Source organism: Paenibacillus sp. NPDC057967 (assembly GCF_042887015.1).
In the GTDB taxonomy this organism is placed as follows: domain Bacteria; phylum Bacillota; class Bacilli; order Paenibacillales; family Paenibacillaceae; genus Pristimantibacillus.
The window spans coordinates 115,344-172,265 of the sequence record NZ_JBHVQB010000011.1; the positions used below are offsets into that span (position 1 = coordinate 115,344).

Annotated in this window: 66 protein-coding genes (2 of these 66 running past the window's edge); 11 read left to right on the forward strand and 55 right to left on the reverse strand. The window is 46.2% G+C overall.

The features are described from left to right. Together ACFVSO_RS25130 and ACFVSO_RS25135 are read right to left on the reverse strand one after the other, a co-directional pair. Positions 1-1,023, reverse strand: the 5' portion of a protein-coding gene (locus ACFVSO_RS25130) for a sensor histidine kinase (RefSeq protein ID WP_387479187.1). The gene continues 405 nt to the left of window position 1, outside the view; only the first 1,023 of its 1,428 coding nucleotides appear in the window; the start codon lies at positions 1,021-1,023; its stop codon lies beyond the left edge, outside the window. Between the two features lie 2 nt (positions 1,024-1,025). Further along, entirely contained in the window at positions 1,026-1,733 is a 708-nt protein-coding gene (locus ACFVSO_RS25135) for a response regulator transcription factor (RefSeq protein WP_387479191.1), read from the reverse strand. Between the two features lie 214 nt (positions 1,734-1,947). Here ACFVSO_RS25135 and ACFVSO_RS25140 point away from each other — a divergent pair, with 214 nt between their 5' ends. Continuing rightward, the gene (locus ACFVSO_RS25140) at positions 1,948-2,523 is read left to right on the forward strand and encodes a dihydrofolate reductase family protein (RefSeq protein ID WP_387479194.1); all 576 of its coding nucleotides are present in this window, start codon (positions 1,948-1,950) and stop codon (positions 2,521-2,523) included. A gap of 151 nt (positions 2,524-2,674) precedes the next feature. On the opposite strand, the gene ACFVSO_RS25145 is transcribed toward ACFVSO_RS25140, so the two are convergent. From ACFVSO_RS25145 to ACFVSO_RS25170, 6 genes are all read right to left on the reverse strand, one after another. Continuing rightward, a complete protein-coding gene (locus ACFVSO_RS25145; RefSeq protein ID WP_387479197.1) occupies positions 2,675-3,037 on the reverse strand; it encodes a YxeA family protein in 363 nt (120 codons plus the stop codon). 45 nt (positions 3,038-3,082) lie between these two features. After that, positions 3,083-4,228, reverse strand: a complete 1,146-nt coding sequence (locus ACFVSO_RS25150) for a VanZ family protein (protein WP_387479200.1) — start codon at positions 4,226-4,228, stop codon at positions 3,083-3,085. Positions 4,229-4,288: 60 nt separating this feature from the next. After that, complete coding sequence (locus ACFVSO_RS25155) at positions 4,289-5,365, reverse strand: DUF418 domain-containing protein (RefSeq protein WP_387479203.1); 1,077 nt, start codon at positions 5,363-5,365, stop codon at positions 4,289-4,291. Between the two features lie 176 nt (positions 5,366-5,541). Continuing rightward, positions 5,542-5,940 (reverse strand): (R)-mandelonitrile lyase, encoded by a 399-nt coding sequence (locus ACFVSO_RS25160; RefSeq protein ID WP_387479206.1) that lies wholly within the window; start codon positions 5,938-5,940, stop codon positions 5,542-5,544. A gap of 16 nt (positions 5,941-5,956) precedes the next feature. Continuing rightward, entirely contained in the window at positions 5,957-7,162 is a 1,206-nt protein-coding gene (locus tag ACFVSO_RS25165; RefSeq protein WP_387479209.1) for a multidrug effflux MFS transporter, read from the reverse strand. 2 nt (positions 7,163-7,164) lie between these two features. Further along, positions 7,165-8,205 carry an NAD(P)-dependent alcohol dehydrogenase gene (locus tag ACFVSO_RS25170; RefSeq protein WP_387479212.1) on the reverse strand — a complete coding sequence of 347 codons (1,041 nt, stop codon included), beginning with the start codon at positions 8,203-8,205 and terminating at the stop codon, positions 7,165-7,167. Positions 8,206-8,389: 184 nt separating this feature from the next. On the opposite strand from ACFVSO_RS25170, the gene ACFVSO_RS25175 reads away from it, so the two are divergent. Further along, positions 8,390-8,938 carry a TetR/AcrR family transcriptional regulator gene (locus ACFVSO_RS25175; protein WP_387479422.1) on the forward strand — a complete coding sequence of 183 codons (549 nt, stop codon included), beginning with the start codon at positions 8,390-8,392 and terminating at the stop codon, positions 8,936-8,938. 113 nt (positions 8,939-9,051) lie between these two features. Here ACFVSO_RS25175 and ACFVSO_RS25180 read toward each other — a convergent pair whose 3' ends face one another. Then, positions 9,052-9,945 (reverse strand): AraC family transcriptional regulator, encoded by an 894-nt coding sequence (locus ACFVSO_RS25180; protein WP_387479215.1) that lies wholly within the window; start codon positions 9,943-9,945, stop codon positions 9,052-9,054. A 173-nt stretch (positions 9,946-10,118) separates the two neighbouring features. On the opposite strand from ACFVSO_RS25180, the gene ACFVSO_RS25185 reads away from it, so the two are divergent. Continuing rightward, on the forward strand, positions 10,119-10,970 hold the full coding sequence (locus tag ACFVSO_RS25185; RefSeq protein ID WP_387479218.1) for an aldo/keto reductase: 852 nt from the start codon (positions 10,119-10,121) through the stop codon (positions 10,968-10,970). Positions 10,971-11,052: 82 nt separating this feature from the next. Here the strand turns inward: ACFVSO_RS25185 and ACFVSO_RS25190 are convergent, their stop codons facing one another. The 5 genes from ACFVSO_RS25190 to ACFVSO_RS25210 form a co-directional block, all read right to left on the reverse strand. Next, positions 11,053-12,084, reverse strand: a complete 1,032-nt coding sequence (locus ACFVSO_RS25190; RefSeq protein ID WP_387479221.1) for a right-handed parallel beta-helix repeat-containing protein — start codon at positions 12,082-12,084, stop codon at positions 11,053-11,055. Between the two features lie 141 nt (positions 12,085-12,225). Continuing rightward, positions 12,226-12,450: a hypothetical protein gene (locus ACFVSO_RS25195; protein ID WP_387479224.1), complete on the reverse strand. Its 225-nt coding sequence runs from the start codon at positions 12,448-12,450 to the stop codon at positions 12,226-12,228. A 30-nt stretch (positions 12,451-12,480) separates the two neighbouring features. Next, entirely contained in the window at positions 12,481-13,290 is an 810-nt protein-coding gene (locus ACFVSO_RS25200) for an acyltransferase domain-containing protein (protein ID WP_387479227.1), read from the reverse strand. A 351-nt stretch (positions 13,291-13,641) separates the two neighbouring features. Then, positions 13,642-14,535: a DUF2268 domain-containing putative Zn-dependent protease gene (locus tag ACFVSO_RS25205; RefSeq protein WP_387479230.1), complete on the reverse strand. Its 894-nt coding sequence runs from the start codon at positions 14,533-14,535 to the stop codon at positions 13,642-13,644. Positions 14,536-14,693: 158 nt separating this feature from the next. Further along, positions 14,694-15,473, reverse strand: a complete 780-nt coding sequence (locus ACFVSO_RS25210) for a nuclear transport factor 2 family protein (protein WP_387479233.1) — start codon at positions 15,471-15,473, stop codon at positions 14,694-14,696. A gap of 192 nt (positions 15,474-15,665) precedes the next feature. Here ACFVSO_RS25210 and ACFVSO_RS25215 point away from each other — a divergent pair, with 192 nt between their 5' ends. Further along, positions 15,666-16,271 (forward strand): TetR/AcrR family transcriptional regulator, encoded by a 606-nt coding sequence (locus ACFVSO_RS25215; RefSeq protein WP_387479236.1) that lies wholly within the window; start codon positions 15,666-15,668, stop codon positions 16,269-16,271. 145 nt (positions 16,272-16,416) lie between these two features. Here ACFVSO_RS25215 and ACFVSO_RS25220 read toward each other — a convergent pair whose 3' ends face one another. From ACFVSO_RS25220 to ACFVSO_RS25265, 10 genes are all read right to left on the reverse strand, one after another. Further along, positions 16,417-17,811, reverse strand: coding sequence for an NAD(P)-binding domain-containing protein (locus tag ACFVSO_RS25220; RefSeq protein ID WP_387479239.1), 1,395 nt, complete (start codon positions 17,809-17,811; stop codon positions 16,417-16,419). A 121-nt stretch (positions 17,812-17,932) separates the two neighbouring features. Next, a complete protein-coding gene (locus tag ACFVSO_RS25225) occupies positions 17,933-18,382 on the reverse strand; it encodes a MarR family winged helix-turn-helix transcriptional regulator (RefSeq protein WP_387479242.1) in 450 nt (149 codons plus the stop codon). A gap of 178 nt (positions 18,383-18,560) precedes the next feature. Next, positions 18,561-18,989 (reverse strand): arsenate reductase (thioredoxin), encoded by a 429-nt coding sequence (arsC, locus tag ACFVSO_RS25230; RefSeq protein ID WP_387479244.1) that lies wholly within the window; start codon positions 18,987-18,989, stop codon positions 18,561-18,563. Positions 18,990-19,009: 20 nt separating this feature from the next. After that, on the reverse strand, positions 19,010-20,428 hold the full coding sequence (locus tag ACFVSO_RS25235) for an arsenic transporter (protein ID WP_387479246.1): 1,419 nt from the start codon (positions 20,426-20,428) through the stop codon (positions 19,010-19,012). A 15-nt stretch (positions 20,429-20,443) separates the two neighbouring features. Further along, on the reverse strand, positions 20,444-20,755 hold the full coding sequence (locus ACFVSO_RS25240) for an ArsR/SmtB family transcription factor (protein WP_387479249.1): 312 nt from the start codon (positions 20,753-20,755) through the stop codon (positions 20,444-20,446). A gap of 231 nt (positions 20,756-20,986) precedes the next feature. Continuing rightward, positions 20,987-21,853 carry an AraC family transcriptional regulator gene (locus tag ACFVSO_RS25245; protein WP_387479252.1) on the reverse strand — a complete coding sequence of 289 codons (867 nt, stop codon included), beginning with the start codon at positions 21,851-21,853 and terminating at the stop codon, positions 20,987-20,989. Positions 21,854-22,061: 208 nt separating this feature from the next. After that, entirely contained in the window at positions 22,062-22,547 is a 486-nt protein-coding gene (locus tag ACFVSO_RS25250; RefSeq protein ID WP_387479255.1) for a small multi-drug export protein, read from the reverse strand. Positions 22,548-22,585: 38 nt separating this feature from the next. Next, a complete protein-coding gene (locus tag ACFVSO_RS25255) occupies positions 22,586-22,795 on the reverse strand; it encodes a helix-turn-helix transcriptional regulator (protein ID WP_387479258.1) in 210 nt (69 codons plus the stop codon). 9 nt (positions 22,796-22,804) lie between these two features. Further along, positions 22,805-23,146: a DUF6442 family protein gene (locus ACFVSO_RS25260; protein ID WP_387479425.1), complete on the reverse strand. Its 342-nt coding sequence runs from the start codon at positions 23,144-23,146 to the stop codon at positions 22,805-22,807. A 153-nt stretch (positions 23,147-23,299) separates the two neighbouring features. Continuing rightward, positions 23,300-24,115 (reverse strand): alpha/beta fold hydrolase, encoded by an 816-nt coding sequence (locus ACFVSO_RS25265; protein ID WP_387479261.1) that lies wholly within the window; start codon positions 24,113-24,115, stop codon positions 23,300-23,302. A gap of 148 nt (positions 24,116-24,263) precedes the next feature. Here ACFVSO_RS25265 and ACFVSO_RS25270 point away from each other — a divergent pair, with 148 nt between their 5' ends. After that, positions 24,264-24,740: an Lrp/AsnC family transcriptional regulator gene (locus tag ACFVSO_RS25270; protein ID WP_387479264.1), complete on the forward strand. Its 477-nt coding sequence runs from the start codon at positions 24,264-24,266 to the stop codon at positions 24,738-24,740. 272 nt (positions 24,741-25,012) lie between these two features. On the opposite strand, the gene ACFVSO_RS25275 is transcribed toward ACFVSO_RS25270, so the two are convergent. The 4 genes from ACFVSO_RS25275 to ACFVSO_RS25290 form a co-directional block, all read right to left on the reverse strand. Beyond that, the gene (locus ACFVSO_RS25275; RefSeq protein ID WP_387479267.1) at positions 25,013-25,498 is read right to left on the reverse strand and encodes a nitroreductase family protein; all 486 of its coding nucleotides are present in this window, start codon (positions 25,496-25,498) and stop codon (positions 25,013-25,015) included. A 14-nt stretch (positions 25,499-25,512) separates the two neighbouring features. Next, entirely contained in the window at positions 25,513-26,088 is a 576-nt protein-coding gene (locus ACFVSO_RS25280; protein ID WP_387479270.1) for a nitroreductase family protein, read from the reverse strand. A 19-nt stretch (positions 26,089-26,107) separates the two neighbouring features. Then, positions 26,108-26,590, reverse strand: coding sequence for a MarR family transcriptional regulator (locus tag ACFVSO_RS25285; RefSeq protein WP_387479273.1), 483 nt, complete (start codon positions 26,588-26,590; stop codon positions 26,108-26,110). Positions 26,591-26,864: 274 nt separating this feature from the next. After that, entirely contained in the window at positions 26,865-27,254 is a 390-nt protein-coding gene (locus ACFVSO_RS25290) for a YdcF family protein (protein WP_387479276.1), read from the reverse strand. A gap of 306 nt (positions 27,255-27,560) precedes the next feature. Between ACFVSO_RS25290 and ACFVSO_RS25295 the strand changes: the two genes are divergently transcribed. After that, positions 27,561-28,256, forward strand: a complete 696-nt coding sequence (locus ACFVSO_RS25295; protein ID WP_387479279.1) for a hypothetical protein — start codon at positions 27,561-27,563, stop codon at positions 28,254-28,256. A 112-nt stretch (positions 28,257-28,368) separates the two neighbouring features. Here the strand turns inward: ACFVSO_RS25295 and solA are convergent, their stop codons facing one another. Then, positions 28,369-29,556 carry an N-methyl-L-tryptophan oxidase gene (solA, locus tag ACFVSO_RS25300; protein ID WP_387479282.1) on the reverse strand — a complete coding sequence of 396 codons (1,188 nt, stop codon included), beginning with the start codon at positions 29,554-29,556 and terminating at the stop codon, positions 28,369-28,371. Positions 29,557-29,798: 242 nt separating this feature from the next. On the opposite strand from solA, the gene msrA reads away from it, so the two are divergent. Beyond that, on the forward strand, positions 29,799-30,320 hold the full coding sequence (msrA, locus tag ACFVSO_RS25305) for a peptide-methionine (S)-S-oxide reductase MsrA (protein ID WP_387479428.1): 522 nt from the start codon (positions 29,799-29,801) through the stop codon (positions 30,318-30,320). Between the two features lie 112 nt (positions 30,321-30,432). Here the strand turns inward: msrA and ACFVSO_RS25310 are convergent, their stop codons facing one another. The 9 genes from ACFVSO_RS25310 to rpiA all read right to left on the reverse strand — a co-directional run bounded on the left by ACFVSO_RS25310 (position 30,433) and on the right by rpiA (position 38,133). After that, complete coding sequence (locus tag ACFVSO_RS25310; RefSeq protein WP_387479285.1) at positions 30,433-30,936, reverse strand: DinB family protein; 504 nt, start codon at positions 30,934-30,936, stop codon at positions 30,433-30,435. Between the two features lie 59 nt (positions 30,937-30,995). Next, positions 30,996-31,343, reverse strand: a complete 348-nt coding sequence (locus tag ACFVSO_RS25315; RefSeq protein ID WP_387479288.1) for an SRPBCC family protein — start codon at positions 31,341-31,343, stop codon at positions 30,996-30,998. Between the two features lie 41 nt (positions 31,344-31,384). Beyond that, complete coding sequence (locus ACFVSO_RS25320) at positions 31,385-32,200, reverse strand: EcsC family protein (RefSeq protein WP_387479291.1); 816 nt, start codon at positions 32,198-32,200, stop codon at positions 31,385-31,387. Between the two features lie 168 nt (positions 32,201-32,368). Beyond that, a complete protein-coding gene (locus ACFVSO_RS25325) occupies positions 32,369-33,262 on the reverse strand; it encodes a helix-turn-helix domain-containing protein (RefSeq protein WP_387479294.1) in 894 nt (297 codons plus the stop codon). 176 nt (positions 33,263-33,438) lie between these two features. Continuing rightward, entirely contained in the window at positions 33,439-34,149 is a 711-nt protein-coding gene (locus ACFVSO_RS25330) for an FAD-dependent oxidoreductase (protein WP_387479297.1), read from the reverse strand. A 31-nt stretch (positions 34,150-34,180) separates the two neighbouring features. After that, positions 34,181-36,436 carry an ATP-binding cassette domain-containing protein gene (locus tag ACFVSO_RS25335; protein WP_387479300.1) on the reverse strand — a complete coding sequence of 752 codons (2,256 nt, stop codon included), beginning with the start codon at positions 36,434-36,436 and terminating at the stop codon, positions 34,181-34,183. A 155-nt stretch (positions 36,437-36,591) separates the two neighbouring features. After that, positions 36,592-36,990, reverse strand: a complete 399-nt coding sequence (locus tag ACFVSO_RS25340; protein ID WP_387479303.1) for an SRPBCC family protein — start codon at positions 36,988-36,990, stop codon at positions 36,592-36,594. Next, positions 36,987-37,316: an ArsR/SmtB family transcription factor gene (locus tag ACFVSO_RS25345; RefSeq protein ID WP_387479306.1), complete on the reverse strand. Its 330-nt coding sequence runs from the start codon at positions 37,314-37,316 to the stop codon at positions 36,987-36,989. Before ACFVSO_RS25345 ends, ACFVSO_RS25340 begins: the two co-directional genes overlap by 4 nt. Positions 37,317-37,467: 151 nt before the next feature. Then, positions 37,468-38,133: a ribose-5-phosphate isomerase RpiA gene (gene rpiA / locus ACFVSO_RS25350; RefSeq protein WP_387479309.1), complete on the reverse strand. Its 666-nt coding sequence runs from the start codon at positions 38,131-38,133 to the stop codon at positions 37,468-37,470. A 210-nt stretch (positions 38,134-38,343) separates the two neighbouring features. Between rpiA and ACFVSO_RS25355 the strand changes: the two genes are divergently transcribed. Then, positions 38,344-38,934, forward strand: a complete 591-nt coding sequence (locus tag ACFVSO_RS25355; protein WP_387479312.1) for a DUF4358 domain-containing protein — start codon at positions 38,344-38,346, stop codon at positions 38,932-38,934. Between the two features lie 115 nt (positions 38,935-39,049). Here ACFVSO_RS25355 and abc-f read toward each other — a convergent pair whose 3' ends face one another. Beyond that, positions 39,050-40,513 (reverse strand): ribosomal protection-like ABC-F family protein, encoded by a 1,464-nt coding sequence (gene abc-f / locus ACFVSO_RS25360; protein ID WP_387479315.1) that lies wholly within the window; start codon positions 40,511-40,513, stop codon positions 39,050-39,052. A 547-nt stretch (positions 40,514-41,060) separates the two neighbouring features. Here abc-f and ACFVSO_RS25365 point away from each other — a divergent pair. Beyond that, the gene (locus ACFVSO_RS25365) at positions 41,061-41,681 is read left to right on the forward strand and encodes a hypothetical protein (RefSeq protein WP_387479318.1); all 621 of its coding nucleotides are present in this window, start codon (positions 41,061-41,063) and stop codon (positions 41,679-41,681) included. 52 nt (positions 41,682-41,733) lie between these two features. Here the strand turns inward: ACFVSO_RS25365 and ACFVSO_RS25370 are convergent, their stop codons facing one another. From ACFVSO_RS25370 to ACFVSO_RS25385, 4 genes are all read right to left on the reverse strand, one after another. Beyond that, positions 41,734-42,528 carry a hypothetical protein gene (locus tag ACFVSO_RS25370; RefSeq protein WP_387479320.1) on the reverse strand — a complete coding sequence of 265 codons (795 nt, stop codon included), beginning with the start codon at positions 42,526-42,528 and terminating at the stop codon, positions 41,734-41,736. A gap of 4 nt (positions 42,529-42,532) precedes the next feature. Continuing rightward, complete coding sequence (locus ACFVSO_RS25375; RefSeq protein WP_387479323.1) at positions 42,533-43,027, reverse strand: SMI1/KNR4 family protein; 495 nt, start codon at positions 43,025-43,027, stop codon at positions 42,533-42,535. Positions 43,028-43,187: 160 nt separating this feature from the next. After that, entirely contained in the window at positions 43,188-44,459 is a 1,272-nt protein-coding gene (locus ACFVSO_RS25380; RefSeq protein WP_387479326.1) for an MFS transporter, read from the reverse strand. Between the two features lie 362 nt (positions 44,460-44,821). Continuing rightward, positions 44,822-45,061, reverse strand: a complete 240-nt coding sequence (locus ACFVSO_RS25385) for a hypothetical protein (protein WP_387479329.1) — start codon at positions 45,059-45,061, stop codon at positions 44,822-44,824. 230 nt (positions 45,062-45,291) lie between these two features. Between ACFVSO_RS25385 and ACFVSO_RS25390 the strand changes: the two genes are divergently transcribed. Then, entirely contained in the window at positions 45,292-45,534 is a 243-nt protein-coding gene (locus ACFVSO_RS25390; RefSeq protein ID WP_387479431.1) for a helix-turn-helix domain-containing protein, read from the forward strand. Between the two features lie 2 nt (positions 45,535-45,536). Further along, positions 45,537-46,058, forward strand: coding sequence for a peptide deformylase (gene def / locus ACFVSO_RS25395; protein WP_387479332.1), 522 nt, complete (start codon positions 45,537-45,539; stop codon positions 46,056-46,058). Between the two features lie 111 nt (positions 46,059-46,169). Here the strand turns inward: def and ACFVSO_RS25400 are convergent, their stop codons facing one another. The 12 genes from ACFVSO_RS25400 to ACFVSO_RS25455 form a co-directional block, all read right to left on the reverse strand. After that, the gene (locus ACFVSO_RS25400) at positions 46,170-46,565 is read right to left on the reverse strand and encodes a hypothetical protein (protein WP_387479335.1); all 396 of its coding nucleotides are present in this window, start codon (positions 46,563-46,565) and stop codon (positions 46,170-46,172) included. 12 nt (positions 46,566-46,577) lie between these two features. After that, positions 46,578-47,456, reverse strand: a complete 879-nt coding sequence (locus tag ACFVSO_RS25405) for a serine/threonine protein kinase (protein ID WP_387479338.1) — start codon at positions 47,454-47,456, stop codon at positions 46,578-46,580. Between the two features lie 297 nt (positions 47,457-47,753). Further along, positions 47,754-47,876 (reverse strand): hypothetical protein, encoded by a 123-nt coding sequence (locus tag ACFVSO_RS25410; RefSeq protein ID WP_387479341.1) that lies wholly within the window; start codon positions 47,874-47,876, stop codon positions 47,754-47,756. Next, the gene (locus ACFVSO_RS25415; protein ID WP_387479344.1) at positions 47,876-48,769 is read right to left on the reverse strand and encodes a class I SAM-dependent methyltransferase; all 894 of its coding nucleotides are present in this window, start codon (positions 48,767-48,769) and stop codon (positions 47,876-47,878) included. Before ACFVSO_RS25415 ends, ACFVSO_RS25410 begins: the two co-directional genes overlap by 1 nt. A gap of 64 nt (positions 48,770-48,833) precedes the next feature. Beyond that, positions 48,834-49,739, reverse strand: a complete 906-nt coding sequence (locus ACFVSO_RS25420; protein WP_387479434.1) for an NAD(P)/FAD-dependent oxidoreductase — start codon at positions 49,737-49,739, stop codon at positions 48,834-48,836. A gap of 61 nt (positions 49,740-49,800) precedes the next feature. Next, positions 49,801-50,289, reverse strand: a complete 489-nt coding sequence (locus ACFVSO_RS25425; protein ID WP_387479347.1) for an RrF2 family transcriptional regulator — start codon at positions 50,287-50,289, stop codon at positions 49,801-49,803. A 164-nt stretch (positions 50,290-50,453) separates the two neighbouring features. Further along, positions 50,454-50,924: a hypothetical protein gene (locus tag ACFVSO_RS25430; RefSeq protein WP_387479350.1), complete on the reverse strand. Its 471-nt coding sequence runs from the start codon at positions 50,922-50,924 to the stop codon at positions 50,454-50,456. 88 nt (positions 50,925-51,012) lie between these two features. After that, positions 51,013-53,163, reverse strand: coding sequence for a YhgE/Pip family protein (locus ACFVSO_RS25435; protein ID WP_387479353.1), 2,151 nt, complete (start codon positions 53,161-53,163; stop codon positions 51,013-51,015). A 165-nt stretch (positions 53,164-53,328) separates the two neighbouring features. Beyond that, entirely contained in the window at positions 53,329-53,724 is a 396-nt protein-coding gene (locus tag ACFVSO_RS25440; protein ID WP_387479355.1) for a hypothetical protein, read from the reverse strand. Between the two features lie 24 nt (positions 53,725-53,748). Then, entirely contained in the window at positions 53,749-54,228 is a 480-nt protein-coding gene (locus tag ACFVSO_RS25445; RefSeq protein WP_387479358.1) for a hypothetical protein, read from the reverse strand. 264 nt (positions 54,229-54,492) lie between these two features. Beyond that, complete coding sequence (locus ACFVSO_RS25450) at positions 54,493-54,876, reverse strand: hypothetical protein (protein ID WP_387479361.1); 384 nt, start codon at positions 54,874-54,876, stop codon at positions 54,493-54,495. Between the two features lie 168 nt (positions 54,877-55,044). After that, a protein-coding gene (locus ACFVSO_RS25455; protein WP_387479364.1) for an Ig-like domain-containing protein crosses the window boundary here: on the reverse strand, positions 55,045-56,922 show its 3' portion. 189 nt of this gene lie beyond the right edge of the window; 1,878 of the gene's 2,067 nt are visible here — the last part of the coding sequence; its start codon lies beyond the right edge, outside the window — the gene reads right to left on this strand; it ends in the stop codon at positions 55,045-55,047.

Sequence of the window (56,922 nt, forward strand, 5' to 3'; positions counted from 1 at the left end):
ATCATTAAGCACATCAATGACTACACCACGGAGCAGGCCAGTCAAATTCACACGTTTCCTATCAAGCGAAAAATCCTTATTTCTGAGCCGTGTCGATAGATTCAAATCCTCGATCACTTCTTCAATGTACACCGACTTCTTTTCAATAATAGCGGCGTATTCACGAATTTCCTCCCAAGTAAAACGGTAATCGGGGTCCTTCATCATTTCGGCATATCCTTTGATCGAGGATAATGGCGTTTTCAAATCATGCGAAATATTGCCGATCCACTCTTCCTTCATCCGGTCAAGCTTTTTCCTCTCGCGCTCCGTTTCCTTCAGACGGGAGGACAGCAGATTCATATTTTGAAAAACGCCGTGATAAATTCCGCGCTCTTCCATCTTCGGATAAGCTTCTTGATTTGCGAGGCTGCGAATGCCGCCGATCAGCGTCTGAAGCGGCAGGGTAAGCTTTTTGCTGAACAGGTATCCGACGATAAGCGCAATCAAAATATCAACCGCAAATACAATCAGCGCCGCGCGCAGCGTCATCAGAAAACTCCGGTGATCAAATGAAAATACATACCGTTCGAGATACGGATTTTCGATGCCGACCAAATAGCTGAGCCTGCGATTTTCATAGCTGGCCTCTCCGACGAAAACAGTCGTATCCTTGTTCACTTCCTGATATTTGTACATCTGTACAATATCCGTTGGAGTATAACGATCCGGGAGCTGCATAGGCTGCCGGTATTCATACAACACCTGTCCGCTTTCGTCCAGAATCTGAATCCAGGCGTTCTGCTCCTCCAATTGCCGCTGCCCCTCATCCGTGATTCCCGCTGACGAACCGGAAAATTGCATATGCCGTTGAAACTCGCGGGTAAACGTCTCTGGTGAAGTTGCCTCGCCGGGAAAAAAGGGCATCTGGTTCACTGCTCTTACCACAATATAACCAATCGTCATCAGCCCGTTCAGCACAATAACCAGACTGACAATGAGGACGATCGAAGCCAGGTATCTCCCCGTCAGCTTCCATTTCATCGCTATTCATCCTTTACAACAAGCTTGTACCCCAGCCCTTTGACAGTTAAGAGATAATCCGGTTCGGATGGTCTCTCTTCGATTTTCTCCCGCAAGCGGCGAATATGTACCATAACGGTGTTGTCCATCCCCATAAATTCTTCCCCCCAAACGGTGTCGTAAAGCTGCTCCTTACTCATCACCTTGTTGGGATAAAGCAGGAATCGCTTCATCAGCCCAAGCTCCTTCGGCTTCAGGTCGATAATTCTCCCGTTTTTGAGAAGCTCCGCCCTGTCCTCATCCAGCTGGAACGGCCCTGCACGCAGCACATGTCCAGCAGCCGTCTCCTCCTTGCCGAACGCGGCTCTGCGAAGCTGCGCCTTGACCCGGTAGGCCACTTCCTTCGGGCTGAACGGCTTCGATATATAATCATCGCCTCCAATCGCGAATCCCAATATCTTGTCGATCTCTTCCGTTTTGGCAGACAAAAATAAAATCGGAATATGCGAGAAGGCTCGTATCTCTCTGCAAACCTCGTACCCTTCCCCGTCCGGCAGCATAATATCGAGCAGCACGAGATCGGGAGCATGCTGTCGGAACTGCCGTAATCCTTCCTGCGCCGTTCCAGCCGTCACAATCTGCTCGATCCCTTCCTTTTGCAGCACCGTTTCCAGCAGTCTGACAAGGTCTTCCTCATCGTCGATAATCAGTACCTTCCTATTTCGCGTCATCGTGTCGAACCCCCAACCGTTCTTTCTTTTATTATAGCTTTGTTAAACCTTATTGTTGAAATTCCATAATTACGAACGAACGTTCTATTTATTCTAATTAAGCTAACGGGCAGGTTTGGGATTAGCAATCCATAAGAAACAACCCAATTTGAATTATGCTAAAATGCAGTAAATGTATAATGTAGATATCCCTCATAAACAAAGGAGAACTGAAATGAGAAAACTCGTTCTATTTCTGCACGCATCGCTTGACGGTTTTGTAGAAGGGCCGAATGGTGAAATGGACATTGGCTGGATTTCCTACGATGCTGATCTGGAGAAACACGCGAAAGAAATTCTGAGCACTGCCGACACTGTCATTTGGGGGCGCGGGACTTATCAGATGATGCACAGTTACTGGCCATCTGTGCCCTCGAACCCATCAGCTTCGCAGCACGAACGGAATCATGCCGAGTGGATTGAAAAGACAGCCAAAATCGTTTTTTCCACGACGCTGGAGAAAGTCGAATGGAATAATTCCAGACTCGTGAAAGAAGACATCGAGGAAGAGATCAATAACCTCAAACAGCAGCCAGGCAAGGATATGGTCATCCTCGGCAGTCCTAGGTTCGCACACCACCTTATGCAGCTTGATTTAATTGATGAGTATAAAATTACGGTTTCTCCCGTCCTGATCGGTAAGGGATTACCGTTATTCCAAGGTCTCGAGGAGAAAATCAATCTTAAGCTAATCGAAAACAAGACCTTTGATTCTGGAGCTATAGGTCTCGTTTATCAGACGGTTAGATGACCCTGTCACTTAAGGTGATTAGGCTAACGGGAGACGAGAGCTCAATTAACCGCCTTTTCACAAAGGCGGTTTTCTTATGGTCACAAATCAACATTAGCATTTAACACAAGCGACTTAGAGGTTTCTTCCACCTAGTACGCAATCCGCTCGCCTATCCGAACCTTTTTTGCGCGGCTTCGGGGATATCATCAAAACTCACTTCATGATAAGAGGTGACGCCTTTCCCTTCCTTGACGTACAGCTTAAGATATGCTCCTTCCCGAAGCTGCTTCGCTGCGGTAAAGGGCAGCTTAGCCACTTCGCCGTCATCCTTGTACGACGGAAACTCATAGGCATACCGGATATAGTCATCCGGCATATCTTCGTTCACTTTCGCTCCCGCACCTTCAATCTTCGTATAATAAGCATCGGCTCCCAGCCGATTGAAATTGAGAGTTTGCAGCGTAATCAGTCCCAGCAACGCGCATCCCCCGATAATCGCGATAACGACCCATGCTAAATTTGAGCTTCTCATCCTTCTCCTCTTCCCTTCTTCTTAAACCAGCCAACCCATGCAACTCTAACGTTTGACGCAGCGAAGATCGGCAACATAGTCAAAATAAAAGCTTCGTTTTCCCCTATGCAAAACAACGATAAGCGCATGCACAAACAGCACTGCCCACATAATGGTGGCTATCAAGAACAATACGATCTGAAGCCATACCCCGTGTTGATAAAATGGAGAACCGTACGGCATCGACATATTGGTCAAAGCGCCGAACATTCCCGATAACAGCCATGGCACATATAGAGCGAGCGCCCGCTTCAGAAGAGACCTGAGCGTCGGCGGCCGTCCCTCGCGATCCGTCAGACGGAGCCGCAGAAGGCTGCTCCCCAGTGTCTTGCCTTTCAGGACATAAGGCACAATCCCGAACATGACCAAAAATCCGATCGTAACATGCGTCGCTTCGGCAAAAGCGTTAGCGGTCACAATCCCCGTAGTCAAGGAATAGCTGAACCGGATGATCGCATAATCGACTAGCAGTGCAAGCAACTGGGCCACCGGAGCCGCATGTCTTTTTTCCTCGAAGCTTTCCTTTTTCGCTTGCAAGCTCGCCCTGGAGGGGAACAATGCCAGCACAATCGGCGCCGCCATATAACCGACCCATGTACCCGTACTGTTCAAGAGCAGGTCGTCGACATCAAACAAGCGGTAAGGGCATTTGTATAACCCGTAAATTCCGGTCAATTGCGTCACTTCGTAAAACAGCGATAGCAAAAAGCCAAGGCCAAGCGCTCTTCTCCAAAGCCGTTTCTCACGGAAAAAGTAGCGCAGATAGACGCCGAACGGCACAAGCAGCAGCATGTTAAAAGCAGCCTGCCAAAACGCCTTTTGCTTAAGAATTTGCGGATACGTACCCGGCTGCGACCATACGACGGTTCCGTCTTTCAATATATCCGACATAAAGGTTAACGGCATCAGGGAATAATAAACCGTGCCCGGCGCTTGCTCCGCGCAAGTGTCGTAAGAAGCGGGCAGTGGCAGCAAAACGAGAAACAACGCCGAAATCATATAATAGATAAACGAAAACATGACCACGGTAGCCCATAAGCTGAAGAAGCCGTATTTTCGATAGCTGTAAATGAGCCACGGCACGAACAACAGCATCCCGAGAAAAATAGAGAACAGTACGGCCACTAGCAGCGGCTGCGCATAAAAAGACATTCCATCACCTTATCCTGTTTTGCGAATTGATTTTAACAATATGGTTAAGATTGGCATCTTTTATGCGCCATTTGCAATTGAACGCTCCTGTCGCATCCGGGCTGACTTGCCATAGGTCAGCGTTCTCCACAGCTTCTCAAGCGGCCCTATTCGGAAAAAGTGCAGCCATACGACGCTGATTGCCATTTGAATGGCATAAATAGCTGCCGCAACCCATACGATTTGCCCGGGAGTCGGCAGTTCGATGCCGAATGCATTCAGCAGGGCCACCCCTATCAAGCTCTGAGCCACATAATTGGTAAGCGCCATACGCCCCACCTTGGCGACCGGGCTAAGCACAGCGGCGATTAAGCGACTCTCCAGCAGCCAGAACAATCCGGCAAGATAGAAATAAGTTAAGGGAACCGCTCCAAAAGCGACAATGGAGGATAACTGCGGGTTATCGTTGATGGACGCCACCCATGTCCATACCGCGAGACTAGCCGCAACCGGCAGCAGCAGGAAAAACAGCTTCCGAATCGAGCGCAGATGCTCGCTCGTTCGACCGATCCATCCCGCTTTGGCGGCAAGGAAGCCCGATAGAAACATTAGAAAAATCGTAACCGAGTCATTTGCAAGAAAGCTCGCTACGCTGGCAACGGCTGGCGCCTGATTCGGCAGCCATAACATGCATGCATTTGCCAGAAGATGAAGCGCAAGCAGGACGCCGCCGATCCGCGTGATCGTTGACAAGCTTGCCCGATAAAAAGGAATGAGCAGAAACCCGGCAATCGCGTACATCGGCAATATGCTGCCCCAAAATATAAAGATGTGCACAATGCCCATCAGCAGCAGAACAGTCAGTCTTCTTGCAAAACGCCGTCGCGGTTTGTCGCCGCGGCTTTCAGCCCGCGAAGCAAACAGGAAAAATCCAGCTCCAAATAGAAACGAAAAGATGGAAAAGAACTTTTTTTGCACCAATACGGTAATAAGCGATTGGATGATGGCGTCAGCCCCGGCGATTGCGGGCATCTCCATGCCTTCTGTTATGACGCGATAGCCGCCGACATTAATCAGCAGAATCCCGAACAGCGCCAGGCCGCGGATCATATCGAGCGAACCGATTCTTTCATTTGGCATAATCGATGGTTGTTGCATACGTAAACCTCCCGACAAAGATGTAAGCTAATTCAGTGTAGTCCCCGCAGCTTACACCCTCTTTATGCCAACCTTACAAGAACCTTAAACAATGCTTAGATCACTTCTTGTGCTGGATACGACTTCAATAGCAAATAAAAAATGCCGATCAGAGATGATCAGCATTTTTTTTGGTTTTAGGAAGAGGAATATTGCTCGTCGCTGACTTTTTCCAGCCATTCTACCGCCTGACCGTTAAGTCGTTCCTGTATGGCGATATGAGTCATAGCTGTAGTGGGCGACGCTCCATGCCAATGCTTCTCGCCTGGCGGGAACCAGACTACGTCACCTGGACTGATTTCCTCGATCTGGCCTCCCCAGCGTTGAACCCGCCCTTTGCCTGCCGTTACAATTAAAGTTTGGCCCAGAGGGTGAGTATGCCATGCGGTCCGTGCTCCTGGCTCGAACGTAACGCTAGCCGCAGCTACGCGAGCAGGATCGGCTGCCTCAATCAGCGGATCAACTCGAACAGTGCCGCTAAAATAATCAGAATTTCCTTTACCTGAAGGTTGCGATCCCACTCGTTTAATTTCCATTGTTTCATTCCTCCGATTAAGTTGCGTATTCTGTCCTTGCTCTCCTGATGAAGACAAGATAGGAAAGGATGGCCAGAACACTGGTTGTAAAAATAACGATGCCAAAAGGGATGGCAGAATTCTCGCCTGCAATGCCTACTAGCGGAGATGTCACTGCGCCTAAAGCATATTGTAAGCTGCCGAGTACGGCAGAGGCGCTTCCTGCCCTTTGTCCATGCTGTTCCATCGCCATGCTAACCGAAACCGGTCCCACGATGCCAATAGATACCGCAAACATGAAAGTAGAACCAAAGATCATCCATAAGGATCCCTTCCATAATACTACAATGAGGAGAGCAGCTGTGGAAATAAAGGATAACGTTAATCCCATTCGCAATAGACTGCCTCCCTTCAGCTTTCCTGCCACTCGTTTAACGACTTGCGATCCAATCATAATAGCCAGGCCGTTCAAAGCAAATAAGAGTGAAAATTGATGCGGTGATACCCCGAATATATTTTGATAAATAAATGGAGTTCCAGCAACAAATGCAAATACGCCAGCGAATAAGATACCGTTAACGAGAGCATATCCCATGAACATCCGATCACAAACCAGCCGCTTATAGTTCCTGATCAGTGTCATGAAATGGCTTGGGACGCGATGCTGTACAGGCAAGCTCTCCTTCATGCCCCATGCTGTGAGCCCTGTTAATAGGATTCCAAACACGCCCAGAACGATAAACACGCTGGTCCATGTGCTAAATGATGTAACAGCACTTCCTGCATTAGGGGAAATTAAAGGTGCAACATTGCTGATTAAAGTAAGCAGGGAGATAAATTTCGTCAGTTCGACTCCGCTGTATCGATCCCGAGCAATCGCTCGGGATATGACAAGTCCAGCCGAGGCGGCAGCCCCTTGAATGAAACGCAAAAAGATAAAGACTTCAATATTGGGCGCCAAACTACAAGCCATCGATGAAATGATGTAAAAAATCATAGCGATCAGTAATGGCTTCCGTCTGCCGTAACTGTCGCTTAATGGTCCCATGACTAGCTGGCCTAAGCCTAATCCTAACAGGCTAGCGGTTAAGCTTGCTTGGATCAGGGATGCGTTCGTTTCGAAAGCATCCATCATTTGCGGCAGCGACGCAAGATACATATCAACCGTAAAGGGACCAAGCGCGGAAAATGCAGCCAGAATCAATGCTAGTCGAAGCGATAGATTTTTGATTTTATTGTTCATATTTACAGAGTGGATATATCGATCACAAATCGATACCGCACGTCACTGCGCAGGATTCGCTCATAAGCTTCATCCACTTGCTCGGCACGAATGACTTCAATTTGAGGAGTTATCCCATGGCTGGCCGCAAAATGCAGCATTTCTTGCGTTTCCGGAAGTCCGCCGACCAAGGAGCCCGCAATGCTGCGGCGACTCATAATAAGAGAGAACACCTGGTATTGACTCGGTTCAGCCGGTGCGCCCACATTAACGAGCGTACCATCTACGCGAAGCAGCGATAAATAAGCGTCAACATCAATAGCAGCGGATACCGTGTTAAGAATGAGGTCGAATCGGCCTGCCAGCGTGTCAAAGGTCTCTGGGTCCAGCGTTGAAAAGTAATCATTCGCACCAAAAGCCCGTGCTTCTTGGTCCTTATCTTTGGCCCGGCTTAAAACGGTAACTTCCGCGCCCATCGCATGCGCAAACTGGATCGCAACATGACCAAGACCGCCCAATCCCAGAATGGCTACCTTTTTTCCTGGACCGGCATTCCAGCGTTTGAGCGGAGAATAAGTCGTAATTCCCGCGCATAGAAGCGGGCTGGCTGCATCCAGCTCCAAGCCGGCCGGGATATGCACCACGAATCTTTCGGTAACGACAATCTTTTGGCTGTAACCGCCATAAGTAGGATTGCCGTCATAATCCAATGAGTTATAGGTGGCTACATGCCCTTTGGTACAATACTGCTCTTCTCCACGGAGGCAGTACTCGCATTCTCCGCAAGAGTCCACGTAGCATCCTACGCCAACTCGATCGCCCATAACAAAATTCGTTACCTTCTCTCCTACTGCCGTTACAATCCCTGTAATCTCATGACCAGGCACCATTGGGAATATTCCTCCCGCCCAGTCCCCGTGAGCACTGTGAATATCAGAATGGCAAATGCCGCTAAACTTAATATCGATCAAGACATCATCAGGACGTAGCGCTCTTCTTTCAATCGTCGTTTTTTCAAAAGGCGCTTTCGCCGTTGGAACACGTAAAGCGTATGTTTTGCACATAGGCATAAACTCCTTTTCCATAACTGAATAGGTTTCGGCTAATCAACTAGATTTGATTAATCGACATGTGTCTATTATTATGGAAAGAGGCGCAAACAATCAATGGTTAAAAAAACGGATTCTGTTGAGATATCAACAGATCAGCGGAAATTGTCAATTAATTCGAAAAGTGTGGTGGGATACTGTGGTTAAAATGGATCGGAGAATACTTAAAACCCAGGAGTCTTTGAAAAATGCGGTTGTCGAACTCATGACTGAAAAAAGTTTTGATCACATAACCATTCAAGATATCGCAGACCGGGCCAACGTAAATCGCGGGACCATCTATCTTCACTATCAGGACAAATTTGATTTATTGGACCAGCTAATCGAAGCTCATCTCCATGAACTAGGAGCGATGGATGAATGGGCATGCGACCTGGATTGGGTCGATGCCCTTGTCCCTTACTTTGAATATTTCGAGAAAAACTATTTGTTTTTTTCGACGATGTTGGCAAGTACCGGCGTTCCTTCATCGTTCCGAACCCGGCTTCTTGCTTCATTTATGAGAGGCTTTAAAGGCGAGATCGACCGGGAAAGCGGAAGAAATACCGACTTAATGGATGATGTCATCCTCCAATATGCCGGTACCGCTTATGTAGGCGTCATTGAATGGTGGATTCGATCGGGAATGCCCTATCCGCCTCGCGTGATGGCCAAGCAAATTGGGACTTTGTTGGAGAGAAGCTTATAATGCTCCATCAGCATAGATGAATGGCAGGCTCATGGGTTCAATTGACTGCGATAAACAAAGGGACAACTCGATAAGTTGTCCCTTGTTTTATTGATGAATTACTGAATTGCAGTTTAGGCTTTCAACCGCTTAATATCTTGTCTCGGAGGAGAGCCAAACATTCGAGCATACTCACGGCTAAATTGTGACGGGCTTTCATACCCTACTCGAAATGCCACATCAGTGGCATCTGCTGATTCCGTTAATAGCAATCGCCGCGCTTCCTGAAGCCTCAGTTGTTTTTGAAATTGAATAGGACTCATCGCCGTTACCTCTTTGAAATGCCTGTGAAAAGACGAAACACTCATATTCGCTATTTCGGCTAGTTCTTCAATCCGGAAAGAACGAGCATAGTACTTTATAATGTGCTCGATCACTTCTTTCATTTGATGGAGCGAGCTTCCTTCCATAACCACTTGCTTTAAAACATGTCCATTCTCGCCTTCCAGCACCCTGTAAAGTATCTCCTTCATAAATAACGGAGCAAGCACCGGAATATCCTTGGGACGATCTAATAAACGAGCTAATCTAAGGACGGCATCCAACAAAGACGATTCCATCCGGCTGACAAACATAGCCCGTTCAGGAGTTCCGCTCAGACCCTCTCCATATCCTGCTTCATGTATCGTGTCTACGATTTGACTAGGAGTAAATTCAAGCTTGAACCCCAGGTATGGAGCGTCAGGGGTTGCTTCCGTCACTTGAGCTAAAACCGGCAAGTGAACGGATGCCACAAGATAATCCGCCGGGCTGTATCTGAAACGCTCCTGTGCCAGCCACACTTCCTTTGCACCTTGAACGACCATGCATAAAGAAGGTTTGTAAACGCCATGTCTTGGAACGTCAACATTCGAGACACGAATGAAAAATAAAGATGGAATTGCCGTGGGGTGTACTCCGTCACCTTCTGAATAACGCTCAATGATCTGGAACAGTTCATTCTGCAGCTTCTCGATCCTATCAGACATTGGTTCCTCCCACCCCGTCATTTTTACAATTCGATTATAGCCCATATCCATTGGATACATAAGAGCAGTGAGAGGATTAGGCAAACATTTAATAGAAATGGGATAACTGTCTCTTTAACAACAAGCGCATAATAAGGAGGTCAGCAGTCATTAGTGTACAGGAGGATTCTATCATGCAAAAAGTAACGTTGAACAATGGTGTTGAGATGCCGATTCTTGGGTTTGGTGTATTTCAGATTCTAGATGCAAATGAATGTGAACAAAGCGTTCATGACGCTATTATGACTGGTTATCGCCTGATTGATACTGCTGCATCTTATCTTAACGAAGAAGCGGTTGGGCGAGCGATAAAGCGGAGCGGCGTATCACGAGAAGAGTTATTTATTACTACTAAGCTTTGGGTTCAAGATACGGGTTATGAGCGAACAAAGAAGGCATTTGAACAATCGATAAGAAGATTGCAGCTTGACTATCTGGATTTGTATTTGATTCATCAGCCTTATGGCGATGTGCATGGCTCCTGGCGTGCTCTGGAGGAGCTGTATCGCGAAGGAAAGATCCGTGCAATTGGCGTAAGCAACTTTCACGAGGACAGACTCATTGATTTGATTATTCATAATGAAGTTGTTCCAGCCGTAAACCAAGTGGAAACACATCCCTTCCACCAACAAATCGAAAGCTCCACCTTTATGAAAGAAAATAAGGTTCAAATCGAATCCTGGGCACCGTTTGCGGAAGGAAAAAATAACTTGTTTCAGAACGAGGTCCTGGTTGCAATCGCTGAGAAATATAAAAAATCTGTTGCTCAGGTCGTATTGCGCTGGCTGACACATAGAGATGTTGTTGTCATACCAAAGTCGGTTCGTAAAGAAAGGATTGTCGAAAACTTTAATATTTTCGATTTCGACTTAGACAATGTAGATATGAAGTCTATTGCTGCGCTTGATACGAAACAGAGCCTGTTTTTTTCACATCGAGACCCTGAAATGGTGAAATGGATCGGTACGAGGAAACTCGATATTTAACGATTGGACTCGGAGCTAAGGGATTCGATCCCAAGTGGGAGAAAAATGAAGGTGCCCGTCTGAGACAAGCACCAAATCCTTCTCAGCTCAAATCGGAATGCCTATCATTGCCTGTCTGTGACTGATAAGCATGGAAATTATCAAATTCTTCGCCTTTCCACATCCAATACGCCTGAGCTTTGGTGCTATAGTGATTAAAGTCAACGATATTCCCTTCGTTTTGGGTGAACTCGTTTGTGATCATTCGACCATCCTCATTCGCTTGGATGTTGTTGTTGCTGAGTTCATTGTTCCTTGTGTCAAAGGCCAAATTGATTTCACCATAGCCAAGTCTCTTGGCGTTGTTTTCCGTTAACGTATTTTCTTTAATGATACAATTTTCCGTTCGTCCTCGATCTTCGTCATAGCCGCCAAGCGTAATACCTGCAGCACTATTGTTATAAATCCGATTAAATGACACCTCAACATTCGAAGTCGCGCCTCCGGCATGCTCACTTGCCAGTTCAATCCCGAAATCATTGTCGTGTATGTCGTTGTCGATAATCTTGATATCTTTGCCACCGTCTACATAGATGCCAGCGGCTGAGTATTCATTGCCATAGGCGGGATTGCCATATGAAGAGATATGGTACACCTGATTTTCTTGAATCACACCGTTCCGTGCCTGATCCTGGGCAGGGTTCGGTGCGGTACCTTCGAACCCGATAATATCAATGCCGATATTGTCGTTATCATGCACGATGTTCTGCTCTACCCGAAAGCCGTCTACATTGCCATTGATCGCCATCGCTTCGCTGGCTCCCAGCCTCAGGTTGTACAACTCATTTTGGGTAATGACAATCTGATTAAGCGGGGCTTCCGAGTTACCATATACGGCAATGCCGTGTGCATTGCCGCCGCCTGCTTTCTGCCCCGCAGTGGTCCCCATATCGTGAATGCGATTGCCTGTAATCTCAATATTTCTGCCGCTTCCGCTCACATGTATGCCGATAGGTGTGACATCTGCGGAGCTTGTATCGTAGCTGCGTATTTCAAGTCCTGACACACGTATATAGCTGGCATTGTTGATGCTAATTGCACCATCATCTATTTGCTGTACGCCTTTTCCATCCATTATGACCGTATGCCCCTTTTCGTTGCACAGAGATATGTAACCCTCTTCTGGCGATCCGGATTTTTCGATGCTTACTGTTTGGTGATATACACCTTCAAGAAGGATAACAGAGAAGCCTGGCTTCACTAATTCAATTGCTTTTTAGATGCTCGCGAGCGGCGCATTCCTAGTACCCAGATTGGTGTCTTTACCTTGCGGTGAGACATAATAATCCATTGCCAGCGTCTCACTCACCGCTTCTGATTGTTCCGTGACAGAATCTATTGCGTCATTAGCATCTATCCCCGTCATGAAGTAAATGGCACCTGCCGACAACAGTATAAGAAGACTAGTCCACATCATAATCGATTTCATTTTTTTGCTCATGATACCCACATCCTTAATACTCCGCTCTAATCAAACTGGTACATAGATGCCGCTGCCCCTGCCAAGCCTGCCACCTGCTTGTAAATACGCTTTTGCAGCACGTTGCAAGCTCGTTTCCTCGCCATATTCGGATGGATCTGCTGCGACTCGATTGAAGATTCGCTGCTCGGCTTCCTTAGAAGCCTCATCGATCTCGTAAATTTGGAACAGCCGCTGAAACTGCAGAATGTTCGAATCGGCCTTCAGGATTTGATCAAGACCAGTGTACAGCAGCCAAGATTGGCAAACAAAAACGGACGGGATGCCTCTGAAGAAAGCACGGGCTAACGAAAAGGAATGAACAACTTCTTGCGGAGCTAACGGGTCGCCTTCTGGAATGTGGACATTCAGCACGAGCTGATTCTTCTCCACTGTCAGGCCTCCAGCCTTCAGATCGCCTTCAATAGCAATGGGCTGAAATTGCAGTCGACCCAGCCGAAACAGCCGGAGCCGGACATGCTCCTGCAGCCAGTTGTACTCCTCAATGCCATACTCACCATAATCCCGGTAGCACACCTCGCTCCAAATCCGTATATCTGAAAAAGTATCGAAATACACGTTATCGGCGATTCCCCGGACTCGGTACTCCTCATAAACATCTATGGCAAGTCTAACAAATAGATAAAGCAGCTGTTGCCTGTAACCAGCAACACCCGTGACATGCTGGAAGAAAGCGTGCCGATCCGTCTGAAAATGTCGTCTTAACTCCGTATAGTCACGCTCATTCATACAATAATCAGCAACGTTCCGGCTAGCTGCCTCCCCTAACTGGATTCCGTTGCAAAACTCCCTTATATGCATGAAACTCATCGCTCTCCTAATCGCATAGATGTAGTTGTTAGATTCTATTGATGTATTTGATTCGTATAACATAACTGCTTGAGACAAATAGTCTCATTTGAATAACTCGCCGTCAACCTAAAATCTAAATAGCTGCGTCGTAAAAATGAATGAGATCAAATAATTAACACCCACTCGATATTAGCCAAGCTCCAGCAAAAAAAGCGCAGTCCATAGGAGACCACGCTTTTCAATATATTTAACATCATTAATTATAAGTTTCAGACTTGCGATTAAAGCAAATCAAAGGCTTTCAGCAAGGCGTATTCTCTTGATTTGGCCCACCGTTCAAGCTTCTCCAAAGGTTAAGAGTTACCGCAATAAATCTTGGTAGTCACTGCCCTTAACAATATCTTCCGCTTTAAATCGCGTCCATTTATTAACCGTTACTTCAGGATTATTTTGTAAATAGCTTTGCATGATGGTAAAGCCTAACTTATAACTCGACCACATAGGGATCCCCTTGTTATAATTCCCCTGATGCAATTCCTGGTATACCGATGTGAAATCTTTCAATTTCATAGATGTTCTAATCACATCCAAGACAATCTGTTCCGAGTCAGCGGATAAAGCTTCGGTCCATGGAACTGTCTGATCCGGGTAAATCAATGAGGCAAAAGTATCTGCTTTCCCCTCAAGAATGACGGAATTCACTAATGTATAATCGCGCGCACCGAGGCTTTCCAAAGCGACGGTAAGATTATATTCACGTGCAACTGTATATTTTAGCAACGCTTCTGAAAATGCAGGATCAACATGCAATAAAATGACATTCTGATTCAGCGCAGCACCTGTTACACCCCCCATCTCTTGAATATGAGTTGTGTTATCCGGGTTAAGCGGCATAACAAAGATTGTTTTATTTCCCCCTTTAAGCAGTTCTAAAGAGGATATAATCGCTTCCTTAATTAAAGAATTTATGTTGTCCTGATTGTGAAGCAATTCTATCGTGTTGTCTTCCAATTGTTGCTCCAGAAGGGTCGGCGTAAAATAAGAATCCATATCTTTGGACAAACCCAAGTTCCTCTTCTTTATCAAATTATAGAAAGGGGTGAACACTTTATTGTAATGCTCCTTCTTATTGTCTAGAGAAGGATCTTCCTTAATAGAAGCCGTGTAATGAAACACTTCTTTATAAAGCGGAATGATTTCAAATTTTCGATCTTGATGAGTAAATTCGACCACCATTGGCTTAGGAACGTTCAAATTTTCTATAACCTCTTATTAATACAATTAATCATTTCGCCAAAATAACGTTAACTCCTCCTAAATTATAGAAAAACATTTTTCTTGATTTACGAAGAAAAATGGCAAGAGACATCACCGTTCGGCGATGTCTCTCTTGTGGTGCAGCTACTCCAGCTTCAAAATCTGGTATTCGCATTTTTCCGTTTTTCAACCGGCAATATGGCTTCGATCACATCCCAATGCTCCGCAATCTTTCCATTCTCCACTCGGAACAAATCATAGAAGGCGGTAGGCTGGCCCTCGCAGGTCCCTTCACTCACCGCAAGCACAAAATTTCCTTGCCCAAGCACTTGATGGATTCGATTATACTGAAATTCTATATTCCTCTCCTTCAATGATTGCAATGCGGCATGAACACCTGAGAGGCCGTCTGCGATATGCGGACTATGCTGTATATAGCGATCGCCATCAAAGTATGAAGAAAGCAGATCAGGATTTTTTCCCAGCAAAATATTTTCCACATAGCTCGTGACCAATGCTTTGTTCACATCTGTCTTATCGATATCCTTGTTCGTAACCGCCCCGTCAATCATCGTATGATGACTTGGTGTCCTCTCCACCATCTCTTGCATATTGTCCCAGTGTTCGACAATCAGCCCATGCTCAAAACGGAAAATATCAAAGATAATTTTCGGGCCAAAAAACTGATACACGGAATGAAGAACAACATAATCACCATCAACCAAAGCGCGCTTAACACTTACCTTTGTACCGATTTTCTGCAAATGATCAAGTGCGCCAAGCATAGCCTCTCGCCCATCGGACAAGGCCTGGTTGTGTTGAATATAACAATCTGGATGAACGTAAGCCGTAATTGCTTCCGGGCTTCCGCTTTCGAAGCTTTCAAGCACAGCAATTGCCTTACGCACTAGCTCATTTTGATGTTGAATAGTCATGGAATGTTCCTCCTTGGAGTTTATAGTCATTCGATAAATGATGAATACATTGTTGTTTATTTATCTTTCGCTCATTATAATAGAGGCAACTATCATGCTCAATATTCAATATGTTGCTTTACGAAACATAACAGACAACTAATTAAACTTTGTCGTTTAACGACGATAAATAAGTGTGGGGAGAACCATAACATGAACAAAATTAAGAAAACCGACCTCAGAATATTGCGCACCAAACAATCTATTCGCAAGGCGTTCTATGAGCTGCTCCAGGAAAAAGGTTATGAAGCGATAACCATCCAGGATATTGCCGACCGGGCTGTGATCAATCGAAACACCTTTTATCTTCACTACCAAAGCAAACCCGATTTATTGGATACCTATATAAATGAATTGTTGAGCGATCTGAAGAATGCAGTCGTTCTTTGCCCCATTAGTATGAATCCGTTCAGTATTTCTGTACTTGAGACCGTTATGCAGACTGTACTGGAGCATATCTCACTGAACATGAAGTTTTACCATTCGATGTTAATGGAGGAGAATAGAATCTATCCTTTTCAAATGAAGATGGAGAATATCATTAAAGATAAATTAAATGAGGAGTGGAAGCCTGCTCGGAAAAACTCCGCAATAACCAAGGAATTGCTGCTTGAATATCTGGTATCATCTTTCATGGGGATTGTCCTTTGGTGGATCAAGAACAATAAGCCCCTGCCAGCAGATGAAGTTTCAGCTCAATTTAGCAGTCTTGTCGCGTACGGACATTTGAAGGCAGCCGGTATTGTTGTTGAGGACTAGAACTGGAATATGAATAAAATTTTCCCTTTTTCCTTGGTACCTAAACACAGAAGCAGCTGAGATGATGCTCAGCTGCTTCTGCGCTTATTTATCGCCCTTCACTTCAACTTTAACTTGCCGCTTCCTAGTTAAGCATATGGATTTCTTAGTCGCAACAGGAAGTCTTGTTTGAACTTGATGCTATAGTTCGGCCGCTATCAAGGCTGTTGCCATATTGAACGGAACGATTGACGCTGCACACACCCGTCTCCGGTAAATCCAGCTCTACTTTCACAGCCGCTTCCCAATCCCCCGTAATTGCTGCAACAATGGATCTGACTTGCTCATAGCCGGTAGCCATTAAGAACGTTGGCGCGCGTCCGTAACTCTTCGATCCGACGATATAAAAGTTATGATCCGGTTGCCGCAGTTCTTTTTCACCATGTGGTCTTACGGTACCGCAGCTATGAATGTTAGGATCAATTAATGGCGCGAGCGCAGTTACGCTCTCGATGTATGTATCCATGTCCATCCTGACTTCTCTAAGGAAAGAGATATCCGGGCGTGATCCCGTATTGCTGATGACTTCATCCATTCCATTAATGCTCACCGTTTCCCCATTCACGTTACCGAGAACATTAATCCTGGCTCCATCCTTCTCCAAACCGTTAATTAGAAAAGAAGTGTATACCGTGATCTTTCCCGATTCGACCAGCTTCTGAAGCCGCACTCCGAGCAAACCTCGCTCACGAAGAGCATCTTGTTCCTGACCACCAAAAACCTCTTGCAAGTTAGACTTTCGGATGATCCAAGTTATCGTTGTTTGCGGATGCTGCTCCTGCAGACGCTCAAGGTCCAGCAACGCATGAATGGCGGAATGGCCGCTTCCGACTACAAGCACATTCTTGGCCGCATATCGTTTCTGTTCCTTGCCTAATAGATCTGGAATGCCGTACGTAATCTGACTGCCTAATGCCTGCTCCTCCCTTGTCCAGACCCCATCCGAAGCAACAGGATTCGGATTCGACCATGTTCCTGAGGCGTCTATGACCGCCTTGGCTTCATACTTGATCGTTTGATTTTCGTGTTGAACATGCAAGACAAAGGGCAGCTTATCGCGACCGGCTGTTTTCGCTTTGCTCAAACCTTTGCGACTCACGGCAACGACTTTGGCATCATAATGTACAAAGGGCTTGATCGCAGGAAGCTGTGCCAGCGGCGCCATATACTCGTCGATCAAATCCTTGCCTGTTGGAAATGCTTCCTCATCGGGCAACTTCCATTCTGATGCCTCCAGCAATTGCCTAGCCGCTTTATCTGCAATAAATGGCCACGGAGTAAACACGCGTACATGTCCCCAATTGCCCACATTTCCTGCAATATGCGCAGCGGCTTCAAAGAGAATAAAGGACTCTCCCTTCGTGACAAGGTGGGCAGCAGCGGCCAAGCCTACCGGGCCCCCGCCGATTATCGCTACTGGCAGATCATGATTAGTTAACACAGGAGTAGAAGCTTTCATCGTAAGCTGAACCGGAACCGGTTTTGAACAACATTGACTCATAGGGATAACCTCCAATTATTTAGATATTACTCAAGCGTCATTCATCAAGCTTTTTGGTTTATGTATTCTCACCTCCTTTTCATTTATTACTTGCAATTTGCAAGTATTTGTCGAAAGAAAATCACCCGAGAGGGGTGATACAACACATGCTGGATTTAGCCATGGCTCCATTTAATAGCTTGATCGATCGCAGGACGGTTTCTTTCTCAAAGTCATTCATATGAGAGAACACTTCATCCAGGTATTCGTTCATTTGATGATCGATTGTTGCAGCCACGTACTTCCCTTCTGTCGTGAGTGAAAGCACTTGTACTCTCCGGTCTTCAGAATCAGGAACCTTCTTGACTAAATTCATTTTTATAAGGGCCTGTATCTGCCGGCTAAAAGTGGTAACATCCGTACCTAACGACTCTGACACTTGCTGTATGGATGGTTTAGTTTGTCTGTCAATTTCATAAAGAATATGGCTTTGAACCAGCGAAATCTCGAATCCCCCAGCTGTACAACAGTTTTTATTAAGAAACCCAAACCGGCGTGTCATAATTTGAAAAAGACCCCGAACATTTTCCATTGGCTTCACCTCATGTATTTAGTTATACATTATAAATTTGCATATTGCAAGTAATACGTGGTTGGAGGGTGTGTTATTTAAAAGCAATACCAAACCAAAAGAGGCACTCATTAACTGAGGCCTCGTAAATTTGGATCAGATCGAAATAATTGTAGATTGAACTGTTCCCTGTAATTTGTTACTTTCCTTCTTCAAGAAACTGCTCGATTCGCTCCTTGATTGCATCGCGGACTGAGCGGAATTGATCCATAATTTCCTCTTCCGTTCCGTCGGCCTTGGCTGGATCATCAAATCCCCAATGCCATTTGGTTACGTGAGGGTTAGAAATCACAGGGCAATGTTCATCGGCATGTCCACATAGCGTAATGATATAATCAGCTTGGTTTAAAATAACTGGATTTATCACATCTGAGCTGTTGCGGCTAATATCAATACCAGCTTCCTTCATCACGCTGATCGCCCGCGGATTAAGTCCATGCGCTTCAAGCCCTGCGCTTTTCACATCATACTTATCCCCTCCCAAAGCGCTCAGAAAACCATCCGCAATCTGGCTTCTGCATGAATTACCGGTACATAAGAAATAGATAAGCGGTTTGTTTTGAACCATCCGTATACCCTCTCCTTTATTTAATTGGTGCCGCCCTGATCACGGCTAGGTTGTTGACGCCGATTCATTCGTGATTTAACGAACAGTCCTATCAACAAAAGCAAGAGTACTGCGCAGGCATTGCCTAGCCAGGGATTGATTTGGAACGTTTCGAGTATTGTGAGCCACACAAATAGACCGACAAGCGTTATGAACAGCGTAGGTATAGTCAGCAGCACCCCGACTTTGAAGTAGTATCCCCAACTGATCTTAACGTTTTTTGTAGACAGCACATGGAGCCACAATAATGTTGCTAATGAACCAATTGGTGTAATTTTCGGACCTAAATCAGACCCGATCACATTGGCATAAATCAGGGCTTCTCGAATAAATCCATCCGTTTGCGTACCTTGAATAGCGAGAGCGTCAATCATAACGGTCGGCATATTATTCATTACAGATGACAAAATGGCGGCGATAAACCCCATCCCTACCGTAGCGGCGAACATTCCTTTGTCCGCAACCCATTGGATGACGTCGCCAAGCGCATCCGTAAGACCCGCATTCCGGAGTCCGTACACAACGACATACATGCCAATCGAGAAAAAAACGACAGCCCATGGCGCACCCTTCACTAACTGCCATGTCCGTATCACAGGGCTTTTTCTTGCGGCATATAAGAAAGCAATCGCAGCAAGGCCGGCAATGATGGATACCGGTATCCCAAACCATTCGCTGACGAAATATCCGATTAATAGAGCACCTAAAATGAACCAAGACAATCTGAAGAGCCTGATATCCTTGATGGCTTCACTTGGCCGTTTCAGCTGTGTTAAGTCGTAGATTCTTGGGATACGTTTGTTAAAGAACAGATATAACACGACTATACTTGCCGCGATGGAGAAAAAGTTCGGTACAAGCATGCGACTGGCATATTCCGCAAACCCGATATTGAAATAATCAGCGGACACAATATTCACCAGATTGCTCACTACAAGCGGCAATGAAGCCGTATCGGCAATAAAGCCACTTGCCATAATGAAAGGAAGAATCATCTTCTGCTCGAACTGCAGCGCCCGAACCATTGCAAGCACAATTGGCGTTATGATTAAAGCTGCTCCATCATTGGCAAATAGTGCAGCAACCGCAGATCCCAGCAAAATAATATACAAAAACATGAGCAATCCGTTCCCGCGTGCCAGACGCGCCATATGCAGGGCTGACCACTCAAAAAATCCGATGCTATCAAGCACTAATGAGATGAATATAATCGCGACAAAAGCTAGAGTAGCGTTCCATACAATTCCCGTAACCGTTCCTACATCGGCTAAGCTCACAACGCCCAAGAGCAAGGCAAGCATAGCGCCTGCAGTTGCGGACCATCCGATGCTTAATCCCTTCGGCTGCCAGATTACGAATGTTAACGTAAGCAAGAAAACAAGAACAGCTATGATTACCATGGAAGATCCTCCGTATTAATCACACACATTTTTCAATTGATCCACTTTCTCCTTTAGAGATGGCAGCAAATTCACAATGGCCTGAACCTCTGGCTTGTCTTCGATGTGTAGTGAATAATAAATCCACTGGCCCTTTCTGGATTCGCTGACGAGCCCTGCGGCTTTTAATTTCCGCAAATGCTGGCTGGCATTGGGCTGCGATGTTTCAAGGAGTTCCACAATGTCACACACACATAGTGTACGTTCTTTCAGCATGGCTACAATCGTAAGTCTTGTCTTATCCCCCAGCAGCTTTAATTGCTCCGCTAATGTATCGATCCCTTTCATGCGGATTCTCCTCCTTTCTGATTACTTCTCAGTATTATTATATACGCATATAATTATATAAGTAAATGATTATATTATTAACATAAAAATGCTTGTCCAGACACTAGTCAAAGCCAGAATTGATTACGAACACAAAACAACCTCAAATCATTTGATTTGGGTTGTTTTGTATACCGATGCTGCTCGTCCCTAACACAAGCTACGTTAAATCCCTCATAGCACCGTCAACGCTTATGATGCTGTTTTTTTAACGACAGGAATCCAAATTTCCATCTCATACATGCCGCCGCCTCTGTCATAGCTCATCTCGAACTCAGGTCCTTTGGCGTATTCATAGTCACTGGTTGGAAACCATTCCGACGAAATTCGTCTCCATAAAGCATGGATATCGTTTTGCGGGTTTACGCCAGTTGTAAATATCGCATAAGTTTGCGGAGGAATCTGCACCTGTTCAAATCCTTGCGGCAAGCCGCTCTGTGGCATGAAATAACTGATCATGTAGGAAAACTTCTCGCCATTGTTATTGTGAAAAACCGAATGAATCTCGCCATCTGTCCCCAAGCCTGCTGCAGCACGGATTCGGTCGACGGTTCCGTCGGCAATGCTCCTCTTCCAAAATTCCGGTATTTCAATATACGGATTTTCGCCACCGGCATTGATCTTAGTTGAAACACCAAACATGTCAAAGCCTTGTTTTTCTTCGATTTTGTAATTCATCTCCACAGCTCCTCGAATCGAAATCTGAAAGGATAATCGAGGATAAGCCTTCAGTGAGACACCTTTGTCGCGCGCAGACATTGGCATCACACCATGCAATTTTTTGAACGCTCTGGAAAACGCCTCAGGCGATTCATAACCGTACTTGTATGCCACATCAATAACCTTCACGCCACTATTTTGCAGTTCAAATGCGGCAAGCGTCAGTCGCCTGCGCCGAATATATTCCGACAACGGAACATCGGTGATGAATGGAAACATGCGTTGAAAATGATAGGTTGAGCAGCAAGCGATTTGAGCCACTTGGTCGTAGTCGATCGTTTCTGTAAGATGTGTTTCTACGTAGTCCATGGCACTATTCATGCGTTCCAACCAATCCATATCGATCATCCTTTCAAAAGTTATTATAAGGGACTTCTGGAAAGGAATCCTTGCAATTGATGCACAGAAATATCATGTTTGCAGTATCCAAAATCTTTATTTGTCTTCCTACGATGGATGCCGCGAATCCAGACTGAAGTTATTCCCAGCAGAAGAGAACCCATCATATCGTCCTCCTATCGTTTTCTTCTAAGAGGTAACAGCAAATCTAACGCAAACGGCTTACAAGATCAACACCTACAGCTGCCAGAACACCCGCTCCGATCGTCCAGACCAGAACGCCGACCGTCATCCATAGTGTCACATAACGTCTGGATGCTCCCGATACGAGCGAAATAAACGCCCCAATATGATGACCGAACACGATAGGCCCAATCAATGCGACACCAGGCACCCCGTATTTATTAAACAGCTTGCGTGCGGCTTCCATTCTCTTGCCGGAACCCCCGTCCTTCTGTTTAGCTTTTCGGCGTTGACTCAGCTTTTCGTACAGCACAACAATCGCCATAACGGACAGCCAGTTCCCAAGCGAAGCAGCTATGATCGTCGGAATGGCCGAAAAGCCAATAACAATCCCCACTGAGGCTGCTACATAGCCTTCCAGGAAAGGCACCAGCGAGACCAGAAACACAACTCCTAATTGAATGAATAGATTCGCTTCCTTTACGCCTTCCAATATGCTTCCAATATCCATCTGCCAACCTCCGCACGCTGCAAATTTAGCAGCAAGATTTAATCAAAATAAAAGAGTTCTTCGAACTTCTTGTCCAATGCAATACATAGAATCAAGGCCAGTTTTGCTGTTGGATTAAATTGTCCTGTCTCAATGGAACTAATCGTATTCCGGGAGACACCGACTAACTTTGCAAGCTGTGCTTGTGATAAATGTTTTTCAGTCCGTACTTCTTTCAAATGGTTTCTAAGGATCAATTCATCTTCCATCGGCTCACCCTATATACTTCCATAAGTTGTGATCAATTTTAAAATATGGACAATCGATAAAATCAGCGTCGCAAGAGTATAAATAATTGAAAATGCAATATCGCGTCTGCGTTTCATCCGGATTGCTTTGTAGATGAAGCCGGCCGCGGATACCGAAAATATGATGGCGTATAAGCCAAAATCAAAACCATCGCCAATCACACTTTGCGTCACAAATAAGAAAGTAGCTAATATTGTCGCCGCAAGAGAACCGATATTGCCCGCTTTGATCTGAACTTCTATTTGGTATAAATCCTTATTCTTGTTTTCTTTTCTGCTTTTAGACAAAATTTCATCTTTATTAATGAGGATCCCTCCTTAGATATTTGCCAAGTTTTATTGGCATAGGTTCAGTATAAAGTTGCCAAGTTTACTTGTCAAATATTTCGTATGATCCATGCACAAAGAAGCACCTGTCAGATAAACCGACAGGTGCTTCAGAACCCTTCTGGAATCAACTTTATTTCACTGTAAAAAATCGAGCACAGCACTCAGGAATCCGGCTTGATCCTCCACATTGGATAAATGAACTACGGGCAATAGGAGCAGCTTAGCGTTCGGCACTGTCTCGGCAATCCATTCACTGTGTGCGGGAAGCGTCACCGTATCATATAGGCCCCCAATAACTAAAGTCGGGCTTTTGATTAACGCGGCAGTCCGTCGCATATCCATATCACGGATCGCAGCCCAGCTTCCAGCAATTCCTTGCGGACGGGTAGCCAGCACCATCTCGCGAAAGGAGGCGACTTGCGGGTTTTCTGACTCCAGCATGTGCGAAGGAAACCAGTTCTGAATGAACCTATCTGCGAATTCGGGCAGCTTCCCAGGCTCCAGCACGGAGGTTATTAAACCTTGCCATTGCTCGGCTGGCCCTAAATAAGAAGACGTATTGCTCAGAATGAGCCGGTCAATCCGCTCCGGTGCGTAAATACCTACCCATTGGGCAATGACGCCGCCGAGCGACAGACCGAGGAAATGCACACGGTCGATGTGAAGCGCGTCGAGCAGTTCGGTGACATCTCTTCCCAATCTATCAATCGAATAAGGGCCGTCTGGCGTTTCCGAGTCGCCATGCCCCCGATAATCGTAGCGAAGAACGCGGAAATGCTTGGAAAGCTCTGTGATTTGTCCCTCCCACATGTTCATTGATGTCGCGATAGAGTTCGCAAGCACGAGTACGGGCTTGTCGACCAATCCATCGAACCGGTAAGCAATCCGAACGCCATCTCCTGTCGTAAAATAGTTTAGCTCCTCAACTCTCCCCGTTTCCTTTATCTTCATTGTGCTCAGTCTCCCTTATTCCTTTATAGTTGCATTTTATGGAAACTGCACTACAATTTAAATAAGAAAATGACGGCATTTGGGGCTTAAAAACTTAATTTTATCGTCGTTTCCCATTTAAACTTTATAAAAATGAGGTGATCTGTTTTTGGACCACATCGATGGAAAAATACTGTCCATTCTTCATGATAACGCCAGAATTACGGTATCTGAGATGAGTCGCATGATTGCGATGTCGCAACCGGCTGTAACGGAACGACTTCGGAGATTGGAGGAACGAGAGGTCATAACGGGTTATCGTGCAGAGATATCTCCGTCCAAGCTTGGCAAGTATACAACCGCGTTTGTACTGTTCAAATCCAATAAGTGCAAAGAATTCGAAGCGTTCAGCGAAGCTGCCCCTGAAATCGTAGATTTCTACAGAACCAGCGGAGAGTATAATTATTTATTCAAAGTTGTAACAGAAACCGGTGAGTCGTTAGAAAGCTTTTTAGAAGTTTGCCACGCATTTGGATTTTCAACGACCCTTGTCGTCCTTTCCACTCGCTTCGAGAATAAAAGCCTTGTTGCGAGCCGTGAAGCATCAAACGTCACTCCATTGGATCAGGCAGGAGAACTTGAATAAATAACTGGTGTATCATGCACTGACAACTTTCCAACATATATAAAAAAGAAAGCCGATTATCAAGTAACCGGCTTTCTTCTTATTGGCGATGGTGTAACCATGTCCATCTACTAACTGACCATTAGCTAATAGGCGGAACGCCGTGTTCAGAATGGTAGGCTCCTGTCTCAGAGGATTCCATTGCGCTAACAAATGTTCTATCTCTATAAGCTCCTTCCGATTCAGAACGGTGTACGGGCTAGTAGTACGGCGATTCCTCCCGCATCATAGCCCTATAACAGTTCGAAACGCAGCTTGAACTCTTGAACCTCTGTTCTCTCTTCTGAAAAAGACACGTTATACCCCATTTCCAGTACCGCAGCGATACGCTCATTTCCCTGTACGCCGAACGATTCAGCATGGCTTCGGTCATACATCCATTCATGAAGTGTCCAACGGACACCTAAGTCCCGCTCATGTGCAAGGAGGCGGAAGTTTTGGATGAGGCAGCTAACCGCCGCAAAATCCTCCTCTTGTTTATGATGATCCGCCTCTTCCCTCATTACGATAAGCAGATAAGCTGGTGCCGGCTCCTGCAAACCTTGAAGGATCTGGCCAGTGCGGTTATCGGCGAAAATAAAACGCCATGGCTCGCGAAGGCCATCGTTCGGTGCCCATACGGCAACATTAAGAAGCTCCAGAATCAGTTGTGGAGATACCAAGCGATCTATAAAGTGTATCGGTTTGCTCATCTCTCCAGCTAGATCGGATAGTTTCATATTCACACTCTCCTTTATATAGCGCTGCCCTGCAATATTGTCCACTTCCGCTCGGCAGGCGTTCTTTTGCGGCCCCTTGGGGCTTTGTCATAGTAGCCCAAATGGAGTATGCCAACAAATCTTTCATCCTCGCGCTTTCCGATTCCTCTAAAGAAGCTTTCTTGCTGAAAGATGGATTCCGTATCCCAAATCATGCCTAGTCCCTGTTCCCATCCCAGCAGTTGAAAGCTCTGCATCATCCCGCAGACAGCTGCATAATTTCGGTCGCTCGTCAGGCGATCCGGCCCTTTAGCGGACAACACAATGACATGAGCAGGAATGTCGGTAAATCTTTTTTTCAACACATCCAGCAGTTTTCCTGGAATCAGCTTGCCCAGCTTACTCTGCGCCATCTGCGCAAGCATATAATCGACTAACCGTTTGCTGGACTCGGGAGTTCCGGCATACATAACGCGCCATGCACCATCTTCGAGAGCAGGCTGCAGCCGGGCTGCATCTCTCAGCAAGTCAACGACGAGCTCTTGCTCTACAGGCTTGTTATTGCATTTTCGAATACTTCTTCGATCCATGATCAATTCAGCCAAATTCATGTCATTCATTCCCTTCTGATCATCTGGATTCAATGTATATACGACTGTCCTGAAGAAACTGATGGATCACCTTCATTTCCTCTTCCGAGTATTTGTCCAAAAAGCGATAAAATCGTTCAGCTTCAAGCTCATGAAGACGTTCATGCAATTCAAAGACTTTTTTGCCTTGCGGCGACAAGCGAAAATAACTTTCTTTCTTGTTGTCATTCATTTGCGTGCGTTTGACGAAGCCTTCCTCCAGCAGTTTGTTGCCGATTTTGGTAATACTCGCCTTCGACAAATTCATTTTCTCGGCAATCCCCGTATTGTTAATCGGTTCATGCCTTCCAATGCAATCAATGACATGAACTGTGGTCAAATTGCTGGAGAATTTCTCAATCGATTCCCTTTGTACGATACTAAGAAAATGCTCGATTTCCTTATCCTTTTGGCTCTCAAGCACATGCAAAAAACGGATATATTGCTCATACAGAAGCTGTTTGCTTCGATCTTTCATTTCCAACCTTGAATCACTCCTTATTTTAGTCATTGTTTAATATTTAACTATGGTGAAGACTATATCTAAGGAAGTTTCAAAGATGAAAATAGATATATTGTTTAATGGTTAACAATATATCATGATTGATAACGATTATCAACTAAAATCTCTAACTCCTTATGAGATTGAGGACGCAACTACATGAATGCTGATTACTACAAGCAAAGATCCCCGTAAGCTCCGATAAATTGGGCTTTCGGGGATTATCTACGATTCAACTAATTACAACCTATCTTTATCAATACTTAAATAGATATTTATAATAAGCCGGGAATTCTCGTATGATGGAGAAGATATCTCTAAACTCAAAAATTTTGGCATGTGCTGAATAGACTTCTTTAATATCCATTTTGCTAAACGCTAATTTTGTCCTGGATATATGAAAATATTGAGTAATGAGGATAGTGGATTCTAATTCTAACTCATCCATAATTGTGCTGGTATTTTGAGCGGTCATATAGGAGTTGTAGCCATTGTTATCCTCTATAATTTTTTCCTCCGGTATCCCTTGATCAATTAAGTAAGATTTCATCACCTTTGCCTCATCGAAACCTTCCTTACCCAAGCCTCCGCTTACAAGGATTTTAGAAAAATATCCCTGATGATAAAGCTCTACAGATAGATTCAATCTTGCTTGTAACCGCTCAGATGGCTGTCCATTGTCCTCTATTTATTGCCCAATACTACAGCAATATCTACCTGCTTTAATTCATCATTCAATCCATCGATTACTATGAAAGCAGTATGAATGATTAACCAACTTAACAGAAATGCTGCTATCATTAAAATTCGTTTAACGAATGCCACATTCAATCCCTCACTCATTTTAAAAATGATTGGCTTTATTAGCAATCCTATGACATTATCTAATTAATAACATACATTTTTAGGAGATATAAACATATGTTCCACCCTTGAAAATGGAGGTATATAATTGAAACCTAGATCAGAAAAATATGGTACTAGACAAAGCAACCAGTTACTGTTCAGATTTAAAAAATTTAATGAGTTTTTTAGAATACTTTTGAGAATCATTGTAATTGTAACGATTATTTTCGGTGTAATGTTTCTTTACCAAAACGGCAATTACCACTCTGTAATAGAAACCATAATCGCTTCCCTACTCGCAGGTTGTGCAATAGGCATTGTGATTCCTAATAAAAAGGCATTTTTTATCTGTTTATTTAATTACATCATATACCCCTTGTCCATTACACTATTTATTATTACGTTAGGTAACAGCTTGTTGTATTCGCTTGGCGTTGAGAATATACCTAGTATTTACCTTCTGCTGTTTTTAGGTCTCTTTGCTCCTTGTATTGCTCTAATCCCTTCTATTAGACGGCGTAAAGATAAGGAGTATCTTAAAAGGGCAAAGACAGCTAATGATATACTCCAAGTTTTTGTTGGCATGTGTGCGTTTGCTGCCATTTACGCATTACATAATACTGATTATTCTGTTCTTATTACCGAGTTAAATTTGAATCTCGAAGAGATAGAGAAGATGGGCTTGCAGGGTAGAGATCTGTTCAACAATATGGTGTTAGGAACTACTTTTCCGCTACTGATGACGTCAAATCTCTTAAATACGTATTTAAACAATAGAATTGAAAAGCTTAATTCACAATGAGTAAAATCCTTCATATCTCTCGCCACGATAGTCATTCAACGAGTTAGGCTTATACACTATTTTCACAGAAAGGTAGCAACAGAGTTTAAATAGCCAGATAGCCAAACGATACTTAGTTAAATCGATTAATGGAAAACGGTGAAATATCAATATCATTTTTACCAGAAATAATCAGGTTACTTAAGGCTTGGCCAACTGCACTGCTAAACTTGAATCCATGACCAGAGAACCCCGCTGCAATTGCAATGTTGGGATACTTAGGATGTAAATCGATAACAAATTTTTCATCAGGAGTTAGGGTGTACATGCATGTTTTACCGTACTTTAAGTGTTGAATGTCGGGGATATATTGTTTCAAAAATGAAATCAAGTCACCTTCATCCTCTGCTAATTCACCAAAACCCATTATCGATTCATCTGGATGAATGGGAACACCGCCATCATGACGGCCTACTTTTATACCGCTGCCCGCAATACTCGGAAAACCGTAGTAAACGCCTTGGGGTGTCATAACATCAAAGGCTGGAAAACGGTTTTGATTATAACGTTCCTCATCAGAATCAAACCAAGCAAATGTCTTCCTCACAGGTGTAAGAGGAATATCCAAATCCAGCATAGACAGCAACTTCCCTGACCATGCTCCTGTCGAAACAACTAACGAATCCGCGCAAAAGGTTTGGGCGTCAGTCTTAATGGTGACTCTCTCATCTTGAATGGATATTTCCTTTACCCTGCTATTGGTAAGAATAGTAGCACCGTTCGATTCGGCTAGCTCTTGGTAGGCCTCAATACATGCCTCACATTTCAACACGCCCGACGCGGGTTCAAAGCAGCCAATGAAGTCTTCGGGTATCGTAATGCCAGGCCAACGCTGATGGATTTCGTTTGAATCCATTACATCGAGTGGCAATGAATACTTCTTGGCACTAGCGATAATATTTTGGATGGATTCGGAATCTGACTGCCCAATACTAAGAACCCCTGTTTGAAGAAATAGTTGCTTGCCGGCAGCCTTTTCTAATTCATTCCATAATTGTTGCGCTTTAAGAACAAACGGGACATATTCCTCACCCTCGGCATAAGCATGTCGGATAATTCTCGTTTCCCCGTGATGGCTTCCTCTAGGATGTGGTGGGTTAAAGGAGTCTAATAATAAGGTTTTTTTCCCGCTCTTGGCTAAAAAATAACCTGCTGCCATTCCCATTGATCCTGCACCAATGATGATTACATCATAATTCATATTCTTACTTCCTCCATAACCCCAGCTTGATTGTATGTAATCCAACTCATTTGACTGCATGTCCCTACAACCTCCACTTCTTCATTCTAGAAAGTAGGCATGAGCTTGGCATCGTGCCACAGCTCCGCTACCTCGTATTTGGAACGCTATGTATGCTGATAGGATATCACTATTTATATCTAATTATAATGAAATGATGAGGACATTGATTGTATTATACAAAGATATCAATTATTATAGAGTTGTTTATCTAACATCATTGATTTGAATATATTGTCGATTAGAAATGAGGAATAGTTATGCTGCAAAAAGCAACTTTCGCTGGTGGATGTTTTTGGTGCATGGTAACCCCATTTGAAGAGCAGCCTGGAATTCACGGGATTGTATCTGGGTATATGGGAGGTCATGTGGAGAATCCTACCTACGAGCAAGTACTAACCGGGGAAACCGGACATTTAGAAGTGGTTCAGATTACTTTTGATCCAGAGATATTCCCCTATGAGAAATTGCTCGATCTTTATTGGCCGCAGATCGATCCTACGGATGCTACAGGACAAGGAAACGATCGCAAGAGCCAATATCGCGCTGCAATCCTGCACCACAATGAAGAGCAAAGATTGTTAGCGCTAAAATCGCGTGAAGAGCTTGCAAATAGCGGTCGCTTTGAGAATCCCGTCGTTACTGCAATTGAAGAAGCCTCTACTTTCTATCCGGCAGAAGAGTATCATCAAAATTACCATCGCAAGAACCCTGATTTTTACAAAGAATCCCGAATCTATTCAGGTCGCGATGCTATCATTGAAAAATACTGGAGTAAAGATTAACAATCATAATAGATAGTGAACCAAACTATTTATTCCCCTCTATTCTAAGGGTTGCCGCCTTTTCGGCAATCCCTTAGACTTCAGCATTTGCTTTCTGTTTGAAGCTCGGCTATCAACTCTCCCAATTTAGCTGCCCTTTTCTCATTTTGGCTATGTAAAAGATTTGTCCCGTATGGCTCGGGAGATGTCTGAATTGATGCAGAAGCATTTCAAGCACGGTGGCATGATTGTCTAAAGCTCCATTTAAGGTTGAATAATCCCTGTAGGGTTGTTCCAATAATCTTTCAGGATTTGCTTTCATCATTTCAAGCACTTGTATAATGCAGTCATATGATTTCTTTGAAAGCTCCAATGCTTGCTCTTTTGACATTTGCAGATCACGAGCAAATTCTGTTGTTCTATCTTGGTTTTTTGGAGCAGCAAAGTATACCGTTTCAAACCATTCGTAGACAGCTCCTGAAATATGTGCAACCAAGTTAGCAATGCTGTTGCTCTCTGGCGTAGGTGACCATACGATATCCTCTTCAGTTAATTGTTCAAGTACCATTCGAGTCCACTTCTGATCAGCTTTGTATTTCCTTAACAAAAAATCAATTACGATAGCCGAAGTGTCCATATTCCTCACGCTCCCTTTTGCACACATTTCAAATAATGGTAGGTTTGTCAAGCAGACGGTCACTTGCGAAACATCCATCTGCTTAAGATCATTCTTGCCAGATGCTCTCCAAGACGATTCATCGTATGCTCGGCCCCTGGGACGGCATAAGCTTTCACCTTATCGAATCCAGCGGCAGTTTCTTCACGGCTTGCAGCAAGCGAAGCTGCTCCTTTCCCCGTTCTAAGCCGATTTTTTCGGCTTGCAGCAAGCGAAGCTGCTGCTTTTCCCGCTCTAAACCGATTTTTTCGGCTTACAGCAAGCGAAGCTGCTGCTTTTCCCGATCTAAGCCGATTTTCCCGGCTTGCAGCAAGCGAAGCTGCTGCTTTTCCCGATCTAAGCCGATTTTCTCGGCTTGCAGCTTTCAAAGATGGTCACTCCTTCCTCATCTCCTTCAATTCGAAAGCAATCAAAGCTCCCCCGCACTCTTCAGCTTCTCCATAATTCTCCGCTTCCGGTACATCATTTTACCCGTCTCTGCGACATCCAGAAGCGTGGATCGGTTCAAGTAAGCGCCGAACAGCATGCCTGCGATCGGGATCATCTGGAACAGCTTTTTCCATCCGAAGTTGTCCCTGTACGTAAGCATCACCTCGCGCCAGCCCTCTAGCTGGGACATGACTTGTCCGCTTTTCTCCCCTGAATGGAAAGCAGCAAGATCATCCAATATCGCTTTCTTGCCGACGATATCGGAGGAGGAGAACTGAAGACACTTCACAATAAAGATGCGCTCCGATTTCTCTTCCGGGTCATAGCCGTAGCTAATCGCGATCTCCTGCAGTGCTTTGAGGGAGATGCCGAGCAGAAGCGGAATGTCGATGGCGAGCGTGAAGAAGCCGCCAAATCCCGTAGTTGCGCCTTGCACCGTAGCGGTCTTGGTGCCTGATTCGATTATGCTGTCCGCCATCTGATCCATTCTGCTAAGCTCAAGCTGGCCGATCCGATGCAGAGCTAATGCTTCATCATGCTCCTCATTCGGAAAAAACTTGCGGTACATCTGCTCCTTGCTGATCAAATATTGCCCGCCGCTCTGAACGTAATTCCCAAGCTCGTCAAGCGCCGTTCCTATTTTTTCCTGAATGAACTTGGGCGTAATCCGGTCCAATAGGGCAAAGGGCAGTCTGCCGAGCTTTTCCCAGAAAAAAAGGTCCTTCTGATCTTTCTCCCATTGTTCGATCTGTCTTAATTCCGCCCTTAATTCATCTGCAGCCTCTATATTCGTCATCTTGGCACGGACACCTCGCATGAAATTTTCTTATGCCTTACATACTGACAATACCGCCTCGACGTTTCACAAAATACTGATTAATCTCTTATACATGTGTTATTTACAGTAATGTTACTCAAAGAAAAAGAAAGGAAGCGCACCAGGCGCTCCCGCTCTTCCATCGTTTTATTCCTCGAAGGACAAATTCTCCGGCTCGTCCCGCAGTTCTCCGCTGATCTGCATATTCGTGCTTGGCGTACGCGCATCGACTATTTCGAATGCAAAGCTGTCCATCCATACTTTTCCTTGACCTGTAAGCAGTACGCCGAAAGAAATCGAGTCGCTGTCCGCCGGCACATCAAGCACGATAGAGTATAGGTTCCACGGCAGGGTGCCTTGAATCGGACGATCGCTCATGTTATCGAACTGAACCGTATCCCCTGTCGCGTTGTCAACTCTCATCCAAAGCCCCGCAAAATCATTCACCTTCTCCGCCTGGATAAACGCGGACAGCTTGATGCGCTCGCCTTTATATTTGTCGGACTTGAATTGCTGCATAATTGTCGCGAACTGAGTTTCTGACGTTGCGGATACGGATCTCAAATAACCTGACACCTTACCCATATGCACCGTCTCCCTGTCAATCCCCATCTCATAATGCGACGGATCACTGCCGCTTAAGATCCAGCCCTTTACTTTTCCATGCTCGCTCATATTCGTGTTCTCCTCTCGTTTCCCCTTTGTCTGTTGCACGCTCCCCATCATCTTGCGATAACGTCCGGGAGGCATGCCGTATTCCTTTTTGAAAGCGCGGGTGAACGCTTCCTGCGATTCGAACCGGCTGCGGAACGCGATCTGGATAATATCTTCCTTCGTGTACAAGAGTAACGAGGAAGCACTGGCAAGTCTGCGAGAACGGATATAATCCGTCACGCTTATGCCGATCTGATCCTGAAAGATCCGGTGGAAGTGATACATCGAGAAGCCCGCGGCGGCCGCCGCGTCCTCAAGCTTCACCTCCTCCTCCAAATGCGCTTCGATATAACCTAAAGCTTGATAAATCATGGGATGGTATCTCACGTGATCACCTCTTGTCACTAAGAATAGCATAAGCTCGGACAGCGATTTTTGATTTGGATTGCGATAGTTCAGCTTCGTCATTGGCAGCCAGCGGCTCCAAAAGCAAAAAGGCTGCCTGTTCGACTGGCAGCCCTAAAGTAACCCTTATCCATTTATACTTAGCTATTATTCACGCTTTACGAATACCCAAAGAAGGCATCCTTTTTGATATTGCCTTTTGGAATTTGTTTCTTCTGCAAGTTATCCGATATGGAGTCAACCAGCGGCTTCGGTCCGGCAACAAAATATTTGCCGCTGTCTTTATGCACACCGGCGAACTTGTCGATCTCCCCATTCAAATCATCCCTCGAATCCAGATACGTGATCCGTATGGAGACACGTCCAGCTATAGCATCAAGCTCTTCCCTATATGGAAAAGACTTTTGGCTATCCAGATAAAGCAGTTGGATTTGCCGCCCGTTCCGATTGCCTTCCGCCTCGATTTGCTTGAGAATTGAACGAATCGGGGTAATGCCAATGCCGCCAGCAATCAGAAGCGAAGGGCTGTTATCCTGTATCGAAAATGCCCCTACAGGTCCACTCATCTTAACGGTCATCCCTTGCTTTAATTCTAACATCGCTTTTTTAAACTCGCTTGGGTTATCGCCTATACGCATAGTTAACCGAATCATGTTCTCTGCCGGAGCAGAAGCAATACTGAACGGTTTGGTTGGATTCTTCACTTTCTTATGCGTAATGCTGAACAACCCATATTGCCCTGCTTGCCAGTTCAGATCCTTGTCTTTCTCAAAAATAAATGTGTATACATCGTCGGCTTCCTTGCTGCTTGATAAAAATAACAACTCTCTCTTCTTGAACATAGCGACCATATCCTGAATGAAACCCACTTCCCCAACCCCCTCTACAATTAAGCGAGCATTACTGCAAGTACCGTCCCGTAATCGACTGCTCCGCATGAATGATCTGTGAAGGCAGACCTTCGAACACGACCTGGCCGCCTTTGCTGCCTCCATCCGGCCCCATATCGATAATCCAATCCGCTTGGCTGATGACATCGAGATTATGCTCTATTACAATGACCGTATTGCCTGTATCTACAAGGCGATTCATGATTCCCATCAACTGGCCGATATCTGACATGTGCAGGCCAGTCGTTGGCTCGTCCATCACATAGATGCTGCCCTTCTTATGAAGCTCGCTTGCAAGCTTAATGCGCTGGCATTCCCCGCCCGAGAGCGTGCTGAGCGGCTGGCCGAGCGTCACATAGTTCAGCCCCACATCGCTCATGGCCTGAAGCTTGCGCACAACTTCTTTCAGCTCGAAAAACTCCAGTGCCTGCTCAACCGTCATCTCCAGCACATCCGCGATGGACTTGCCGCTCAGCTTATATTCAAGCACTTCTTCCTTGAACCGTTTGCCGCCGCAAACTTCGCATGGGAGCTTCACGCTTTCCAGGAATGCAAGGTCTGTATATACGACGCCTAACCCTTGACAGTTCTCGCAAGCTCCCTTGGAATTGAAGCTGAACAGTCCTTGGTTTACCTTGTTGGCAGAAGCAAACGCCTTGCGCACATCATCCATAATTCCCGTGTAGGTCGCAGGATTGGAGCGTGTCGATACGCCAACCGCCGATTGGTCAATGACAATCGCATCCGGATGTTGACTGAGAAATACCTCGTTAATCAGCGTACTCTTTCCTGAACCGGCGACTCCGGTAACGACAGTAAGCACTCCGGTAGGAATATCTACACTTACATGACTCAGGTTATGCAAAGTGGCATTATTGATGGAGAGGTTGCCGGTTGGCTGCCTGCATTCTTGCTTCAGTTGCAGAGGACGCTTCATATAGTTGCCTGTCAGCGTACCTGATTCCAGTAAGCCGGAATAGCTGCCCTCATAGACGATCGTACCGCCGCGGCTGCCAGCGTGAGGCCCAACGTCGACGATATGATCCGCTACCTTGATCACATCAGGATCATGCTCGACGACAATGACGGTATTGCCCTTGTCACGCAGCTTTTGGAGCAATTCGTTCAATCGGTGTACGTCGCGGGGATGCAAGCCAACGCTGGGCTCATCGAAGATATATGTGACATCGACCAGACTGCCGCTCAGATGTTTCACCATCTTGACGCGCTGAGACTCACCGCCAGACAACGTATCTGTCTCACGGTCCAGCGTCAAATAGTCAAGTCCGACATCCACCAGATGCTGCAGTCTCTCTGTGAGCGACTTCACCATCGGCACTGCAACAGAATCGTCAACTTCGCGAATCACCCGAATGAGCTGCCCGACCTCCATGGAAGACATTTCTGCGATGTTGCGGCCATTAATTTTGCAGCTAAGCGCAGCTTGGCTAAGCCTTGCGCCACGGCAGCTGGAGCATGGGCCCTCCGTCATGAACGGCGCAACCGCCTTCTGCGTGCGCTCGGACTTCGTCTTCACGTCTTGCTTGATATATTTGTTGGTGAATTTTTCAATGACGCCTTCCACCGTAATATTCGTTGCTTTGCCAGCGAAGTCCATCTGCACTTTCCTTGCCTTACCATAAAGCAGCAGCTCCAGATCCTCATCTGTGTAATCGCTTAGTTTCTTGTCCGGGTCGAAGGAGCCTGATTGAACGAGAATATTCCAATCCCAGCTGTCCACTGTATAGTCAGGAAGCCTAATAGCGCCTTCACGCAGCGACTTGATCATGTCCACCGCCTTGCTCATATCCACGCCCAGCTTGCGGCCGATTCCATTGCACTCGGGGCACATGCCTTGCGGATCGTTAAAGGAAAACATATGCGCTTGTCCAACATGGGGCTGACCCACCCGGGAGAAGAGAAGACGGAGAATAGGCGAGATATCGGTAATGGTGCCCATTGTGGAATGAGAACCGCCTCCCAGACGCTTCTGATCTACAATAACCGCCATGCTTAGGTTCTCGATCGCATCCGTATCCGGCTGCGGGACACGAGGCAGAAAATTGCGCACGAACATACTAAAGTTCTCATTCAGCAAACGTGTCGATTCTGCAGCGATTGTATCGAAGACAATGGAGGACTTACCTGACCCGGATACACCGGTGAAAATCGTAATTTTTCGTTTAGGTATGCGTAAGGAGACGTTTTTGAGATTGTTTTCCCTTGCACCCGAGATGACGATGTGCTGCTGATTCGCTTCGCTCATGATTCCATCCTTCCATTAGCAAACATTTCTTTATTATTAAATTTCATCCATTCCATACGCGCAGCAAGTGGGTCAATACGCGCATCGCGCGGGATTGACCCCCTATTGATATGGACCGGCTCAGCAATATGCAGCAGCCGGCTAAGTTGAATCCCCTAAACAGCCAACAGCTTCTCAAGCTCGCCGCACCATGCGCTCCAGCCATGCTTAGCGCCTGCCAGACCATGCGGGTTGGAGAATCCGGTTTGCTCCAGGTGGAGATTAACCCCTCCATCCCCCAGCTCCTGCAGCGTCCACACGACGGTGTGCTTCTCTTCGCCAACAGCCCAAGTATAGGACAAGCGGCTCGGCGGCTCTACAACTAGCACTTCGCCGTTAATGACTCCATCCCAGTACTCATTCGGCTCAGCGCGGAATTGAAAACGGTGACCTACAATCGGCCTAAAATCATTTTTCAATACCCACTTCTCCAGCTTCTCTGAATCAGTAACGGCGGCCCAAAGCTTCTCAATCGTAGTGTTGTACTGAAAATCCAGGTTTAATACCAAACTCATATTTCATCCTCCTCAAGTAGTTGGTTCAATCGAAGCATATTCGCACTCCAGAACTTGCTGTAGAACGCTACCCAATCTTGTACTTCACGAAGCGGAGCAGGATTTAGCGTATATCGCGTTTCTCTGCCGACCTTGCGATCATGGACCAGACCAGCTTCTTTCAGAATCGTCAAATGCTTGGACACCGCGGTTCGGCCCATAGCAAACTGTGAAGTCAGCTCATGTAGCGGCTGCTCCTCACCCAAGGCCAGCAAATGAATCAGTTCACGTCTGGTCGGATCTGCTATCGCGTCAAATACATCCCGCAAATGGTTGTTCTCAATCACAACATCCACACCTAATTATTAGTGATATTTCATTCATTAGACACCATATGGTGACGAATAGATTATAGGACACCGTTTGGTGTCGTGTCAACCGATTTATAATTAATCGGTCTTTTTGCATAAAAAATAACAAAATCAGTCTTCGTTCTTACTAATTCAGTTCCTGAACAGAGCCGTCTAAGTAGCCAACAATAACCTTTTTCGCAAGACGTATGAATAGTCCGTTCTCAACAACTCCTGGTATCAGGTTGATCGAAGTCTGCAGCTCTTCAGCCTGTTCGATCTCCTTGAAATCACAGTCCACAATGTAATTGCCGTTATCCGTCACAAACGGTTTATTTTGCGTTGTCCGCAAGCTGGTCACACATCCAAGCTCATGCAGCTTTTGCCGGGTTAGATTGGCTCCGAACGGTACAATCTCTACTGGCAAATGAAACTTTCCAAGCTTCGGAGCCAGCTTGCTCTCATCGACAACGATAATAAGCTCTTTGCTGGAGGCTGCAATTATTTTTTCGCGCAATAACGCGCCTCCCCCGCCTTTGATCAAGTTCCAATCACCATCAACCTCGTCCGCCCCGTCAATCGTCACATCAATAGCGTTCACCTCGGATAGGGATAAGACCGGGATACCCAGTTCAATCGCTAATTGCTCGGATTGAATAGAAGTCGCCACGGTCTTGATGCGAAGACCTTCTTTCACCCTCTTGCCGATCTTCTGAATCGCCCAATAAGCGGTTGATCCCGTGCCAAGACCTACGACCATACCGTCACGCACATACGCTACAGCTTTCTCCGCTGCAACCCTTTTCGATTCCATTATGATGCCTCCTTATTCGTCTTGTTTTATCCCTAATTCTAATCCATGAACTGTAAATGTTTAATGCTTTTTGGGCCAAATGACTCTCTCTCCGATAGGATAGGATTGCAAATCATTGGTTTTCTGCAACATTTCTGAGCGAAATGCCGTCAAAAGGTCGTAATCGAAGAGCTCCGATTACTAGAATTTCGATACAAGGAGAACGACCCCATGAAAAAAACAACAATGTCTCTTCTCGTCGTCACCGCCTTGCTTGGCGGCCTGCTGACCGCTTGCTCAGGTAATACGAACAACAACGGCGCTACTCCGCCAGCAACGAACACACCAATTGCAAGTGAAAGCCCGACGCCGAGCCCAAGCCCGTCTGATGAGCCCGAAAACAGCGAAAAACCGGATGATAACGCAACTAAATCATCTACTGATAAAATTATGAAAGCCATGCTGGACAAGGTAGAGCAACCGGGGCTTATGGACCTGACTAAGGAAACTCTCGACACCTATTATGTCATCAATACCGATTTAATTGAAGAATTTACGATCAAGACGCCCGCATTCAACCTCAGCTCCAATGAGATCGCAGTCATTAAAGTCAAGGATAGCAAACATATCGATGAAATCAAAAAGAGCATGGAGCAGCGCGGCGCCGACGTGCAGAAGATGTTCGAGAATTACTTGCCTGGACCTTACAAGCTGGCCCAGAACTATAAAATCGCTACTGCCGGTAATTATGTATTGTTCCTGATTTCCGAAAGCGCCGATGAGCTGGAGAAAGCCTTCAAAGAAGCGGCAGCCAGCGCATAACACACTTATATGCACTACGCGAAAGACGCATCCTCCCGCTACAACAGTGGATTGGATGCGTCTTTTTATAAGAATATAACGAGTATTAGACATCAAGAGTCAGACAACAAGTATGCTAAACCTTGCGAACAATCTGGAAATCCTTGATTTCATAAATTGTATCCGCTGCATGCTCCAACAGCCACGCATCATGCGTGATGAACAGAATCGTGCCCTTATAACTTTTCATCATAGCCTCCAGCGCCTCCACTGCCGGAATATCGAGGAAGTTGCTGGGTTCATCCATCAGCAAAATGTTATAGCGGCCAAGCAGCAGCCTGGTCAGCTGAAGCTTCATCATTTCACCGCCGCTTAGCATGGCCAGCTCCTTGCGCACATCCTGATGAGAGAACCCCATGGAGGACAGCGCAGATCGAATTTCAGATGCCTGGTAATCACAATTCTCCAGCATATATTCCATCACGCTTTGATTACGGTCGAACTTATAGCCAGTCTGGGCCAAATATCCGATTACCGCTTTTGGAGATAATGTGATGCCCGCCTCACGTTCGATGATCATGCGGAATAGCGTAGTTTTCCCCGTTCCATTGGCGCCGGTAATGCCGATCTTCGCGCCCAGCGGGAACTGGAACGAAGCGTGGTCGAATATAACTTTGTCACCGTACCTTTTGTTCAATTCCTTACCCATGATCGGGTAAGGGTTATGAAGCGCAAGCGAGCTGCTTTGCCGGAATTGAATCGTGCGTACGGATTCAGGAACATGCAGCTCCCCAAGCGCCTCGATCCGGTGCTCCATATTTTTGGCGGCTTGATGAAGCTTTTTTTGCTTGCTGCCGACCGTTTTCTGATGGCCCAGGCGTCCCCCGCTCTCGGTCGCGTTTTTCTTGGAGCTGCCTTTGCCCCTCTGGTCCATTTTGCGGGCGAGACTTTTCTTCTCCGCAATCGCCTTCTCCAGCCGCTCTCGTTCAGCCGCATGCTTCTTGTACTCCGCTTCCTGAGCTTGCCGTTCGTCCTCCTTCTGAACCAGATAATCCGAATATCCGCCCCAGTATTCCGTAATCCTGCCATCCTTCAGCTCCCAGATCTTGTCGACGACCCGGTCCAGGAAATTCCGGTCATGGCTAATGACCAGCAACGCGCCAGCATAATGCTTAAACTGTCCAATCAAGAAGTCGATTCCGGCGCGATCAAGATGGCTTGTCGGTTCGTCCGCCATCAAGCCATGCACCTCACTCGACAGGGCCTGCGCAATCTTCAGCCGCGTTTCTTCGCCGCCGCTCATGCCCTCCAGACGGTTACGGTCCACCCCAAGCTTGCCCAATAAGGCATAGTCCTTGACCTCCTGCAGAATCGTATCATCCAGCTGAGGAATGTAGGCAATCTCCCCATGCCGCGCAACCTGTCCGGAGGATAGCGCCACCTCGCCGAGCAACGCTTTCAGCAGCGTACTCTTGCCTGCGCCGTTCGCACCTACCAGTCCGATGCGGTCATCATCATAAAGCTCAAGCTCTTCGATATCCAGAATGTCTCTTCCCATATATTCAACATAAAGGTCATTTGCCTTGATCAACATCTTCATTTCCTTTTCCTCCTTCATTCATCGCAGTGATTTGCTCGCAGGAACGTTCCTGCGATTAGCGAAGTGAGGATTATATGAAGAAGTACCAGTTTAGCCTTCGCATAACATCAACCTCTTTTCTTTCAAGAGACTCGTCCCTCATGAGTAGTGGGCAACAAAAAAACAGACCTAAGTCCATAACGCGGGCTCAGATCTGCCTATCACGAAGAGAGAACATGTCGATATAGGTATAGCGAATAAAGCTAACCTCATCGCTCACTATGTTCCTCGTACGTATATATAAGCATCTCTAAAAAGCCCACTGATTGTGGAAAAATTCGCTCTTTATCGCCTGCTTATCGAATACGCATGGAATGCAACATAGATGAACGACCCTCCTTGCTTAAAATTACCCCTATCCTAACACCGGCAGCTGAAGGTGTCAATGGCGCGAATCCGCTCTCTCCAGGCAAGATTTTTCCAGAACGTGCAAATGAAATGAAACCTCGTTTATAGTTCAAGTGTATATATTTTTAGCTGGCAAAATAGATAAGAGGATGTGGGATACATGATACCAAGCGAGCTATTGTACTCCAGAACGTTCTGGGACCGTTACTTCTGGCAGCTTCAAGATGACTTCAGCTACGAAATGCTGGAGGACAATCCTATTCACTTTCAATTGACCGAAGAACATGTCTTGCTCCTTGATCCGGGAGACGACTTTTCTTACATTTCGCTCAGCTTTCAATATGAGGATGAAGAAGAAATCGAAATTGCGTGGGATGATGAAGCTCACTTTCACCCTAACGTGCTGAGATGGAGTGAATATAAGGCGATCGTAACTCGAATAGCTGAGGCGCATGAGATCGATTCTTGGATTCCTGCCCTGCTCCTTCGGAGATTTGTAGGCATTCAGAGCATGGATGAACTTCAAGCTGTGTCGGCTTGGGAACTGGAGATGCGGAAAGCATCAGGACTCTACGCTGAAGCCGAATTGAAAGAATGGTTCGAACAAAGCATTGTCCAAGCTGAAGAAGATTGGGTCAACATAGATCGAAGATGGGTCTACCGTGAGCCATTAGGATGGGTAGTTGAAGGAGAAGACGCTTATTCCTTGAGAAATTCCGACAACACTCCCTTTCCTTTTCCCCAATGGAATCAGATGTTGACTGATCTTGGCAGCGAATGATAACTGTAGCGGGCATTCGTTGCCATTCAACGAATGCCCGCTACTCTCTCCCTTACATAAATCCGCCAAAAAAATGCTTTGCCGACTCCCGGGAATATCCGTCGCTCCCTTGCCATATCGCCATCGATACAAAATCCGAGTCTCTGCCCTTCCGTGCACGAGGTGTATCTTTGGCGGCAAGCACTCCGGCAAAACCCAGTACTTCTAGAAGCATATCTCTTTCATTTTTGCTTGAAGGCAAGACTTCCTTCCAGCGCTTCTCCAGCATCCGCGGACCATCTTGTTCCCTGCATGCTTCAACTGCCTGAAGTATATCCTTCAGAATAATTAGATCCTGCTCGCTCACGGCTGTTTCTTCCTCCCGGCTGAGCAGTTCGAGATCAAGCCAGCAGTACAGCAGATGGTTCAATCGAACGCCACCCCATTTGACGCGTTCGAAATTCAGTACATTAAGGTCGGCATTCGTATAATCAGCATCAGACATTAGCCTGCTGCTGTCGCAATGACCACAGCTGCTATAGCTTGGAAGCGCAACGCTTTGCTCCCCATAGGCGTGCAGAGGCAAATCTGCGGTAAGCGCCCAACTGGACAGCGCGCTGCGCAAGTGTACCTTTCGAGTGGACAGACTGTGCAGGAAAGCCGCTGCCACACGCTCCTTCGGAATAACAACTTGCAGCTCCTTTAGCTTATGGATCAGCTCATCATGCGTGATGGTCAGCGGATCGAACATAAGCCCCTGGCCCTTCGCATATTCGAAGTCTTCCCCGGCGAATGGCGCATGGCTGCTTCTCCACCCCTGGGAGGTCCAAAAGGTTTGCATCAATATTTTTTTCGCCTTCTTATCCACTGCGTTACACCTCTATTAAATTCGACATCAATAATTCAAGAAAATGTTCAAGACTATCTGCTACTTTTTCTGCCTCTTCGAATTCAGGCTCATATCCGCGTACAATAGCCCCTTTATCCTTCGATAAATCAATCGCGTAGAAGGAATATCCGCCATCAACAGACATCACGATTGGCAGGTGATTGTCCCACCATGAAGTGATCTCTGTTTGCCAATTACGATCATCCGCTGCTGCTTCTAAGCTGAGCAATTCAAATTCATTCCATCTGAATGCACCATCTGAGTTATTATTAAATTCATTCTCGCACATAAACCATGTCTTCTCATTTGGCGAAATACACGTTTCAACCACACTTAAAAAATCTAAAAACTTTGTAGGGATTTCTTTATATCTTGTAGTAATATTGCTATTTACATTTAATTGAAACTCGGATTTTCGGGAAATATCCCAACCATTTTCATTCGCCCAGATGATAAATTCGCTAATCTTTTTATTCATAATCCACCTCCTGAAAATTTACCAACCTAACATGTCTCTATGATGCTACTCTTCGTTTATATTACCATTATAGAACAACCGTTCGTTTCTTCAAATAACAACATCATCATTTAATAGATTCCATAAAAAAAAAGGAAGCCCAAGGCTTCCTTCTCTCTACCTATTGAGCTGAAGAACCCGCGCGATCCTCGGCAAAAGCTTTGCGGTTCCACCAGCCGACGCCAGCGGCCAGCACGCTGATCGCCGCAGCGATCAAATACATATTCACAATGCCCAGCACTTCTGCAACGAAGCTCATGCCGAACAAGGAGATGCCGAATAGCAAATTCAACAATGTCCCCTGAGCAGAAAATACTTTAGGCAGCTGATCCTTCGTACAGCTCCGCTGGATGAGCGTTCGGCGCGCAACAGCCGACAGCTCTGTGAACGGTCCCGTCACCAGTACAATGAGCAGTGCCAGCGGCGCTATCGTATTAATCGCGAACCAGGCTGTACACACCGCATATCCAAGAATACCCACCAGCATGAACAGGAAAAGCCGTTTCTCCAGCCGCTTGACGAGTGCAATGACGAGAAAGCCACCAATTACGGTGCCGGCAAAATAGCTGGCGTTGATATACCCCCACCAGTCCTCATTTTTCAGCAGCACTTCCTTCACAAATACGAGCATGAACGCGCCAACCCATACCGTGCTGCCAAGCGCGTCGGTCACATCCATAAAGGTCATTGAGCGCAACCGTCTGGATTGCCATAACACAACCCAGCCTTCCTTCAGCGTATCCCATCTGGAAGGCGCGTTCGCTTCGCCGCCGTCTGCTGAGGCGCGGCCCGTGCGTACATCCCATAGACTACGCCGCTTAGGTTCCGTCGGATCTTCGATCAGCAGCGTCACCGCCATCGCCACGCCATATCCGGCAGCTACAGCCAGCAGAACCGGGAACGGGCCAAATGCTGCGACCAGGATGCCGCTAACCGCCCATCCGGCGAACTGGATCACCTGATCCGATGTAGCGACCATCGCATTCGCCCTTAGCAGCGCGTCATCATGAACCAGACGCGGGATCAAGGCGTTCCGGGCAGGTGAAGTCCACCCATCGAGGAACGAGATGAACAGGATGAGCGCATACACAGGCAGCAAGTCCTCTCCATCTACCATGGGGGATAAATACAAAGCCATGACGCCAAATAAGAGAAACTGCCCAAGCTGAGAGACGGTTAACAGAAAAGGCAATCTGTATTTCACCAGCATCAGCGGAGCTGCCAGCCCGCTAATAAATTGTGCGGCGACTCGAAAAAACGGCACCAGTGTCGCAAAAATAATAGAGTTCGTCCTCTCCAGCACAAGTGTAGTAAGCGCAACCATATAAAGAACGTCTACCGTGTTGGACAAGGACTGCGAGCCCCATAAATAATAAAATGAACGTTTTACCATCACTTTTAATCTCCATCTATTTTGTTCATGAATGTTTGTATATGACTGTTAAAAGTGATCCATCAAATGGGACCCATACAACTCATGCTCCTCTCCCAAACGGGTCGATCCAAAAAGCCGGTAGAATCTATTATAATGTATTATTCATATTTTTAAAGTAAAATATTTAAAAAGTATTTGCCCCCTTTCCTGGTCAATCTGGAATAAGCCGTTTGAACTTTTGGACTACATTTATGAGAACCGAAGCTGTTAGTCCTGTTTGTTGAACCGCGGTAAGTCCTGAGAAATAACAAACAGCGACAATCTATGACTTGAATCCAAGCCATGGACTGCCGCTGCTATGTTCCAGCTATCTAAAATAATTATCTTGTATATTCTTCAATGCTCCTCTGATCCGTTACCGCTCTTGCCTTTCTTACATCTTTATAATGATTGACGTTATTTTTCAATTGAACCATAGTCGTCCACGCCATCAAGACAAACAAAAGCACGCTCATAAATCCAAACGCTAAGAAGTAGTAATTGTAATAAAAGAACCATACTACCGCAGCAACTGCCAGAAGCATCAGAATCCAGAAGGTCCACTTTAATGCCTTTCTCAATCCTATCCCCTCCAGTAATGGATTTCCATTATTTCTCTATTTACTAATATGATTATAACATATTTTCTTTCCTAAATCGTTCCATAACTCCTCTTCCAAACATTTTATTGTTTTCTTTCGCTTCTCTTCTTTCGTATATGTGAATATCATGATATATTAGGTAGTGCCTAATATAGTTAGGTAATACCTAATAAAACAACTTAGCATTTAATATTTAATGAGGTGAAATGATGCTTACATGGATGCTGCGACAAGTTATGGCTGCCAGAGGCATATGGACGGGTGCGGACTTAGCCAGACAACTAGCCGACAAGACGAATTACCGTCTATCCCCTGCTTCCATCAGCGCTTTAATAACTCAACAGCCCAAGCAAATGAAAGCCGAGACGCTTGATGCGCTATGCACAGTTTTGGAATGTTCGCCTAATGATTTGTGGGTATATACCCCACCACATACAGAGAAAGGGGCATAAGTATGTCCGAAAAAAGCATTTTGCCATTTGGAGACCCGATTTTGCGGAAGAAAGCCAAACCTGTTGCCGAATTGAATTCGAAAACGTTAAAGCTTCTAGATGATATGGTGGAAACCTTATACGCCCGCGAAGGTCGCGCAGGTCTTGCCGCGCCCCAGGTCGGCATTCTCAGAAAGCTGATTGTTATGGATTGCGGGGAAGGGCTGATCGAGCTTATTAACCCTGAAGTGATGGCATTAAGCGGCGAACAAATGGGTACGGAAGCTTGTTTGTCTTTCCCTGGTTACTTTGGTTATGTGAAGAGAGCTCATTATATTAAGTTAAGCACATTAAATAGACAAGGCAACCGAATCATCCTTGAAGCGGAAGGCTACCTTGCCCGCTGCATGCAGCATGAGATCGATCATCTGAACGGATTGCTGTTTGTCGATCATGTTCACGAGAAGTGGCTGTATCACGAGCAAACCCAACAGCGTATCGATGTCCTTCAAGTGATTCGATTAACGAATCAAGGCGGCGTTTAACCTATCGTCACATTCAATCTGCAAATTAATCTGCCATTAGCAAATCAAAAAACAGCCGACCTCAACAGTCGGCTGCTCTTCATGTTCTTATTTTGCAACAGGCATTCGAACTCAGTTCTCGCCTAATACAGCCCCCGTCAAAAAAGCCTCCACTTGACTTAAATAAGGTGTCTCCAGCACGATTCCATCATGATCCATGACGACATACATAGGAAATTGCTTTACGCCAATCGCCTTGGCCCACTTCACATTCCGGTCCTGTACTTGATCCCAAAACTGGACAATCGTCATCGTCTTCAACAGTTCTGATGTGGAATTGTAAAAGATGTTTAGTTCGGTCGTTTCCGAATCTGGGAGCACTCCTTCATAAAATAAATGTATGGCATACGTTCCGGCTTCTCTCGGTTTTAATTCTTCTAGAACTTCTCCCTTCTTATACCCACTGCAACCCGACAGCACTAACCCCATCACCATGGTCATAACTAGCATCATCCGACTAAGCTTCATACATCCTCCACCTCACTTCCCAGACCGCGCGCTATCCCAAGCTCTCTTAAAAGAGTCTACTGTTTGGAAACGTTGCTCCCGGTCTTCACTAACGGCACGAACAACGACTTCGTAGAGTGATTTGCTTCCTTCCCATTTGGACAGTGAATGATCCATTTCGCCGCCAATTAGTCCAAACGCAATAGCCCCCATCGTATACACATTCGTTTTCGAATCAATGGTTGTTCCAATAATATACTCCTCTGGAGATTTCGTCCTTACAGCTCCCCAGAAGTGCTCTCCCATGTCATTGACAGACGGAGCAAGCCTATAAAAGTCGATATCGCAGATTTTTGTTCGATCCTCACTAAAGTTATACAAGATGCTGCCATCATAGAAATCAACCGCTACATAACCCCTTGACTCCACAAAATGATGGAATTCAAATATCGCATCCAGCGACTTTAGTCTCTTCTCCAATGGCAACTGTTTGAATCGAAAGAAAGGCGATTGCGGATGCGTATATTTCAGCTTGCCTGCATACAACCAATGCGAGTGCAAGCATTCGCCATCAAACCATTCAAAGATAGCGACAAACCCAGCCTTCGTCTCATAATGATTAACCAGATTAATTAAATGAGGATGATTCAAGTTCGTATAGAGCGGCATGGCAGCTTTTAATCTAGTTATTGCGTCTATAGGGTCTCCTGAAAAACCTATAGGTCTGCTTCCCGCATATTTTACAAATTGCTTGATGCCACTTCTCTCAACTCCGAAGCTGATATTACCAGAATCCTGTTGATCAAACACGCAAAAAACAGTACCAAGCTCTTGCAGCCACTGGAAGTCATGATGTTCCTGCAATTCAAAAACAACTTGGCCGACCTTTAGCTCCATTGATTTTCGTTTCATAAACTGCTCCCCTTATGATCGGGGATTCACGTAGTTTACAGGGCTATGTATACGCTATCCCCTTATTTTTAGCTGCCCAATCGTAACGTCCCAGTCTTATCATATGACATCACTCCTTCCTTTTTTTAACTCCATAATTATCCACTTATTATGCTCAGTTGGCAACCTGAACAATAGTTCCGATTACATGCAATACTTTACTCCTTTGCAACGACTTGATGTCAGAATAACTGAATTAGGGAACAATTGATCGAATGTGAGAGGGTGTTCATTCATGAAAAAGGATTCATTTTCAGCTTATTGGAAGCCGATAGCTGGGGCTAAAGCAACTGCGTTTTCAAGCTCATATTCATTGGCTGGAACGCTCGATACAAAAGTAAAAAACAGAAGCCGGGACATCGCTCCCGGCTTCTGCTCCATTAAGCTTCTCCTCGATCGTACATCCTCTCATCCTGCAAGCGAATCAGCACTTTGCCAAAACGTCCGCCCTGTCTTACCCTAACGTTTCTTGTGGGGTACGCTTGCTTCAGATAATCTGCGATAAGTCCCTGATTGCGCTCATCTGCCGGCAGACCGAACTTGGGCAGTCTCTTCAGCATTTCCTGCAGAGCTGCCTCATGTGTCATCTCGCTTTCTTTCTCCTCTCTTGTAATAAGAGACTCGTAGGAGTAGCCTTTAAGATACAGCAAATGAAGCAAATATCCCATCTCCAGCGGCTTTGACTTGAAAGGCATGCCGGTCAGAACCGGCCACAATTCACGGATTAAGCTGTTCTCTGGAATACTTACCGGCATACTGATATAACAATATTGCTTCGCACTATAGAGCAGCTTCTCCACGCTCTCCCAATCGACGATAACCGGGCACATCGAGGCAAAAACAAGATCAAACGTCTTGGACCAGCCTTTATCCTTTACATCAAGATCTTCAAATGGCTCGGGGATGATCTCCACCCTTTTGTCCGGGAATCCTGCTATGTTTTCCTTCAATAATTCAACCTGAGGGAGCGATGATTCAATTGCCGTTACCTGCGCTCCACGCTCCAGAAAAGGTACCGTGAACACGCCGGAGGCGGCGCCAACATCCAGCACAGAAGCATTCTTCAACTGAACGCCCTGTCCTTCAAGCCAGCTCAGGATTCGCGCGCTTCTCTTTCTCCCTTCTTCATTGAACGACTGCTCGTTGAACGTCTTGGCTTTCGGATCAAAGGCTTTGGCAGGATCGACTCCTGCTTTCCTCATCGTATTGACCATCGTATCGCCGCGAGTCTTCCATTCCTTCTCCCATAGAGCTTCATCAAAAAGATTGATCATTACGATTCCCTCCATTTATGCTGACAGATCATGTGCAACCTTCGTTTGATTAGTTTTCGGATGATCATAACCAAGCCTCGGTATTCAGTTCATTGTTCAAAGCTGCTGCTGCGACCGAGCCATTAGCGGCGGCGATGATCTTCTGATGCATGCGCGAAGTCATGTCCCCAGCGCTGAATATGCCTGGAACGCTTGTTTTCCCGAAGGCATTCACTGCAACATGTCCCTCTTCGGATAGCTGACAACCGATAGAGTGCGGCAAGTCCGAGCCCATCACCAGGTCTGGCTTGAAGAATATGCCTCTGCACGGAATAGACGTCCCGTCTTCAAGAACAACCTCTCGAACAATTCCTTCTTCGGAATGAATATGCCGGATTGGAGAATCGTATAGCGGCACTCTGCGCTGAAGCGTCTCGCGCTCAGAATCCGTTAACCCGTCAGGACCGTTCGTACAGAATGTGATATGATCCGACCATCCCGAAATAATGGGTGCGAAATGGATGAGCTCCGGTCCGCTGTTGATGATGACGAGCGGCTCATCCCGCAGCTCCCAGCCATCGCAATACGGGCATACGAATGCGCTTCTGCCATAGACCTCCGCAAGGCCGGGAATGGGAAGCGGACGGTCCTTCATGCCGACGGCAAACAGCACCTTTTTGCCCTCAAGTTCAGTGCCTTGTGAAGTCGTGATCTGAAAATGTCCGTCTGATCCTGTGATCGACACTGCTGTATCGTCAACAAACAATACAGATGGATAGGCGCTAATCTCCTCCTTGGCAATTTTTCGAAATTCACTTGGGCTTATGCCGTCGCGTGTGAGAAAGCCATGACCCGCATGCGTCACCGCGTTGCGTGGACGTCCCTCATCAATGACCGCTACATGCTTACGTGCTCGGCCTAGTACAAGCGCTGCGCTCAGGCCTCCCGGTCCCCCGCCAATAATAACTGCATCGAATTGTTTTTTTTCAATTGTCATTATATAGACACCTCCATGGATCTTCAATATCCATAATTAATGTGCAAGAAGCGGATCACTTCTTGTTATGGTCTTGATTGCATTGATTGGTATACCTGTCTAACACGGTTTGAATCGTATGCTCCCGCAAATATTGATGAAGTTGGGACTCCGCGCCGATCATCACTTGTTCGATCAGACACCCATTCCCCTTCGGAGGACATGGCTCATCATCTACCGGGCTTTCCTCTTCCGTTAAGAGCTGATGCTGCTTGGACTTCGAGTTCGAGCATTCGAACATATGCTGCCTGCCTTCAATCACCTGTATGACATCAAGAAACGAGATCTGATCTGGCTGACGCGCAAGCTCGTAACCGCCATTCACTCCGGGTACTGCACGTACAATCCCGTCTTGTCTCAGCTTGGACATAATCTTGGACAGATAGCTTTCAGATACGCCAAGTGTTCCTGACAGTTCCTTAATGCCGACGTTTTGTTGGCGTTCCGAATGTGCCAGATGCATCAAAGCATGCAAGGCGTAATCCGTACTTTTTGAATACTGCATAGCTCCTCCTTCCTTCCTCTTGTTATTATCGACCTATAATGTCCACAATAACCGATATGTTTTTATTTTGCAATCCTTTTTATCTAAAAAAGAATCTGGAAAAAGAATTCATTCTGCTTGAATAGGCTGATCTTTGTCAACGATACATCCATTTGCGGCTGCCTTTAATCGAGCATTTTCATATAAGACATGACATGCTCCTCCACTATTTCCTTCTCTTCATCCGACATAGCTTTCATTCTGAATTGTTCATAACCTTCTTCAGGAATAAAGATCGTCGATGGTTCTTGAAGCTCCTTCTTATGGCTGAATCCGCCGTCTGTAATCGAAATATCAGACTTGTGGCTTCGCGAATGCGACACCTCACTCTTTACATAGTTGCCATCCAGATCGTAATAATCTTCGATCAATTTTACATCCGTTCTCAACAGATTCTTGCTTTCTTCCGACGTCGTTATCGCATTTGTTTTAATATAGCCCGTAACTTCATAATTTCCTTCTTCGTTTTCTTCCATCGACTCGCTAACAAAAACCTCGATATGTCTTACAACATTCATGTTCCCGCATGAGCTCGTCAGAGCGATGACCAACCCCAACACTATGAGCTTCATGCTCCATAATCCGAAATAGCGCATCCACCGTCCCCCTCAGCATACTAAGCTTCTACTTATTACTTAGACGCTTGTAAGGGATAGCTGGTTGCATATCTTTTCCAGTTGAGGATCAGTGAATCAAGCCGCTTTCCCTTGCTTTCTCTACCATTTTGGCGGAATAACGGTTGATCCATTTTTTAAGTGCCAGTCCGAGCAGAAGCGCCACCCCAGCAAAAACAGCCAATGCCAGTAGATCACGCAAGACGATATCCCAAAGAATGCCGCCGACCGCCTCTCGCATCATGCTGATGGCATAGGTGAATGGCAAAAACGGATGAATGGCCTGGAAGAACAGCGGCGTCACTTGGATCGGGAACGTCCCTCCTGATCCTGCAAGCTGAAGCACTAGCAGGACGATCGCCATTGCCTTGCCCACATTGCCGAATATCGATACGAGCGTATACACAATGAGCATAAAGATGCTGCTTAACAATATGCCGAACAGCACAAACCAGACGGGATTGGCTACATAAGCCTTGAGCAGCCAGATATCTCCCAATGTCACAAGAAGCGATTGTACAATCGCAATCGTAAGAAAGGTCAGGTAGCGGCCCAAATAAACCTGATAGCTGCGATAAGCATGCTCCGTATCGTGTACGTCCACCGTCAGCAGAGAGACAAGCAGCAGCGCTCCGACCCAAAGGGACAGCGTGGTGAAGAAAGGCGACATGGCCGAACCGTAATTCGGGATCGGGAACAAGCGGTTCTCCTTTAACACGACTGGCTCTGCAAAGAAAGCTCCTTCGCGCTCGGCATCGTTTTTCAGCAAGTCAATCAGCTCATCCAAATTCCCTTCCTTCTCCAAGCTCCGAATCCGGCTTGCAACCTCCCTCAGCTTTTGCTCAGCCCCCGGCAAATTGGCTTGTATTTTTTTCAGCTCACGGCTGCCGGTCTCCAGCCCCTTTGCCGCATCGCCTACAATTTTCGTAACCGAAGGCAAAGCCTTGTTCGCCTCCGCCAGTACCGCCCCGGCTCTTGCTGCGGTTTGTTTTGCTTTCTGTGTCGCTTGTTGAATGGCTGGCATTAACTCGCTGTCGAAACGGCCCAACACATCCGTAAGCGCCGCTGTCGTTTTCTTTGATAAGGCGCTTAAGCTGTCTACAAGCGATTCTGCAGGTTTTTCGCCTCGTTCGATGGCTGTGTGGATTTGCTGAACAAGGGACAGCTGCTGCTGGAACCGGTTTTTCACGCCTTCCAGGTCGGCAATAGCAGGTGCCAGCAGCTTGCCCTCCGCCAGCTTGTTCAACCGTTCAAGCAATTGGATTAAACCGTCTGCAACGGCAACAGCGCTTGTTAGGCGCCTTCCCGCAAGTTCAAGCGGAGCTAGAACAACCTCCGGATCGATAGATGAATCCTGCAGAATGGCCGTTAGCTCCTCCATAGCTTGAGCAGACTGAAGCAGCAGCTGCAAATCCTGCTTCATGATTGGTCCTGCTTGATCAAGGGATGAACTGCTCTGATCCAAAAATTCGCCGAGCTGCTTCGTGAAAGCCTCTCCGTCCTCTGCCAAACGAGCAGCCTTCGGCAGCTCTGATTGAACGGTGTTAGCGATTTTTTTCGATTTTTCAATATCTGTGGCCGCAGTGGCTACCGCCTCGTTAATCGCCGGTATAAGCGATTCCAATTGGAATACGGCACCACGCACTTTCTCGATCGCAGGTTGATTCTCCTCCAGCTCGATACCGATCTGGGCAAAGATGCGGAAGATTGTTTCATTCGCCGTCTTTACAAAGCTGGCGCGCACTTGCTCTACGATGCCGCTTGCGCCTTTCTCTGCAATTTTGGGCGAAACCGCATTAATCTTTTCGTTCACGGCAAAATCCAGCTCCGCTTGCTGAAGATTATTGCTGAGCACGGTTGCCATTTTGGCAGAGAAATCGGACGGAATCGTAATACTGGCGTAGTAATCGCCATGCATTACGCCCCTCATCGCTTCACTCTCCTCAACAAATACCCAGCCGATCTTCTTGTTCTCCTTCAAAGAAGCCACAATCTCATCCCCGGCATGAATAGGTGTGTCGCGGAGAACGGCACCTTCGTCGTTATTCACAACCGCAATCGCAAGAGAATGAGTCTGACCATACGGGTCCCAGGATGCTTTGATATTGAACCAGGCGTATAGGGAAGGCAGAAAAGCAAGACCGAGGATGATGACAGCAGCAGCAAGGTTACGGAAGATACCACGTAGATCCTTCGTGTAGATTGACCAGATATGCCCCATATTTACCCACTCCTAAAAATGGCTTGTCTTAGTATTACTGGATGGGGGCAAATCTACACATCGGCGATTCTTTATTGGGCCAACTGAAAAAAGACAGCAGCTAAGCGCTTAGCATTAGCTACTGTCTTTTTATTTTCGCGGTGAATCAAGCTGTTGCTGCGAACGTTAATCCCAATCCATATAAAAAGTTGCCTTAAGCAAGCCCTCGCTGCAATCTGGACAGCTTAGCTGGACAGGAGCGTTGTGCTCAATCGTTATCTCTTTCATCATCGTAGCGCATCCCTTGCAACTGTACGTTTGTTTGAATTGCGAAGTTTCTGACTGCATCTCCATGTACAGCTCGTTTTGAATACCTCTGCACTGCGGACAAACATACATCGCGTCATAAGCATTAAATGTTGTTGCTTGATCCTTCATAAAGATTTCGATCTTCCGCTTGAGTGAAGGATCATGAACGAACGAGGCAATCGACTTAAGTGACATATACGAAAAACCAAAACCCACAAAAATTTGATTATGATATTGGCAGGTATCGCATTCCAGTTTGAACGCTTCTCCCATATTCAGCCCTCCCGTTACTCCTAATCATTTCAGCGGGATATGGTATAACCGGATTGCCGTCTCCAGAGATTCGTTAAGTCTGCGAACCGTTGCAAAAGCAGGCTCCAACGTCTCTTCTATTCCATCGACAAATAAGTCCATATGCCATTTCAACGTTGTTCCTAACTGCCTGCCGATGGGAGATTCCGGTGGAAGTGCGAATGGTCTAAGCTGCACCTTCGTGCCTGCCCGCGCACAGTCTCTTACAAACCAAGCCAAAAACTCCACAGATACTAGGCTTTCCGGCGAATAATCAAACTCGATCTCCAACTGGAGCAGCACTTCCGACTCCATCCCGCCGCCGGTTCGCAGCAGGGCGGCATGAGGAAGATGTGCATTATCGCTGTACCCCAGCATGTCCGCATCAATCGGCTCCAAATTTTCAACTCCGCTTTCAACGCCCGTAATGCCTTTTAGCTTAAAGAGGGTATGGTGAAATTGTTCGATATCGATCGGGTAGCTCATATTTTTCTCCTTGTCGTGATAGAATCTGCCTTGCACAATGATATTCGATTAGTCCCTGTACCTATAGTACCATATCATAAATTTGACAATCAGGTATCTGCTTCATTACAGGCAATGAATGCGATTGTGGTGGAATATCTACATATCTACATGAGCCCGTTCAAAACTTTGCTTATAAAAATAACCAGCCGTCGATTGCTTGCTGACGACTGGTTACTTGAACTTGAAAAAGGTTTGGACTTGATTTATGATCGGGCTTATCGATTAATCTGTGTAAGTCAATGTACCTTTCACTGTTGCACCTGTATTCGTATATTCATCCACATAGCTGACAACGACATGATATTCTTTGCCTCCGGCAAGATAGACATCATTCGTTTTCGTTTTATTGGCTGTATCCACGACTTCTGTTACAACGGTTGTTGTCCCCTGCATAACCACGCACATTCCGGCTACTGCTGAGCCACTGCCAGTACAAGTAAGTTTGGCGTATTTATGCCCGCCTGTAATCTTCGAGCCGCTCTTGGTCATGGGCGAAGATCCGCCTGTCACGGTTGCAGTTGAGGTATGTGTGGCAGCAAAAACATAAGTAAATGATGCTAATAACATAACCGAGCTTAATAAAGTAACAACCAGCTTTTTCTTCATTCCTAATACCTCCCAAATTTAGTAACAACAGTTAGAATCCTATGATTCGTATTTCCCATTTAGACCATCGCCCGTGTGGTTGCTGATCCCTTCCTGTAATAGCAAAAAGCAGCCACTCGTCTAAGATGGCTGCTTTTTGCGCGTTTCCATGCACTTTCGAAGTCCTTTTTATACCCCAGTGAACAAAATATTGATATCCTCGTTGCCGTTTTTCGTTTTCCATCCGTTGAAGCCTGCCGCGTCAGTAATGCCTGGTTTGAACCCGAGTTCGTACACCTTGCCCGCCGTCAAGTCTTTGGACAGCTTCAGCGTCACTTCGGTGACGATCGCATTCGTGTTGTTCAAATCATCGCCTGAGATAGCAACGGCATCACCATCGCGCTCCTTCAGCGTGAAGGATTGTGCGCTCACATTTTTCACCGGCTCGCTGAATATGACTTTGATAGTCGAGCGGTTCAGCACAATGACTTGTTTTGCGTAAGGAAGATCATTGGCAGTCACCGTTCCCGCGAACGTGGTTTCGTTCGCAGTCTCTTGTGTTTGAAGCGAGGTAACGCCTGTTACCCGTGCCGTATAGACATGGCCCGCTTGGAACAGGTTCGGATTCGGATCATTTCCGGTACGGAATTGGACGGTCACCACACGATTCGTCCCGGCTTTACGTACCGCATATTTGCTCCATCCGTTATTGTTGATGTTGCTGCCATTATCTTTCAGAATTGCAGCGCCTAGAGCATTCACGTCCGCGTCGCTAATATCTCTGTCGAACGAGATCTCGATCGTATTTTCGCTAATTGCCGCTATGCTTTGAAGCTTCACCGGCAGTACAGGATTGGAGATGCCTCCAAAGAGAAGCCCCGTCTTCGTATCCATCACATTGCCTGCAAGATCAGGAATGCCCGATACAGTCAGGCTGTATACAGTTTTGTCCTTTTGGGCAGAGGTCCGAAGGGTAACGGTGCGTCCCTCGGTGTCCAGGCTTGCGGATACAATCGACAAGCCGCTAATACTGTAACGTCCCGTCTGTACAGCAACCTCTCTCTTCACCGGCTCGCTGAATTTAATGGTCAAGGATGCGTCCGTATTGACTCTGAATTCCGAATCAACTACAGTCGGCTTGATCGAATCATCATTGCCGACAATTGACAAGTCTGAGCGTGTATTCATCACATTGCCGGCGAGATCCTTGATATTCTTAACGGTCAGCGAATACTTGGTATTGTTCGTTTGGCTTGAGGTGGTCAGTGTCACCTGTCTCTTATCTGATGACAGCTGCAGCGATGTAACTCTCAATCCGCCGGAGAATGAATAGTTATTCGTATTCGTTGCTGTTCCCGAGTCAACTTGTTCGGAGAATGTCAGCACATAGACGCGAGCCCCTAACCGCTCAAAGCCAGTAATGGTCGGTTTCGTCGAATCTGACTTCGTTGAAGTAAACGTCCATGATCTGCCATCGATAGTGAGATAATGAGTGCGGTTTTCAGCCTGATAATTAGTCGTAAGCAGCACAGAATAACCGTCACTTGCCACTGTTGCGTATGCGATCGTCACATTGTTGCCGCGATCATCACGCAGCGAGAATCTGCTGGTATCCACCGAATCGATCCTCGTCTTCAAGTTGACACGTACCAACTGGATGTCTACAGCCTCTACCGATCTCACATCAAGCGCGGTATCCCAGCCGGAATAGACGGCATAGACCGCATCTACAAGCACAGCGCGCGTCGCGTTGACGGTGTAGTCGTTCCGAGGTTCAATCCAGCCTTTGCTAAGTGAGGTTCCTACCGCACCCTTAGCCCAGGCGGATACCTTGCCCGTAAACGAAATATTCGAATTTGATGGGGTATTATTTACTTTCAGCAGGATGGCGGCCAGCTCCTCGACCTTCACCGGAGCCGTCGGCGCGAATTTGTTATCCCCTTTGCCGACCATCAGATTAGCGCCGCGTACCGCTTGAATTGCAGCGTAGGACCAGCGTGTCTTCAGCACATCCACAAAACTTGGCGTTGAACTTGATTGGGGCAATTCAAGCAGCTTGTAGAGTAC

Bases quoted from the DNA above. Each gene is read 5' to 3' on its own strand.
- ACFVSO_RS25135 (WP_387479191.1), bottom strand. From the start codon at position 1,733: ATGACGCGAAATAGGAAGGTACTGATTATCGACGATGAGGAAGACCTT.
- ACFVSO_RS25140 (WP_387479194.1), top strand. From the start codon at position 1,948: ATGAGAAAACTCGTTCTATTTCTGCACGCATCGCTTGACGGTTTTGTA.
- ACFVSO_RS25145 (WP_387479197.1), bottom strand. From the start codon at position 3,037: ATGAGAAGCTCAAATTTAGCATGGGTCGTTATCGCGATTATCGGGGGA.
- ACFVSO_RS25150 (WP_387479200.1), bottom strand. From the start codon at position 4,228: ATGTCTTTTTATGCGCAGCCGCTGCTAGTGGCCGTACTGTTCTCTATT.
- ACFVSO_RS25155 (WP_387479203.1), bottom strand. From the start codon at position 5,365: ATGCAACAACCATCGATTATGCCAAATGAAAGAATCGGTTCGCTCGAT.
- ACFVSO_RS25160 (WP_387479206.1), bottom strand. From the start codon at position 5,940: ATGGAAATTAAACGAGTGGGATCGCAACCTTCAGGTAAAGGAAATTCT.
- ACFVSO_RS25165 (WP_387479209.1), bottom strand. From the start codon at position 7,162: ATGAACAATAAAATCAAAAATCTATCGCTTCGACTAGCATTGATTCTG.
- ACFVSO_RS25170 (WP_387479212.1), bottom strand. From the start codon at position 8,205: ATGTGCAAAACATACGCTTTACGTGTTCCAACGGCGAAAGCGCCTTTT.
- ACFVSO_RS25180 (WP_387479215.1), bottom strand. From the start codon at position 9,945: ATGTCTGATAGGATCGAGAAGCTGCAGAATGAACTGTTCCAGATCATT.
- ACFVSO_RS25185 (WP_387479218.1), top strand. From the start codon at position 10,119: ATGCAAAAAGTAACGTTGAACAATGGTGTTGAGATGCCGATTCTTGGG.
- ACFVSO_RS25190 (WP_387479221.1), bottom strand. From the start codon at position 12,084: ATGGATGGAAAAGGCGTACAGCAAATAGATGATGGTGCAATTAGCATC.
- ACFVSO_RS25195 (WP_387479224.1), bottom strand. From the start codon at position 12,450: ATGAGCAAAAAAATGAAATCGATTATGATGTGGACTAGTCTTCTTATA.
- ACFVSO_RS25200 (WP_387479227.1), bottom strand. From the start codon at position 13,290: ATGCATATAAGGGAGTTTTGCAACGGAATCCAGTTAGGGGAGGCAGCT.
- ACFVSO_RS25210 (WP_387479233.1), bottom strand. From the start codon at position 15,473: ATGACTATTCAACATCAAAATGAGCTAGTGCGTAAGGCAATTGCTGTG.
- ACFVSO_RS25215 (WP_387479236.1), top strand. From the start codon at position 15,666: ATGAACAAAATTAAGAAAACCGACCTCAGAATATTGCGCACCAAACAA.
- ACFVSO_RS25220 (WP_387479239.1), bottom strand. From the start codon at position 17,811: ATGAGTCAATGTTGTTCAAAACCGGTTCCGGTTCAGCTTACGATGAAA.
- ACFVSO_RS25225 (WP_387479242.1), bottom strand. From the start codon at position 18,382: ATGGAAAATGTTCGGGGTCTTTTTCAAATTATGACACGCCGGTTTGGG.
- arsC (WP_387479244.1), bottom strand. From the start codon at position 18,989: ATGGTTCAAAACAAACCGCTTATCTATTTCTTATGTACCGGTAATTCA.
- ACFVSO_RS25235 (WP_387479246.1), bottom strand. From the start codon at position 20,428: ATGGTAATCATAGCTGTTCTTGTTTTCTTGCTTACGTTAACATTCGTA.
- ACFVSO_RS25240 (WP_387479249.1), bottom strand. From the start codon at position 20,755: ATGAAAGGGATCGATACATTAGCGGAGCAATTAAAGCTGCTGGGGGAT.
- ACFVSO_RS25245 (WP_387479252.1), bottom strand. From the start codon at position 21,853: ATGGATTGGTTGGAACGCATGAATAGTGCCATGGACTACGTAGAAACA.
- ACFVSO_RS25250 (WP_387479255.1), bottom strand. From the start codon at position 22,547: ATGGATATTGGAAGCATATTGGAAGGCGTAAAGGAAGCGAATCTATTC.
- ACFVSO_RS25255 (WP_387479258.1), bottom strand. From the start codon at position 22,795: ATGGAAGATGAATTGATCCTTAGAAACCATTTGAAAGAAGTACGGACT.
- ACFVSO_RS25265 (WP_387479261.1), bottom strand. From the start codon at position 24,115: ATGAAGATAAAGGAAACGGGGAGAGTTGAGGAGCTAAACTATTTTACG.
- ACFVSO_RS25275 (WP_387479267.1), bottom strand. From the start codon at position 25,498: ATGAAACTATCCGATCTAGCTGGAGAGATGAGCAAACCGATACACTTT.
- ACFVSO_RS25280 (WP_387479270.1), bottom strand. From the start codon at position 26,088: ATGAATTTGGCTGAATTGATCATGGATCGAAGAAGTATTCGAAAATGC.
- solA (WP_387479282.1), bottom strand. From the start codon at position 29,556: ATGCAGTCAAATGAGTTGGATTACATACAATCAAGCTGGGGTTATGGA.
- ACFVSO_RS25310 (WP_387479285.1), bottom strand. From the start codon at position 30,936: ATGGACACTTCGGCTATCGTAATTGATTTTTTGTTAAGGAAATACAAA.
- ACFVSO_RS25320 (WP_387479291.1), bottom strand. From the start codon at position 32,200: ATGACGAATATAGAGGCTGCAGATGAATTAAGGGCGGAATTAAGACAG.
- ACFVSO_RS25335 (WP_387479300.1), bottom strand. From the start codon at position 36,436: ATGAGCGAAGCGAATCAGCAGCACATCGTCATCTCGGGTGCAAGGGAA.
- ACFVSO_RS25340 (WP_387479303.1), bottom strand. From the start codon at position 36,990: ATGAGTTTGGTATTAAACCTGGATTTTCAGTACAACACTACGATTGAG.
- rpiA (WP_387479309.1), bottom strand. From the start codon at position 38,133: ATGGAATCGAAAAGGGTTGCAGCGGAGAAAGCTGTAGCGTATGTGCGT.
- ACFVSO_RS25355 (WP_387479312.1), top strand. From the start codon at position 38,344: ATGAAAAAAACAACAATGTCTCTTCTCGTCGTCACCGCCTTGCTTGGC.
- abc-f (WP_387479315.1), bottom strand. From the start codon at position 40,513: ATGAAGATGTTGATCAAGGCAAATGACCTTTATGTTGAATATATGGGA.
- ACFVSO_RS25365 (WP_387479318.1), top strand. From the start codon at position 41,061: ATGATACCAAGCGAGCTATTGTACTCCAGAACGTTCTGGGACCGTTAC.
- ACFVSO_RS25375 (WP_387479323.1), bottom strand. From the start codon at position 43,027: ATGAATAAAAAGATTAGCGAATTTATCATCTGGGCGAATGAAAATGGT.
- ACFVSO_RS25380 (WP_387479326.1), bottom strand. From the start codon at position 44,459: ATGGTAAAACGTTCATTTTATTATTTATGGGGCTCGCAGTCCTTGTCC.
- ACFVSO_RS25390 (WP_387479431.1), top strand. From the start codon at position 45,292: ATGCTTACATGGATGCTGCGACAAGTTATGGCTGCCAGAGGCATATGG.
- def (WP_387479332.1), top strand. From the start codon at position 45,537: ATGTCCGAAAAAAGCATTTTGCCATTTGGAGACCCGATTTTGCGGAAG.
- ACFVSO_RS25400 (WP_387479335.1), bottom strand. From the start codon at position 46,565: ATGAAGCTTAGTCGGATGATGCTAGTTATGACCATGGTGATGGGGTTA.
- ACFVSO_RS25405 (WP_387479338.1), bottom strand. From the start codon at position 47,456: ATGAAACGAAAATCAATGGAGCTAAAGGTCGGCCAAGTTGTTTTTGAA.
- ACFVSO_RS25410 (WP_387479341.1), bottom strand. From the start codon at position 47,876: ATGGAGCAGAAGCCGGGAGCGATGTCCCGGCTTCTGTTTTTTACTTTT.
- ACFVSO_RS25415 (WP_387479344.1), bottom strand. From the start codon at position 48,769: ATGATCAATCTTTTTGATGAAGCTCTATGGGAGAAGGAATGGAAGACT.
- ACFVSO_RS25425 (WP_387479347.1), bottom strand. From the start codon at position 50,289: ATGCAGTATTCAAAAAGTACGGATTACGCCTTGCATGCTTTGATGCAT.
- ACFVSO_RS25430 (WP_387479350.1), bottom strand. From the start codon at position 50,924: ATGCGCTATTTCGGATTATGGAGCATGAAGCTCATAGTGTTGGGGTTG.
- ACFVSO_RS25435 (WP_387479353.1), bottom strand. From the start codon at position 53,163: ATGGGGCATATCTGGTCAATCTACACGAAGGATCTACGTGGTATCTTC.
- ACFVSO_RS25440 (WP_387479355.1), bottom strand. From the start codon at position 53,724: ATGGGAGAAGCGTTCAAACTGGAATGCGATACCTGCCAATATCATAAT.
- ACFVSO_RS25445 (WP_387479358.1), bottom strand. From the start codon at position 54,228: ATGAGCTACCCGATCGATATCGAACAATTTCACCATACCCTCTTTAAG.
- ACFVSO_RS25450 (WP_387479361.1), bottom strand. From the start codon at position 54,876: ATGAAGAAAAAGCTGGTTGTTACTTTATTAAGCTCGGTTATGTTATTA.